The organism is Pseudomaricurvus sp. ABR4_320 (assembly GCF_056159445.1).
Window position 1 is genome coordinate 230,687 of sequence record NZ_JBSWVF010000002.1, and the last position, 57,671, is coordinate 288,357.

Below are 57,671 nucleotides of genomic sequence, written 5' to 3' on the forward strand. Positions count from 1 at the left end.
TGGGATATCGAAATCCGGGTCGAGATAATTAATGTCGTTGTTGGAGCCTGTTCCTGTAGCAACGGCATCATAAAGTTCTGACGGAACGCCATAGCCAGGGCCAGCCGGTACGCCATCTTCGACGGCCTCGTAGACAACGTCATCGTCAAACAAGGAGCGACTGCCGTCAGTATAGCCGTAGTCTCCGCCTCTAGCGCCGAATTGCAGCACATTGTTACCGGAGAAACTGTTGGACATCCACACATTTGGGTTGCCGCCGGAGAAGAGGCCAAGGCCGCTGCGTACGGTCAGTGCATCGGTGGCTGCCCAGTTGACCGCAAAGCGAGGTTGAAGAAGACCTTCGCCATCGAGCGTTGCGGTGTTCGAAAAGCCATAGTCAGCGACAAACTCGGCGTTTTCTTCGGGCTTATCACTGCTGGTGTACCAGTCATAGCGCAGGCCAGCAATAACGGTGACATTATCGATGGGCATAAACTCGTCTTGCAGGTAGACGGTGTTCATCGCATAACCCCAGTCTGCTGCCGCATCTGTTGGGTCATTGGAAGGCGCGTTATTGTAGTAGATGGCATCGGCATAGCCATTACGGAAGTTATCTATGCCGTCGAAGCGGATCTCGGTTTCCGCATGTTGAACAAACATATTGAAGACATCCAGATCTTCACGTTCAACACCGAAGGTCAGTGAGTGGTCGCCTAAAAGGTAGTTCCCCTTAAAGGCAAAGGTCAGTGAATCGTATTCCAACTTGTTGGCGTGGCGGCTGTCGTCGGCGCCGAGATAAACGTCGACATCTTCCAGGGCAACGCGAATTTCACCAAAATCAGTCCCGCCTACGGGGATCTGGCGGTTATCCAGGTCCAGGTAACTGACGCGGAATTCGGTGGAGAAGTTGTCCGTCCAGTCTGAGTAAAAGGAAGCGACATAAGAGTTCAGTTCGGCACCGCGTTCATAGAGGTGATTGGAAAATTCGATCTCACTCAGATCACCGTCGGCTTCAACGAAATTGTTGCCGTCGTTGTAGTTGTAGGTAAACGCCATACGATGGTTGTCGGTGATATACCAATCCAACTTAACGAGCAGTTTTTCATCTTCGTTAGCCAGGCTTGACGGTAGGCTGCCGACATCGTAACCGTAGAGGTTGCTGGCGATATCGGCAATTTCGGCCAATTCTGCCGCGGTGACGTTGACTTCATTTACGGCGCCAGAGCCAATCGCTCCACGGTCAAACAGGTTTGCACCTTCCAGTTTTTCATAGGCCGCAAAGAAAAAGAGCTTGTCTTGAATCAGCGGGCCACCCAGAGTGAAACCGTAGCGTTTTTCATCATAGTCGCCTGTCTGGATGTCGTCCCCTTCGAGAGAGTCACCACGCAGGTCGTTGTCGGTGTAGTCGTAAAACGCTGAGCCAGAGAACTCGTTGCCGCCAGATTTGGTGACCGCATTAATATTACAGGCGGTAAAGCCACCGTATTCGACGTCGAAGGGGGCCATTTCCACGGCGACCTGATTGATCGCGTCATATGAAAAGGGCATGCGTTCGGTCGGGTAGCCGTTGTCGTTCAAACCGAAGGAGTCGTTCATACGCACGCCATCAACGGTCAAGCTGTTGAAGCGAGGGTTTTGGCCGCCACAACTGATGGAGTTGACATCGCCGCGGGATTCGTCGACGTAGATGCGAGGGTCGGCGCGCAAGACGTCGGCAATGTTGCGGTTAATGGCGGGGGCCGATTCCAGCTTTTCCAGTCCAAATGCGGCGTTAGGGCCCATCGCCAGCTGTTGGGTCACGCTTTTTGTCGCGACAACTTCAACTTCTTCCATGGTGTCAGATGCGGTGCTCAACATGAAAGAGAGCTCGGCAGTTTGTCCGAGAGTCAGCGGCAGATCTTCGGCACGCTTGCTGGTGTAGCCATCGAGACTGATCGAAATATCATAGTCATCACTCACGGGAAGGTTGCGAGCGAGGAATTCGCCGTTAGCGTTGGTTACCAAGGTGCGGGATAAGCCGGTCTCTCCGTTGACGATGACGACGGTGGTATTCGCCAGTGGTTGTTGCGATTCGTCGGTGACTACGCCTCGAATTTCTGACGTAGTTTGCTGGGCAAGCACCGGTTGACTGAGTGCCGCCATTAACGCGATGACGGAACAGTGGGTTTTAATAACTGTTTTCATGTCCGAGTTCCTTACTGGAATTGCTCTCCATCCTGACACAGCAGGACAATTTCTGTTTTTGTAGCGAAAAACTGTGCTCGTTATTGGAAGGTGCTCGGCCAGCTTAGGTCGAGGAGGTTTTACAGGCTCGCCGATTGTGCAGGGTATTGGTGCATAGTGACAATTCGATGACACCATACTGGTGCCTCTGAATTTTTAAATACACCCCGTCATGACGAATCCCTTACTGCCAGAGGGATTGGGAACAATCACAGTGCAATAAATTCTCTTTCACACTGCGCCCAACAAAAGTGCAGTAACCCCCAATTTGTTTCTTTCCGTTTGATCTGGTTAGCGGAAAGAATTTTAGGGGGAACCTCTTTCAACTGGAGACGAAGCAGGCGTTCAAACCCTCAGGTTTTTTTCGCGTAAATTGCCGAAAAATTTTTCCTATAATGGTTGATCGTCGTGAGGGTAAACGTTATTTCATGGGAATCAGCTTCGTGCACCTCGTTTTAAGAGTTGTTACTTAGCTTGCTTGGCCTTAAAAGCTTTTTTATGGTTTGTTGCAAATAATAATTATTCCTATTTGGGTTTGTGGTTGCTATATTCTTCGGTTCCTATGGGGAGGGAATCTGGGATGTCGTCGAACCTATCATGCAGGCCAAACCTGGCCAAATCCGTTGTTTGGAATCGAATGGAAGCGCCTTGTCGTTTCAAACTTCATACACTGATCCTATCGGGGTTCTTTAGTGCGTCGCCGTTGATGGCTCTGGCGAACGCTGATGCGGAATCGTCTAAAGCGGGAGAGGCTATTGAAGAAGTCTATGTCGAAGGCAAGGAGTTTCGCCGGAGCGTAAACGTTAAGCTCTCGATCGAGCCGCGCGAGCTGCCCCAGTCGATTTCCGTCGTGTCTCGAGAGCAGATAGATTTGCTCGGCGCAACGAATCTCGGGCAGCTGTTGTTGCAGACGACAGGCGTTATTCTCACTGGGGATAATTCGGAGCGAACCAACTTTTCGATTCGGGGATTTGGCGTGGGGGATAGCTGGAACTCCAACTTACTGCAGTATGATGGCGTTGCCGTCAATGCCTCCAATGTGGCTTCCTCAAAACCGGATATGGCAATGGTCGAGCGGGTTGAGGTGCTCCGAGGCGCAACTGGATTAATGCAGGGGTCTGGTGAACCTTCCGGTTCTATCAATATTGTTCGTAAGAAACCAACCACAAACTTTCAAGCCAATACATCGCTTTCCTACGGTTCTTGGGATACCAGTCGTGTGGAGGCGGATATTTCCGGGCGTTTAACGTCCAGCGGGGCATTGCGAGGACGATTGGTCGTTGCCAAACAGTCTGGAAATTCTTATATGGATGCGGTCGAGCGTGATATCGATTTGGCTTACGGCATCGTAAGTGCCGACCTGACGGATTCCACCGTCCTCAATATCAGTTACAAGCTTCAAACGGAAGATTCGGTTGCTGCCCATAATCTGCCACGAAACCCCATTACCGGCGCAGATCTAAATCTGGACAGAGATAATTGCAGCTGTAATGCCTCAGACTACTGGAACAAAGATAACTCCGATGTGTTTGTGGACTTGGAACATACATTTGATAATGGCTGGGGGGTTAAAGGCACCTATATTAAAGCGAATTATCAAATGGATATGGTGTTTACCAGTCTTGCTTCGGTTAGTGCTGCCGACTTCGATGCGGCAAATCCCCAGGCGAACGTGAACAAATACGCCTATCAATATGATCAGGATGTCGATGTCGTTGATGTCTATACCAAGGGAAATTTTGCGCTCTTTGGTCAAGAGCACGAGTTGGTCGTGGGCTACAATTTTCAACAAAGCGATAACCCAGGGCGCTGGAGCAGTTGGGATGCTGTTTTGGAGGATTACAGTCTCTGGAACGGAACCCCCGAAGATACCCCTTCTGCACCAGTTTTGACGGTAGATCTCGACGACTACACGGCGTATTCCCTACCCGCCATTGCACCCCGTTACGATATGGACGGCGGCCAGTCCTTTGAAGAGCGAGAGCAGGAAGGGGTTTATGTCGCAACGCGTTTACGTTTGATGGAGCCTCTGCACCTTGTGTTGGGTGCCCGGCAGAGTCGCTATGATTACAACTATCAATACAAAAGTAATGTGACCAATGAAGTGGTGCCCAGCCGAGGTTCCAGCTACACGAAATCGGATATTCTCACCCCTTACGCAGGGATAACCTACGATATCAATCGTAACTACACGGTCTACGGCAGTTTTGCAGACAGCTTTGTGGTGCAGAGCACGAAAGATCGTAACGACAACTTGTTGGACCCGATTCAAGGCAATGTTTATGAGATTGGCCTGAAAGGGATGTTCAACGACGATGCCATCATGGCGACCATTGCGGCGTTTCGTATCAATCAAATCAATCGATCGATGCAGGATGTGAACAGTGCCGGTGAGTGTCCGCAGAACGGTGGCGATGCCTACTGCTATGTGGCAGCTGGAGAGGTGGTTAGTGAGGGTGTTGAAATTGACCTTCGCGGTGAGGTTTTGTCAGGTTTGACCACGATGTTTGGTTACACCTACAACACCACAGAATACAAAAAAGATCCGGAAAATGAAGGGCGCATCTTTAATGAAACCACACCCAAACATATCGCCCGGTTGTTTACGTCCTATCAGTTTGCCAACGGTTTGGTTCTTGGCGGTGGCGTAAATTATCAAAGTGAATGGCTGGTTGGGCGCTACGATGACGTTAGCGCACGTCAGGAGGGATACACCTTGGTTAATGCGATGGCAAGCTATCCGATCACCGACGCGCTGCAGCTGTCGTTGAATGCCAGTAACCTGCTGGATAAAAAATATTACTCCTATTTGAGCACCACCTCCAACCGCTATGGTGAACCTCGTAACATTAATCTCGCCATGAGAATGACGTTTTAATTGCGTCTCTTCTGTACAGATGGCAGTCAGGACGTGCTCTACTGCCATCAGACCGATCAAGGTCAAGCGTTTCAAATAAACGGCTCCTGTGTTTCAATCCCCCGAGATCGAATCTTCGTTTGCCCTCAGTAAGATGGGCGCGTGAATTCACGAAGCGTCTCTGGAAGTCAATATATGGATTACCCGCACGTTGTTTATCGTTATTTTTCCAACCGAACGTCTGTATTGAAAAGAGTCATGGCGGTAGTTGCCATTGTTGCTCTGCTACTGCCGACCAAGTTGCTGGCTTGGGGGCAGAATGGCCACCGTATCGTGGCTCAGATTGCCGATGGGCATCTGACACGGACCACACAACAGGCGTTGGATCCTCTGTTGGATGGTGATCTCTTGCCAGAGGTTTCCACCTGGGCAGATGAAATGAAGTCATCACCGGAAGACTTCTGGCAGTCCACGGCAAACCCTTGGCACTACATCAACTTTAACGATATGGATGAGTTTGCTCAGATGGCTGAAGGCGTTGCTTTGCCTTTTAAAAAGGCGCCGACTAACGTCTATGAAGCGATATTTCGATGTGTCAGCGTCCTGCAGTCTGAGACATCAAACTTGGAAGATAAGCGTTTGTACTTTCGCTTTCTGGTGCATTTGATAGGTGATGTCCACCAGCCCATGCATGCCGGGCGAGGGGAGGATCGGGGTGGCAATGATATCCGTGTTCAATTTTTTGGTGAGACAACCGATCTGCACACCCTCTGGGATACACAATTAATTGAATACAGTCAGCTTTCGTTCTCTGAGTACGCGCGTTTTATCGAGACGCAGGACTCTGAGCGGATACAGGAAATTGTTGCTGGGACTCCAGCGGACTGGGTTGCTGAGTCCTTTACGTTGCGTGAGCAAATCTACGACATCGGCAATGGGGATTATCGTTGGGACTACCCCTATAAATACAAAGCGTCTATGGATGAGCGCTTGTTGCAAGCGGGCATCCGGCTCGCAGGCGTTCTTAACGCCATTTATGACCCAGAGGCTCGCGTGCGAGTGGATGCCTTCATACCGAGAAATCAGTAACCCTCAACTCAGCGCAGTCTTGGAAAGAAGTTGATCAACTTGCGGGTTTGCCAGTTGCGGTAGACCAGGCTACCGTCGGGTTCGAATCCATAGGCTACGCGAGTCTGATCACCATCGTCCCACTGGATGACCAGGATTTTGTTGTTGGTGCTCCAACAGCCGCGCTGGGTATCGCCGTCGGTAGTGCCGCCCGCACTCCAAGAGGTGTTGCCGGCACTGTCTCTGCCACCGGCGTTGTAGTGGCTTTGTGCTCCGTAATAGACGCTGCCGTCAGCCATAAAATGCCAGTTCAGTTGTGTATTCATACCAATGCCATCGCCGGCATAGACACTTTCTCCCTTAAATGTTCCAACCAACTTAGGATCTAAAGATCCATTGGCCGTGCATTGACTGGCGAGCTGTGGTTCTGTTGTCTGCGGCTGTGTCGGTTGGTTCGTCGGTGGTGATGGCTCAACATCTGGGGCCGTTTCCGCGATAAGTTGTGCAGAGGCGTCCATTCGATAGCGACCGGGCGGAATTTGGCGCCCCAGAGCTTGCACGAAAAACATAACTTCTTGAGTGGTGAGTTGCCGCCCGTTTAGAAAGACCCCGGACTGCCCACGAGATGCGTCGGCGGGTAGAGGTCCAAATTGGTGGCCTGGGTTGATGGCACCGAGAGAAGGGCCGCCCATCATACCGTAGAGTCCAGTTTCACTGTCGTACCAATAGTGGCCTGGATTCGGTATAAAGCCGTAGGTCTGGTAGTACTCCTGCAGCTGGTTTTGGTTGAGCATTTGGCCGTTCACCGAAATAGTTGGGGAGCCGAATTGTGCCGTTGCTGATTGCGCGAGAAATGTCAGTAATAACAGGCCAATGGCCAACCGGTGTCTTTGAGTGATATCCATCATCTTTTCCCTAAGCGGTCGCTTTTCCATCACAGTCGTTCTGTCCAGTTCCTGAAGAGTTGACCTTGTTTTGGACGGACAGAGAGTCCTTTCTCAGTATAGGGGCTGGGAAATCGGATTTACCTTAATTGTAACCCAGGTAATTCATCCACTTCCCGGGCTTATTGCGCGCCCTCATAGCGGTCGGATCGGACCAATTGCAGTTGTCGCAGAAGGTCTGTCAGTGCGCGGGCGTCCGTTATTCCGGTGTTTACGAACGTTGTGTTTTCGTAGAGCGGTGGATAGCCGTCCCCCCCGGTCGAAATAAAACTGTTTATGGCCAGTCGATAATGTTCAGACGCTTCTATTGGTCGCGGCTCAATGCCGGTTACCCACCAGTGTCCATCCTCTCTTTGCTCCAATCCGGCATATTGGGGAAAGCTGCCACTGGCTGGCATGGCGAGCGCATTTTCTATATAGGCCATCAATTCTTTACCGGTCAGGGTGACATGACACACAGTATTACTGAAGGGCAAAACACTTAAAATGTTTTTGGGGGTGATATCGCCAGCCTCGATGCTGTCGCGAATACCACCACTATTGATTAGCGCCATATCGGCCTGGGCGGCGATCATTTGTGAGGTTGCTACCAAGGTGCCGAGGTTGGTGCGCTGACTGCGAACAATATCTCGCTGGCCTTGAAGCAGCCCCGTTGTTTGAGCGAAAGGCTGATAGAGGGCTTTGTCAGCTTGTGTCTGAAAAGGCTCCAGCAGCGCGAGCATTTCTTCCGATGGTGGAATTTTCGGGCCTGCTAACACCAAATTGTTATCGCCGTTTTCATCGGCACGTAGCATGTTAACCGGGATCAGTTCGTACTTTTCCAGCGCAAGTTGCCCGTTTGCGTAGACAAAGTCCGCTCGACCCACATATTTACCCCACTCATGGGCTTGTACGATCAGCGTGCCGTTTTGCGTGTCTGGTACACATGGGTCGCCTGGTTCATAGGCCGCGACTCGCTGATTTTCTGCCGCCATACAGACAGGATCCTGGCTGTGACCACCGACAATCAAGTCGATACCGTCAACCTGCCGAGCCATGGAAACATCTCCGGGCGCGTTTATCCGATAGTCACCATTTTCATAATGCCCCATATGAGTTAATGCGATAACGATATCTGCCTTCTTCCGCAGTTCCGGCACCAGCTTTTGGGCTTCTGAAATGGTTGTGTGAAAGGTCACATCGCCCAAGAACTCGGGGTTGCCGACTTTGGCGGTGTCTTCTGTGGTTAATCCTAGAACTGCGACTTTCAACGTTCCGAGGGTAAATATTTCGTAGGGTTGGAAGAGGCGTTCGCCGGTGGTGCGATCGTAAATGTTTGCCGAGAGGAGAGGGAAGTTCGCCCACTTTTGCTGTTGTCGCAATACGGATAGGGGGTTGTCGAACTCGTGATTGCCGAGCGCCATAGCGTCGTAGCCCAGAAATGTCATCCCTTTAAAATCCGGCTCTGCATCTAACATATCGGATTCAGGTACCCCGGTATTGATGTCGCCACCCGAGAGCAGAAGAGAGTAGCCTCCTTTGTTTTGAACGTCCGCGCGAAGATCATCCACCAGGGTTTTTCGGGCAGGCATACCGTATTCCCCTTGGTCGTTCGGCCAGAAGTGACCGTGGTGGTCGTTGGTATGCAGTATCGTAAAGTGCACGGGCGGTGCTTCGGTCTGATCGGCTAGGACGACGTGGCTCAACAAGGGCGCTACGAGCAGTAGTCCAATCAGGTGTCGGGGTTTACAGTGCCATGGTGTGATTTTCGGACGAAAGAACATCGCTCGTTCCTTGCTGCTGGTCGCTACGGGTACTGATCCCGAGTTCAACCTGAGTGTGAATATTTGGCTGCGGGCAGATTAATCATTCTCCAGCAGAAATACCATAGCCTCTGATGCTGAAGTGGGTGTAATGCTCTGCAAGCTTTACAGATATCGTCAGAATTCTGAAAATTTTTCACTTATTCTCTAAGCATAATTCTGCGATAGACGGGTTTAGTGGGGTTGCGAAGCTTGGCATATGCCTTGCGTAAACGCTATTCGAATTGAGTGGGATCGCTGAGCAAAGCGTCAGTCGAATCGAAACAAGGCTCGTTGTCAGTGATTCCCAACAACAGCGCAAATCTTCAGAGAGGAGTCACATTATGAGTCAGTCACTGACGACCATTAATCCGTTTACCGAAGAAGTCATCCAAGAATTTCCCTTGATGAGCGACGCCGAAGTGGAGCAGGCGATTCAAGCCAGCCAGCGCGCTTTTGAGGAGTGGCGCCAGGTGCCGCTGGAAGAGCGGGCAACGAAGATTCGAAGTATTGGTGGGTTATTGCAGCGAAACAAAGAGGCTTTCGCGCAGCTCATGACCCGTGAAATGGGTAAGTTATTGAAAGACGCACGCGACGAAATCGATTTGTGCACAGCGATTTGCGAATATACTGCCGACAATGGTCCTGAGGCTCTTGCTCGCGAGACGCGACAATTTGGTGAGGGACAAACAGGCTACGTTTGTTATTCTCCCGTTGGTGTCATTTACGGAATTCAACCGTGGAATTTTCCCGCCTATCAAGTGGTGAGATACGCGATCGCCAATCTGATGGCAGGTAACAGCGTCCTCCTTAAACACGCAGAAAGTGTTACCGGAAGCGGCTTGTTCTTTGAGCGCTTGCTGAGCCAGGTTGACCTTCCTGAAAACCTATTTCAAGCGTTGATCATTTCTCATGACCAATCGAATGCGGTCATCGCCAATCCGCTCGTGCGAGGCGTCACCTTGACCGGCAGCGGCGCTGCAGGAAAAAAAGTTGCCGCGCTAGCTGGCGAATACCTCAAAAAGACGGTGTTGGAGCTGGGATCTAACGATGCCTACCTCGTCTTAGAAGACGCCGATGTGGACTTGGCGGTGGAGCAGTGTGTCGCTGGTCGAATTTATAACAACGGGCAAACGTGTATTAACGCGAAACGATTTGTTGTTGTCGATTCAATTTATGAGCAATTCAAAGAAAAAATTGTAAACAAGATGGCAGGTTTGACTCTCGGTGATCCTGCCGATGATGCGACGCAAATTGGGCCCATGTCTCGCAAAGAGTTACGGGATAATCTGCACGACCAGGTGATGCAAAGCGTTACCAAGGGGGCTGTTGTCTTGTGTGGAGGGGAAATTCCCCAGCGTGATGGCGTATTCTATCCTGCGACTTTGTTGGAAAACGTTGTGCCTGGGCAGCCAGCCTACGACGACGAATTGTTTGGGCCTGTGGCATCCTTGATTCGCGCTAAGGATGATGAGGATGCGATGCATATTGCCAATGACAGCCATTTTGGCCTTGGCGGCGGTATCTTTTCCTACAATCGCGATAGAGCGTTAGCGCTTGCAGAACAACATTTTGATACCGGAATGGTATTCATTAATGGTTTTGGTATGGCAACCCCCGAAATGCCCTTTGGTGGAGTGAAAGAATCTGGTTATGGGCGCGAGCATGGCGGCTTTGGTATGAAAGAATTCGTCAACGTTAAAGCCGTTATGGATATGCAGTCTTAGGGTAAAGTGACCGCTGGTAGCACACCAGCGATGACCGCCTTACCATTGTCGATGTTTGAGCCCCTCGCTCGATTGCGTCACTGGTAGTAAACTTGCAATTGCCGATTTTCACTGTCAAAAGGCTTTTGCTTGTTTGCTACCGTTTTTATCTTCTTCGTCCTGGGCATATTACTCAGAAAGCTGCCAAATCTGCCCGGGGCAACGCCGCGATATTTGAATAATCTCGTCATCTATATCGCAATGCCTGCTGTCGTCATTCGCACTGCGCCTAAATTGCAGTTCGATGTGTCCCTGGCTATTCCAGTACTGTGTTACTGGTTGCCACTCCCGTTTATCTGGCTCGCGGTAAACCGCATTTCCAACCATCTTCGCTGGCACAGTGACTATCGCCACGCAGCTTTTGTCTTGATTGGGTGTGGAAACACGGCATTCTTTGGTTTGCCGATGACGAAGACTTTGCTGGGAGATGACAGTTTTCCGCACGCGCTTGCCTTTGACCAATTTGGCTCTTTTCTTGGATTGTCACTGGTGATGGCGAGCTACATTACCTCGGTGGTAAACCCTCAGGCTAATGGAGTCGCGTGGGGAAAGATATTCAAAAAACTATTTCTGTTTCCGCCGTTTGTGACTCTGCTCATCGGAATATTATTTCCGGTCGATGTTTGGCTGCAATCCATGGACAGTTTTCTAAGTGCTCTCGGTTATACGATCGTACCCTTAACCATGATTGCTGTCGGTATGCAGTTCCAGTTAACTTTAGACCGAGATGCGTTATATCCGATCGTCAGCATTATCACGGCGAAGATGATTGTTTTGCCCGCCTTGGTATTTTGCTTGGTTTTTACAATGACAAATGATAAAACGGTGGTTTCCGCAGTCACTCTGCAAAGTGCAATGCCTCCTATGATCACTGCCGCCGCCTTGCTGATGGCGGCGGGCGTACGACCAAAGTTTGTAGCCGCAGTTTTGAGTTTTAGCACTCTTTTGACATTTATCGAAATTCCCCTTTTGGCGTGGTTGCTGAATCAGCTATAAAACCGTTGCAGGTCATAATTGTTGCTGTGTACACTATTATTGCGTCTGAAAAATACCTTATATTTATTTTCTATAAATAGACGCTGGTCATAACACGGCATCTAATGCTGTGGTGTCATAATCATTCGGTAATTTTTATGCCGGATGTAATATGAAGATCGAGATCCGTTAATTTATTTCAATTATTGCCTGATTACGTTTCAGTTATTTCAGCGCCTTGCCAAAAACGAAAAAACTATTTTTTAAACTGCAGATTAGTTTGCGAAACCTGAACAAGCACTTTGGTCATTTCAAGGCGTTGAACGATATTTCTATGTCGCTAAGAAAAGGCGAGTTGGTTGCGTTACTGGGGCCGTCAGGCTCTGGTAAAACCACACTTTTGAGAATCATCGCTGGCTTGCATTTTGCCGATTCTGGAGATGTGTTTTTTGAATCTCACAATATGGCGAGAGTACCCTTGCGTGAGCGAAAAATTGGATTTGTTTTTCAGAATTATGCGCTCTTTCGTCATATGTCCGTGCTGGAAAATATCAGCTTTGGACTTTCGTGTACGTTCTAGAGCGGAACGGCCCCATACCGCGGAAATAACGCAACGCAGTGAAGAGTTGCTGGAGCTGGTGCAATTGGGCGGTCTCGGCGAGCGCTATCCCCATCAGCTTTCCGGTGGTCAGCGACAGAGAGTCGCGCTTGCTCGTGCAATGGCGATCAATCCCAGCGTACTGTTATTGGACGAGCCCTTTGGTGCCCTCGATGCCAAAGTTCGTAAAGAGTTGCGGCAATGGCTGCGAGAGTTTCATCGGCGAACGGGTGTAACCACGATATTTGTTAGTCACGATCAGGAGGAGGCGCTGGAATTGGCGGATCGCGTGGTCATTCTGAGGGAGGGAAAAATCGCACAGATCGGAAGCGTCGATGAGGTTTACGAGCATCCTGCGTCACCCGATGTTTTTCAATTTCTTGGGGACAGCAATCGTATTCCTGCCACACTGGTGGGAAGTCGGCTCTGGGCGGGTGATACGGTCATTGCAGATTACGGACGGCTGAGCGATGACCTCCAGGGTAAGGTTGATATTTATGTGCGCCCAAGTGATCTTCGCGTTGCCGAGATGCAACCGGCTGCCCTTGAAGTGATTGTTCGCGCTGTACAGAGGACCGGTCCCGTCGTGCGAGCGCAGGTGGAGCTGTTACATTCCGCGCAATGGATTACGGTTGAGCTGCCCCATTTGCATTTTGACGTTAAACACTTTCGCGAGGGGGCCGTGCTGCGGCTGAGGTTGATGGCGTTCAATGTGTATGCGTCTGCCGAGACGGTGCAAAGCCCGGTACACATGTCTCCGCTGGCACCGATTTTAACAGGCCGTGATCGAGTTCGATTGAGTCCCAGGTAAGGTTGTCTACGACATAAAATTCTCCCATCCGATTGTGCAGTTTTCCGTGAAATGCATTAGCATGGAGCAGGTGGTTGTGTCGCTTAAATCTTTTTGTGTGTGAGGATTGAGCAAGCTCCTGGCATCCTAGCAACCACTGGATTTTTCATGCAGCGCAAGGAACCGTCGGATTGGTAGAATTTCAAGAAATTGCCTTTGGCAGCGAGGCTTATCAGCAGGCTCGAATACTGCGTGAGCAGGTGCTGCGGGCCCCTTTGGGGCTAGGGCTTGATGCATCAGATCTCGAGGGTGAAGATCGCCAACGGCATTTTGTGGCGCTGCGGGAAGGGCATGTCTGCGGCACCTGTATCTTAAAACCGGAATCTGCCGCTGGTCGTGTGGAATTTCAGGTGCGACAGATGGCTGTCGAGCCCTCGTTGCAGGGGCAGGGTGTCGGTCAACAATTGATCGAGTTCTGTGAAGCTGCCGCTCGAGAAGAGGGTGCCCAGCGGCTGTGGATGGCCGCACGCCAGTCCGTCCAGGATTTCTACGGCAAGTTGGGCTACCTTTCGGTGGGGGAACCTTTTAACAAACTGGGTGTTCTTCATTGCGTGCTGGAAAAGCGCTGGCCAGAAAACAAGAAATAGCCGGAGTAAACGATGTCTGACTTTAAAATATGGGTGGATGCCGATGCCTGCCCCGGCGTTATTCGCGAAATCCTGTTTCGCGCGGCCAATCGCGCCAAAGTGGCTTTGACCCTGATTGCGAATCAACCCTTACGCACTCCGCCATCGCTGTGGATTTCTTCCGTGCAGGTGGCTTCAGGCTTCGATGTTGCCGATCATGAATTGGTGCGCCGCTGCGAAGAGGGGGATTTAGTCATCACCAGTGATATTCCCCTTGCCTCTGAGGTGATCGATAAGGGGGGGATGGCGCTCAGTTTCCGCGGTGAGCGTTACACCAAAGACACGATAAAAGCCCGCCTGAACATGAGGGATTTTATGGAGACTTTGCGCTCCAGCGGCATTCAGTCCGGTGGACCAGCCGCATTGAATCAAACCGACCGCAAGGAATTTGCCGATCAGCTGGATCGGATTCTGGCAAAGGCAAAGCGATCAGCATCCAAGTGATGGTCGTTTCATCGTTGTAAACACCATTCTTCGAAAGTCAGTGTCTATTCCCTAAGCCTGGGTTTGGAAAAAACTGTTGCACACGGTAACTAAATGACGCAATAATGCTACCGGTGGCAGGCTGTTGTCAGTAATCGAATACAAACAAACAGACGTTTGTTCCGGTGGTCGTGTAACTCTGGTTGTTAACCGCTCCGAGCCTGCACCAAAAATAATTATAAGATGGTAAGGATCAGCCTACATGACGTTTCAAAGACATATTCTATGTCAGAGTATCGGCGCGCTTACGGCGTTGATGTCTGCATCTCCCAGTATTTTCGCCCAAGAATCGACGGATTCTGACAACAAAGAACTAATGGAAGAGGTTGTCGTAAGCGGTTATCGAGACTCCTTGGCAAAAGCCATTGATCAGAAGCGCGAAGCGGTCAATGTCCGGGAATCCATTATGGCGGAGGATATCGGTAAGTTTCCCGATCTGAATATCGCTGAGTCCATTCAGCGCGTTCCAGGCGTCGCCATTTCTCGTGAAGGTGGAGAAGGTCGCCAGATCACGTTGCGAGGCCTGGGGCCGTCGTTCACTCGTGCGACGCTCAATGGCATGGAAGTGCCTGCCAGTACCGATGGGCTTGATTCCGGTGGCGGCATGAACAGCGGTCGCTCTTTCGATTTCAATGTTTTCGCGTCGGAATTGTTCAATCGTGTAGATATACAGAAAACCACGACTGCCTCTATGGAAGAAGGCGGTATCGCGGGTACGGTTGATCTCTACTCCGCAAAACCGTTTGATTTCGATGGTTTTAGTGCCTCCGTTTCGCTGCAAAATGGGTACAACGATTTGACCTCAGAAAACGATCCCCGCTTGGCGGTGATGATGAGCAATACCTTCGCCGACAATACCATCGGCGCGTTGTTTTCCGTGGCATATTCTGAACGCACGGTGAGGCAGGAAGGCTTTGGCACTGTGCGCTGGACCACTCCGGTATTGACCGGTGATACTTACCCGGCGTCTGCATTACCGGAAATAATTGGTGATATTGATGTGGGAGATTGTGCGCTGGACGGCGTCGCTGTAGACCCGCTCAACTGTGTTTGGTCACCTCGATTGCCACGTGCGGATTTTTTCGGCAATGAACAAGACCGTCTTGGTGTCACCACGTCACTGCAGTTTCGGCCCACCGATCGTATCGAGTTAACGCTAGATCTGCTGTATTCAAAGCTGGATAACGAGCGTACCAACTACAATTCCATGGAGTGGTTTCTGACCCACGATGAGGTAGTGCCTCTGTCTGTCACCATGCATCCCAATGGTCGTCAGATGCTGGGTGCGACCTTCGACAATGTCGAATCATGGATCGAAAGCCGCGAACAGAATTCTGATACGGAATTCCGGCAGATTGTCTTCTCTGGTGAATACGCGATTACCGACAGCCTGACGCTGAACGGCATGGTTGGCTCAGCGAGTTCAGAAGCTTACCGTGAAGAATACCGCTTCTATTATGTCTCTGAGCCACACATTTATTCTTTTGATTACAGCAATGACCCTTACATTGCGGACGTCGCCTTCGGTGAGGGCTACGATTATTATGATCCCGCCAATTACACGGTCAATGCAGCAACGCTGCAGTCCAATGATGTTGATCGTGATAACTTCACCACCAAGTTCGACCTGACTTTTGACCAGGATACGTTTTCTATAAAAACGGGTTTTGCGTACAACGATCGCGACGTGGAATCTCGTTCCGGTGTCGGTAATTATCCCGATCCGTTTTCGGCAGTCGGTTATACCACGGACTTTCCTTTCTCTGATTTTGGCGATGGGTTGGATAACGATCTTTTGCCGTTTTTAATCGCCGACTTTGATGCGCTGTTTGCCGATCGTATCGAGCGCGGCTATACCGATAATCCCAACGATGCCTGGATCGTCGGCGAAGAAACTCTGGCGGTTTATCTCGAATTCAATGCGGACTTTGAGTTGGGTGACATGTTGCTAAGAACCAACTTTGGTATGCGCTATGTGAATACAGACTCAACATCGACCGGTTGGCTGAACGGCAATAAGGTAGAAGTCGAGCACAGCTATGACAACTTCCTGCCGTCGATGAACTTTGCCTTAGAAGTCACCGATGATCTGATCACCCGCTTGTCTTTTGGGCGCAGTATGACGCGGCCGAGCCTGAACTCTCTCAATATTGCCAACCCGGGTTTTGGCTACACCACGCGGACGGTCAGCATGGGTAACCCCGAGCTGGATCCCTATGAGTCTAACGACATTGATGTCGGGGTCGAATGGTATTTCGCGGAGGAAGCGTTGCTAGCGGCGACCTGGTTCTACAAAGATGTGGAGACGTCGTTAATCACTGACGTGGTAGAAAAGCTTATCGACGAAGAATACTGGGCTGCGATCTACGCGGATCCTGAGTATGACGAATCCTATAATGCTGATCCGGCGACGGTACCTTATACCCACTATATTCCCGTCAATGATACCGAAGGGTTCGAAATCAAAGGCTATGAACTGATTTATCAGCAGCCATTTTTCTTTTTGGAGGGGGGGCTCAGCAATTTCGGGGTTGTTGCAAACTATACCCATGTCTCTGCGGGGGATATGACCGGCCTGTCTGAGGAGTCCTACAATGTCACCCTCTACTATGAGCAGGAGCAATTTGGCGCACGCATCTCCATGAACAGTCGCGATGACTATTTATTGTCTTCGCCCGGCGGCAACGGTCACGTGGAAGAGATTAAATACGGTCCTACCCACGTGGATTTCTCCTCCTTCTACAATCTCAATGATAATCTGACCTTTACTTTTGAAATCATTAACTTAACCGACGAGGAAGAGCGCATTTATGGCACTGGCGATGATGGGACTTACGAGTTAACCCGCGAATACAATCATACTGGCACCCAATTCTTCCTTGGAGCCAGGTACACCTATTGATTTGATCGAATATTAAACAGTTTCTCCCGGAAGCAGTAAGGTCAGGGACGACCACCTTTAAATTTCGTTGATCGATGGGTGCCTCGGTTCGAGCCTACCTCAAAAAGCGTTTTAACATCATGAGTGAATGCCTTTAAACTGTCCCTCCGGGCGCCAAGCCATTGCGATGGTGTCTTATTATGCAAAAAGGGCAGAATTTAGATGAAAGTTTACGGAGACCGAAAATCCGGCAATTGCTATAAAGTCCAGCTGGTCTGTGCGCTTCTGGCGATAGATTACGAGTGGATTGATATAGACATCATGGCGGGCGAGACCCGTAAAAAGAAGTTCCTGAAAAAGAACCCAGCGGGGAAAATACCCTTGTTGGAGTTGACCGACGGCAGATTGCTGTCTGAATCTAATGTCATCATCAACTACCTGGCTTACGGCAGCGACCTCCTACCCAGAGATGCGTTTGAAATGGCCAAGGTGATGCAATGGCAATCGTTCGAGCAGTACAGTCACGAGCCCTACATTGCCGTCAATCGCTTTATTGCCAAATATCAGGATATGCCCAAGGAGCGTCGTGCACAGTACGACGCCAATATCCCCAAAGGGTATGACGCGCTGAAGGTCATGGAAAAGCAATTGCAGGAAACGGACTTTCTTATGGGGCGCTTCCTGACGACCGCTGATATCAGTCTGTACGCCTATACTCACGTTGCCGACGAAGGTGGATTCTCTCTGGATGATTATCCTGCCATTCGCGCTTGGATAGAGCGCATTGAAGATTTTCCCCGTTTTGTCTCAATGAAGACCTTTAGCGAATCGACGTCTTGATCGACTGATCGAAGATGACGCGCTGGTTTGGATGCTAGGTTATCTATAATTCACGTTACCGCGGTTGGCGCTCGCTTCCTTACCCGTATCTGTCTGAGGGGGCCATTGGTCCCCAATGATAAAAATACTTGTCCAGTTTTCGGTTGTTGCAAAACTAAGCTAAACGCTATGGTTTCTAGCTCGACACATGAGGAGAGCCAGAATGGGGCGCATCACCGACCCGGCAACCATTGACCGCTATTACGAAGCCTTGGTTGCCAGGGATCCACAATACTTGGGCAGTTATTTTGTCGGCGTAAAAACCACGACGATTTTTTGTATAGCGACCTGCCGGGCACGTAAGCCTAAGCCTGAAAATGTCGAATTTTTCTCCGAACTGAAAGATGCCCTGGACCATGGGTATCGCCCTTGTAAAGTGTGTCGACCCACCGAGCATGCCCATGAGGCGCCTCCCCAAGTACTGCAAGCATTGCACTTGTTTCGACAACAGCCAAAACAGAAAGTGAAAGACCAGCAGCTTAGAGAGGCGGGCATCAGCCCCGAGCTCGTGCGTCGTTGGTTTAGCAAACACTATGGCATTACCTTCCAGGCATTCCAGAGAATGGCGCGTATCAATGGCGCCGTTGAAGAATTGCAGGCGGGAAAAACCACAATGACAACGGCTTTTGACGCTGGCTATGAATCCCTGAGTGGATTTGGTTACACCTATCGTAAGGTTACCGGGCAGTCGCCTTCTGAGCGAGATCGTATGCCGCCCATCTGTTTGACGCGACTGACAACGCCACTAGGGCCAATGTTTGTTGCTGCAACAGAAATGGGTGTTTGTCTGCTGGAATTTGTCGATCGGCGGATGCTGGAAACCGAATTTCGGGATCTTCAAAAGCTTTTAAAGACGACGATCATAATGGGCGAAAACGCTCATACGCACCAGTTGCAACGAGAGTTGGAAGAATACTTTGCCGGTCATCGAAAGGGATTTGATGTGGCTCTCGACCTTCCCGGAACGGAATTTCAATGCGCTGTTTGGCAAGCGTTAAAGACGATTCCCTTTGGTGAAACCCGCAGTTATCAGCAGCAAGCGAATTATTTAGGTAAGCCTGCTGCCGTTCGCGCTGTTGCTAATGCAAATGGTGCCAATCGAGTCGCCATAGTCATTCCCTGCCACCGGGTTATCGGGAAGAACGGAACCCTAACCGGATATGGCGGTGGATTGGAGCGTAAACGATGGCTGTTAGAGCACGAGCAGAAATCTGAGGTTTAAGTAGTAGACACAAGGCATGCGGGATGAATTGCCCATCTAAATCTGTCGGTTTAGTCAGATATGTTAAGCTTCTGGCTTTTATCTAATTCGACCAGATCCTCCGGAGCTTTCATGCGACCTCCCTACCTGTTATTCGGCCTTTTAGCCCTGTTTCCTGCAAGCCAGATAGCCGCGTCCCCTGATCAGAATTCTGAATCAAAATCTTCATCCAAAGAGGCAGCGGCCGTTGATGCTCAGAGCGTAGATGATAAGCCGTCATGGGATATCGATGGCGCTCAGGGGGGCACGATCAAGCCGGTGAGTTTTTCGACAAAGGAAGGCACATGGATGAATCTGGATGTCAGCCCCGATGGCAGCCAGCTGGTATTTGATTTGTTAGGCGATATCTATACCTTGCCCATTGAGGGCGGTAAGGCGACGCGTTTGCGCGGCAGTCGCAGTATGGACGTGCAGCCTCGGTATTCTCCGGATGGCTCACGTATCGTTTTCGTCTCCGATAAGGCGGGTGGTGATAACCTCTGGACGATGGCTGCAGACGGCAGTGATTTGCAGCAGGTGACGGACGAAGACTTTCGGCTGCTAAACAATCCGGATTGGTCGCCCGATGGCGATTGGCTGGTGGCTCGAAAGCACTTTACCTCTGAGCGTTCGCTGGGAGCAGGGGAGCTGTGGCAGTTTCATCGCAGTGGTGGCAAGGGCATGCAGCTGACGGAGCGTAAGAATGATCAACAGGATGCTGGTCAGCCAGTGTATTCTCCAGATGGAAAGTATATCTATTTCAGTGAGGACATGAGCGGCGGCACGACCTTCCGCTACAACAAAGATGCTAATGAGGAAATCTATCGAATTCGTCGTTTGCATCGAGACAGCGGTGTTATCGATGAGTTGATCACCGGACCGGGGGGCGCGATTGCTCCGACACCGTCGCCGGATGGTAAAACGATCGCTTTTGTTCGGCGCCAGCGCGACAAATCGGTTCTATTTCTTTTTGATACAGACAGTGGCCGACAGTACCCTGTTTACAATAACTTGAGCCACGATCAGCAGGAGGCCTGGGCGATTTTTGGTCCCTACCCAAATATGTCCTGGACGCCCGCAGGTGATGCGCTTGTGTTCTGGGCACAGGGTAAGATTCATCGCTTTGATCTTGCATCCCAAGAAGTGAGCGAGATCCCTTTCGAGGTCACGGTGGATACCACTGTGGTGAGTGCGGTGACGCACGATTACGATCTGACTGCAGACACGTTTCCTTCAAAAATGCTGAGTGACGCAGCGACGTCACCGGACGGCAAGTGGCTGGTGTTTCATTCTGCCGGTTATTTGTGGAAAAAACAGTTGCCAAATGGTGAGCCCGAGCGAATCACTAAAGGTGGCGATTTCGAATATGAACCTGCGTTTAGTCCGGATGGAAAGTCGCTAACTTACGTAACTTGGAGTGATCGGGAGTTGGGCGCCGTTCATACAATAAGCCTTAACGGTCGCAACAACAAAACTCTGACTAACGCACCCGGTTACTACCGCGAGCCGCGATTTTCTCCAGACGGCCAGCGCATTGTCTATCGAAAGGGGCAGGGTAGTGCGGCTTTGGGGTATGTTTATGGTATGGAGCCGGGACTCTATTGGATTCCTGCAAAAGGCGGTGAGGCTCAGTTCATTACCCGCGACGGTCGCGAGCCTTTCTTTGAAGCCGACGGTGATGGGGTGGTTTTTCTGACCGGAGCGGATCTGGAAAAGCATCTGGTGCGCAGTGATCTCTCTGGCGCAAATACGCGGACGTTGATGAACCTGAAATACATCAACCATCTGGCGCCAAGTCCTGATAGTCAATGGATAGCGTTTAATGAGCTGCACCAGGGTTACGTGATGCCGCTGCCGAAGATTGGCTTGCCGATGACTCTGGACAAAGACAGCGAGGCGCTGCCGATTCGTAAACTCACGGTAGATGTGGGTACGGATTTACATTGGTCTGGAAATCAGCAGCTCCACTGGCTGGTTGGTGATTCCTATTTTACTCAGAATCTCGATGACGCTTTTGCTTTTCTGGGCGATAAGGATCTTGAGCCTACAAAGCCAGAGAATCTGGTTGGTATCCCCGTGGGTTTGAATTACACCGCGGATAAGCCTCAGCAACATCTGGCATTAACCAATGTGCGCATTCTTACCATGAATGCTAACCGGGATGTTATTGAATCGGGCACGGTATTGATTCGCAACAATCAAATCGAAGCCGTCGGTGCGAATATCGACATTCCCGAAGATGCTGAGCGAGTTGATGCTGCCGGTAAAACCATTGTACCCGGCTACGTCGATGTCCACGCTCACGCGGGGCATTTTCACGAAGGCCCTGTACCGCAAAGTTACTGGCCTTACTATGCCAACCTTGCTTATGGCATCACGACAATTCACGATCCGTCCGCGAACACCGAATTTGTGTTTACTCAGAGTGAGATGGTTCGCAATGGCACTCTCGTCGGTCCACGTGTTCTGTCGACGGGCACGATTCTTTATGGGGCCGATGGTGATTTTAAAGCTGTTGTGAATTCTCTCGACGACGCTCGTTCCCATGTACGTCGTATGAAAGATGTGGGCGCACTGTCGGTGAAAAGTTATAACCAGCCCCGTCGCGATCAGCGTCAGCAGATCAATGAGGCAGCGCGAGAAGAAGGCTTATTGGTCGTTATGGAAGGGGGATCTACCTTTTACCACAATCTCAGCATGATTTTTGATGGCAGCACCGGTATTGAACACAATATTCCTCTGGCGCCTCTCTATGACGATGTGATGCAACTGTGGCAGCAAACGGATGTCGGGCTGACACCGACGCTGGTGGTGAATTATGGCGGCCTGTCAGGTGAATACTGGTGGTATGAGCACGATGATGTGTTTGATGCTGAGCCTCTGGTGAATTTTGTCCCTCGACCAGATTTGGATGCTCGTGCACGTCGACGGCAGAAAACCCCAGAAGAGGAGTACTTTCATATTGAGGTTGCTAAATCCGTGAAGGCGCTCGCCGATGCGGGTGTGGGAGTTCAGGTCGGCGGTCATGGCCAGATGCAAGGTTTGTCGCCTCATTGGGAAATGTGGTCTTTGGCCCAAGGCGGCATGACGCCGATGAATGTGCTCGCAGCCGCAACCATCGATGGCGCAGAATATCTGGGGCTGGATGCGGAATTGGGTTCCGTTGAATCGGGCAAGCTCGCTGACCTGGTCATCTTGAATGAAAATCCTTTGGAGGATATCCGCAATACTGACGATACCGCTATGGTGATGATCAACGGGCGGCTCTACGATTCCCTCTCCATGAACCAAATGTTCCCGGATAAACGAGAGCGTCCGCTGCTCTGGTTTGAGAGGGAAGGTGCGGCTTTTGATAGCCCATCAGCAGGGGATGGCGCAGGATATTCTGGCGTTGCTCACGAGCACTAAAGGTGTTTGGTTTTCGTCCGGTGTATTGGTTAGGGTGATTTTTTTTTAAATAAGTGGGTTTGCCCTCTATCGCCGGGCGGGCGAGTTCCTTTTCTTTACGCGAAGAAAAGGAACCAAAAGACGCGCCCCCAAAGCTTGACGCTTTGAAGGGGGTAGTCGTTCTGGAATATCTTTCTGTTTTCTGATGCATTGGTTGGTGGATTTAGGGTAGGTATTGATCGTCTCTCAATCCAGCGCTAGTGCATTTGGTGAATGAAACGGATTTGCCCTCCATCGCCGGGCGGGCGAGTTCCTTTTCTTTACGCGAAGTAAAGGAACCAAAAGACGCGCCCCAAAGCTTGGCGCTTTGAAGGGGTTAATCGTTCTGGAATATCTTCTTGTTTTCTGATGCGTTGGTTGGTGGATTTAGGGCAAGTATTGATCGCCGCTCAATCCAGTGTAAGTGCATTTCGTGAATAAATGGGTTTGCCCTCCATTGCCGGGCGGGCGAGTTCCTTTTCTTTTCGCGAAGAAAAGGAACCAAAAGACGCGCCCCCAAAGCTTGACGCTTTGAAGGGGTTGGTCGTCCTGGACATTGGTTCTGTTTCCTGAAGCCTTGAGTGATTTGAAAACTGATGTAGCGAACTGTGGCGCGCAACGCTCGTTGCCACAGTCTGCAACAGATGCATAACTCTGCTCCTCTATATTTTCTCTAGATATCAACCGGTTGAGCGCACTGTGTCGCAGGCATAGTAATTGCGGGTGGCGATACACCGCGCCCGAGTAAGGCGTAGCCTAAAACAACAAAATGAGGAGTGAACCAAGCATGGGTAGTGAAAAAACTGCACGTGAGAGAGCCGTACCGCGTACCGTGACGTCGCCGAAAAAATTTGTCATCGGCAAGGGCTTGCTGACGCAAATGCAGGATTACGTAAAAGATTTTGGAGACAGCGCCTTCATTATTTGTGACGAGTTTATTCTTGAGCGCGTAGCAGAAGAATCCGCGGCAAATTTACATAAAGCCGATATTCGCACAACCATCGAAAAATTTGCGTATGAATGTTCACAAGAAGAAGTCACCCGTTTGGGGCAGTTGGCAATAGATGCAGGTGCGAACGTGATTGTTGGCGTCGGCGGGGGGAAGACGCTGGACTCTGCCAAAGCCGTTGCTTATCACCACAAATTGCCTGTGGTGCTGTATCCGACCATTGCCTCTACTGATGCTCCGTGTACCGCCTTGGCGGTGATCTATACCAAAGACGGAGAGTTTGATCACTACTTGTTCTTACCTCAAAACCCGGATGCAGTAATCGCAGATACAGAAATCTTGTGTGCTGCGCCGGCTCGTTTCTTTGCTGCGGGTATTGGTGATGCGCTGGCAACCTATTTCGAAGCTCGTGCCTGCTATGCATCGGACGGTGTGAACTTGGTGTTGAAGCGGCCCTCCCGTGTTGGACTCGGTTTGGCACAATTGTGTTTTCAGCTGTTGAGTGAAAATGTTGAGGCCGCCATGGATGCCGTTAAGAATCAGTTGGTAACCCCTGCATTGGAACAAACCATTGAAGCGACGATTTACCTGAGTGGTACCGGGGCCGAGGCGGGTGGTTTGGCTGCGGCGCATGCTGTTAACAACGGCATGTCTGCGGTGCCGGATCTGCATCATGTACAACACGGTGAAAAAGTGGTTTTTGGTCTGTTGACTCAATTGGTGTTGGAGAATGCTCCGACGGAAGAAATTGATGAGGTGGTTCGAATTATCAAAACTGCCGGTTTGCCACTGACCCTCGCCGATATGGGATTGAAAAACTTTGTGGAGTCTGAATGGCGGACGGTTGCGAAGATTGCCTGCGCTGAAGGCGATACGATGGGCAATATGCCAATGACGTTAACGGAAGATGATGTCTACCACGCCATGCGTGCCGCGAATGCGATGGCGGAGCGGTATAAAGCAAAAGGCTGATCTAACGCGTCGGGGAAGCGCTATTTGAGCTTCCCTTGCTCTTCTAGGGTAAAGATTCCCCACTGATAACTATCTCGCCAGCCATTCCAGCAATGGATGGCCCGCCCACAAAGAACCAATCATCAAAACACTCCATAGCAAACTCAAAGGCATAATAACCAGTCTGCTGTCGGCCTTCTGTGAGGGCAATTTATTGGAGTCCTTGAGTTCTTTTGCCAACCAGGCTTTGCGGGAGGCGAGTGTTTTTTCCGCGGTTGATTCATCCTGGCAGGTGCGGCAGTGGTTTTGAAAGAGCGTCTCAGGGGGCGCAAAGTTCTCGAATGCTTGTGCCGCCAGACAGTCGCAGGCGATTTCCGTCAAATTGATGTAGTCTCTCCGCAATGTTTGGCGCCATCTTGAGGGCCACAGGCTACTCGCCCAAAAGAGCAGCCACTTGCGCAGATTGTCACGACGGCTGGCATGAGCCATCTCATGCGCGACGACGAATCTCAGTTCGTCGTCGGTCAGTTTTGTCTTTAATCCTTCTGATAGGTAGACGGTAGGTTTCCAGTAACCAACACACCAGGCAAATGCCGTATCGGCAGGGACCAGTCGGTAATTGCTGTCGGGTTTATTGGATAGGTGAAACAGCATTTTCTCTAGGCGCCGCCCGCCGCTGGTCTTGACGGTAATCAAGAGCAACGCCAACAAACAGGCTGCCAGCGCGAAAAACATGGCAGACAGTCCCACAATCGTGTGCCCAGACATATGTAAGGGGTGGGGGCCGCATTCCTGGCCATGGCAGTGTACTGGCCACAGCGCAGAAAACTCGTTCGGAAAAAACAACAGAGGCAACGCGCTTAGCGCGGTCATGGCAGGCAGCAGGCTGTACAACAGTAAAAAGAGGGACGATTGCTCGCTGGAAAGGTGCCGAAATAGCGGGGGCAGCCAGCGGTAGATGCTCGCCAATAGTAGCGACATTAGCAGCGTTAGGGTTACGAAGCTCAGAAGCCAATGGCAGAGACTGATGAATACGTCAGGCATCTGGTGTGCCCTTCGGTTGCAGGACTTCAGACTCGATATCTGTAGTATTTGACGTGCCAGCGTTCGTTACGGGAAGCTCTTTTTCTGCATCGACAGACGTGTTCGTGACGGAGAACAGAGCGCGCAGAGGGCCTGGAACAGAGTTGCCGGTGTCTTCTTCTACAAAATCAAAAAAACCGGAAATCATCGGTGCCAAATCGCCATCGCTCACCTGGCTGGCAATTTCCGCCAGCAAGCGACTGATAATTGTGCTCTGGTCAATAAGCGCCCAATACACATACTGTCGCCCGTCTTTTCGACGCGCGACCAAACGTTTGCGATACAGGCGCTCCATGGTGCTTTGAATCGTGCTCAGTGACAGTGCAGACGATTTCTGCAGAGTTAATACTTGGGAGGCGGTTAGCTCATTCTGTTGCCACAGCGCTTTTAAAACCTGGAGTTCTCGTTCTCCGAGAACGGGGGCTGCTCGTTTCGCACTGCGACCCTGTAACCACTGGCGAATCCCTGACTTTTTTACATCCATTGGCGAAAACCGATCTGTTCTCGGTGTTGGTACGTCGACACATAATAACGGTTTTTACAAAGTAACCAAGTCGTCAAATAACCAACCAATGACCAACTGGGGAGATTATCCGTTGAAACAGGGTGTACAGGTGTGCGGCAGTCTCTCATTGGCGATCGCACTCGTCAGTGGTGGTGCGTGGGCTGAAGAGCTGGAAACCATTCATGTCGAAGGGCGTCAGATCAATTTGTTGGGTGAAGCGGTATCCGCGTCAGAAGGTGTGGTCGGGGAAGAAGAGATCCGTGTGCGGCCCATTTTGCGAACCGGTGAAGTGATGGAACTGGTGCCTGGTATGGTGGTGACCCAACACAGCGGTACAGGTAAGGCCAACCAGTATTTTCTGCGTGGTTTTAATCTAGACCATGGCAGTGACTTCGCCACCTCTGTCGACGGCATGCCGGTCAACATGCGCACCCATGGCCACGGGCAGGGCTACAGCGATCTCAATTTTCTGATCCCGGAAACCGTCTCGAAAATTCACTACCGAAAGGGGGCTTACTTTGCCGATGTTGGTGATTTCTCCGGGGCTGGCAGCGCTCAGATCAGTACAGTGAACTATGCTCAGGCTCCGATGATTGAGGCATCTATCGGTGAAGATGATTGGTCGCGATTGTTGCTGACCGGTGGCGTCGCTCATGAAAACGGAAACACCCTGGCAGCTCTAGAGGTAAATCACTATGACGGGCCTTGGAGTGATATTTCCGAGAATGTCCGCAAGAAAAACCTCTTACTGAAACACACTCGTGATCTTGGTGATGGGGAGTTCTCGCTAACTTTTATGGGGTATGACAACAGCTGGAACAGTGCCGATCAGATTCCCGAGCGAGCGGTGACGTCCGGCGCGATTGATGAGCTGGGATCTCTCGATGACAGTTTGGGAGGGGAGAGCAGTCGTTACAGCGTCAGTGCTAACTGGCAGAACAAGCACTGGCAGGTGTCCGGCTATGTGATCGACAGTGATCTCGACCTATGGTCAAACTTCACCTACTACCTGGATGACGAAGACAACGGCGACCAGTTCCAGCAGGTGGACGACCGCATGATTTATGGTGGACAGATTCGCTATCAGCATGAATCCCAATTGACGGGTATGCCGATGAGCAACAGTGTGGGTGTGGATGTACGCGTGGACGACATTGACGAGGTGGGTCTTTGGCACACACAAGATCGCCAGCGCCTGGGCGTGATTCGCAGTGATTCGGTTATGGAAACGGGAGCCGGGCTCTATTGGGAAAATCGACTCCGTTGGTCCGATTCACTGCGCAGTGTGGTGGGCGCGCGTTTTGATTATCTCGGTTACGACGTCTCGGGCAATGTTGGTGTGAATACCAATGGTGTTTCGCTGGCAGCCAATGATGGCGATGGCAGCGATCACCTTGGCTCTCTGAAGGCCAGCCTGATTTATACGTTATCGGACAACTGGGAAACTTACGCCTCTGCCGGGCAGGGCATGCATTCCAATGATGTTCGCGGGGCGACCATTGAAGTAGACCCTGCCGATGGCAGTCAAGTGGACACCGTTGATCCGCTGGTTCGATCCTTTGGGTATGAAGCCGGGTTGCGGGGCTTCATTGCCGATCAATTGAATATGTCGGTTTCTCTGTGGTCTTTGGATTTAGACAGCGAGCTGGTCTTTGTCGGTGATGCCGGCAATACCGAGGCAAGTGGTAAATCCCGCCGTCAGGGGGTTGAGTTGACGGCATACTGGCGTTTGAACGAATGGTTGGATGCCGATTTCGAGTATGCTAACACCGATGCAAAATTAACGGGCCATCCAGAAGAGGGAGACCATATTCCCGGAGCCGTTGAAGATGTGGTGCAGGCGGGGTTGACCGCTCGTTTGTCCGGCGGCGCGTTTGCCAGCATTCGTGCGCGTTATCTCGGGGAGAGGCCGCTGACGGAGGATGCCTCGGTAATGTCAGATTCGAGCCTGGTGTGGAATCTGCGAGCAGGTTATCGCTGGTCGCATTGGCGCGCTCAGGTGGACGTTCTCAATGTGTTGGACAGCGACGATCACGACATCGATTATTACTATGAGTCACGTCTGGCGACGGATCCCTCGGGCGCGGCGATCTCTGACGTGCATTATCACGTCATGGAGCCTAGAACCGTGAGACTGTCCGTCGCCTATCAGTTTGATTGAGGCTTGTTAATCTTAGCGATTGCGTACCGTGAACTGTCCAACCAGAGCGTTGAGCTGGTCGCTCATTTGATCCAGCTCACGCGTAAACTGAGCGGTATTTTCCATTTCCGTGAAGGAGCGGCTGCACAGATCGGCCATCAGATTGATGCTGCCTTCGATCTGACTGGCCACCGCTGATTGCTCTTCTGCGGCACTGGCGATTTGCAGATTCATATCGGAAATGGTTCCGATGGCCGTGACAATACTGTTGAGGGATTGACCGGCCTGATTAACTTTTTCGACGGTTTGAGTTGATGCCTCGCGACTGGACTCCATCACTTTAACCGCAGTTTCACTGCCGTTCTGTAACGAGTCAATCATCTGACGTATCTCTTCTGTCGATGTTTGTGTGCGTGCTGCCAGGGTACGAACTTCATCGGCCACTACGGCAAAGCCGCGTCCCTGTTCTCCGGCGCGGGCGGCTTCGATGGCGGCGTTCAGGGCGAGCAGGTTGGTTTGTTCCGCGATGCCTCGAATCACTTCCAGCACAGAGGTGATGCTTTGGGAGTCTCGGTTGAGGCTCCCAATCACTTCTCCGGTATGTTCAAATTCTCTGCCAAGGGTGTTCACGGACGTGACGGCCTGGTCGACAACCTGGCGACCACCTTCGGCTTCTTCGGTCATTTCAGACGTCGAGGAGGCAGCTGTGCCAGCGTTTTGTGCGATTTCGTTGGCTGTGGCAGCCATCTCTGACACGGCCGTCGCCATGGATTGAGATTCGTTTTGTTGCTTGCCGAGTGACTCGGTATTGCGATCAACCGTTTGTCTTAGATTGCGAGAAGACTCATTTAGGCGCAGGGTCGCGGAGCGAAACTCGATGATGATACCTTCAATTTTTTCTGCAAAGGTGTTGAACCCGCGGGCGACCTCAGCCACTTCGTCACGGTGATTCGGGTTCACTGTCAGGCGTCGCGTCAAATCTCCGTTGCCACTGGCAATATTGGTGAGTGCCGATGAGGTTTCTTTTAATGGCAGAGTAACCGATCGATTGATTACCCAGCCGATCGAAAAGATCGCAAGGATGACCAAGAGGCTGGCGATAAGCGGAAAGGTTGCGGCCTGCTTAAAGTCTTCCTGAAGTTTCATGATGTAGGTGCCCGAGCCAATGATCCAGCCCCAGGGCGCGAAGTTTTTCACGTAGGATATTTTATCCACGGGTTCTTCCTGGCCAGGGTAGGGCCACTGGTAGTCCACCATGCCTTCACCCGTTTGTCGGGCGACGGTGGCCATCTCACGGAACAGATATTTTCCGGCCGGATCTTGAATTTGTGACAAGTCTTGTCCGTTCAAGGATGGCTTGGTTGGGTGCATGATCATGCGTGGCGAATCATCTTGCAGCCAAAAGTAGTTGTCGCCTTCGTAGCGAAGGTCTGCGATGATGTCTTTCGCTTGAGCTTGTGCTTCGGCTCGGCTGAGCTCGCCAGCCTGTTCTTTGGCGTGGTACATCTCCATGATGCTGTAAGCCGATTCAACGAGAGTCTTGTTGCCCTCGATTTTCAGTTCGTACTGAGATTTGTAGAGCCCAGTCAAATTCTCGGCGACGATAACAATTAGGCCAATAAGACAGACGGCTGCCTGAATTAACATCCTTTGCCCAATACCCAGCTGTCTCAACCATGCCATGTCAGTGTGTCCCATCGTTTCTGATCATTCATCCTTGAGTTTAGATCAGGGTGTCATGATGGTATGGCGCGAATGTCTAAAATGGCGCCAAAATCATTTTTGGCGCCAAACGTATGGGCATTATGAGGTGGCGATCACGGAATTCTGACGTTTCGCGGTGATTTGACGCCAATTTTGGAGGGGTTAACTGTCGCTTTTTAAACGGAATGGCCAGTGTTGGTAAGCATCCAGCGCAATTTTGGGGGTGCCATGATACCAAGCGTAGGCAATCTGGCGTTCGAGCGAGACCTCTCTCACATCGGTGTGGATACTCCCGTCTCGATCGCCAAATCTCGCTTCGCCACTGATGGGGTCCACCATGCGTGGCCAAAGGTCGTCTGCGCCAGGCTCATGAACCAGTTCGCTTGGTTGATCTTCAAAGCGTTGCCAGAGGGTATCTGTCATACGCATGTCTTCAAGCCAATGCACGCCGTCGCGAATCGCCTTTTTTATCTCGTCGGTAGGCTCCTGCAAGCGCATCAGTTCGACTAAGACTTCAGCCGTTTCTGACGTTGCCAGAGCCGCCAGCTCGTAGGCTCGGGCCGGGCGTAGCTCGTGGGTGATAGGGTCATGTTGCTGTCCCCAACCCGCGGTTGTCGGGGTGAGGTGGATTTGATCCGCCAGAACATTGTCGATGCCTTTTTGTAGGCTGAGAGCGACTTGGTCGCGGAGTTCAGTCGTGATGGGGAAATCTTGCGGTTGTTCCAAGATGTTTAAGTAAAGGTCGAGAATGTTGGCAATCACGCTGTCGTTGTAGGTCGTCCAGTCATGATAGCCGCCGGCCAGAGGAAAGGTTTGTGGCCAGCCGCCATTGGGAAACTGGGCGGCAACGAGCAGGGCAACCGCTTTTTCCAGGCTGGTGGCGATGGCCGGCGTTGGTTGTTGGCGCCACGCGGATGCCAGCAGGGCAACCTGCATAAAGGTCGCGTTATTATCGAAGGTGGGGACATAGGTGGTTTCGACACCATAGTTTTGTCCTGGCTGTCTGGCGTGATGAAACACATCGGTATTTTTTGACCAGCCACCGCTGGGCGTCTGCCAGCTGATGATGTTATTGACCACCTCCGATGTCAGCCAATCGGGTCGACTGCCATCCTCATTGGGACGATACATGCGTCGCTCTTCCTTGGTTAGATGATGAGCCGGACTGGGTTTGGTTAATCCAGCCGTGACCAGCTCTTTTTCTAGCAGTGCTTGATCGTTTTGCGCGATGCGCTGACTTTGTTCCAGGTAGGTCTCCCAGGTGGATATCTCCGCCTCGGGAAGTTGCTGCAATCGCTCTCGATCAAAGGCGTCGCCACTGTAGTCGCTTTGTCCCGGGGCATCGCGGAAGACGCGATCCATAAAGGCGGTCAGCAAGTCGCGAGCATTGTCAAACCAGGGGTGAAACAGCCAGAAGGTGTGGGGGGTGTCTGGAATGGTGTGGACTTCTGATACAATACCCTCATTGGTGAGAATGTGGATGTAATCTTCCCGGCCGACATGGAAGCGTGGCTGTGCGCTGTTGATAAACAGTGTCGGTGGGGAGTGGGGGCCGGCGTATTGTAGAGGGGAAGCTTCTTGCCAGAGATCTGGCCGCTCTGCGTAGCGTCCGCCCAGCCAGAGCGCCATGTAGGAGACTTTGTCGGGTTTGTCTTCATAGGTTCTGGCGGCTGGAGATTCCAGATCGACAACACCGTCGAAATTGGCAATGGCCTGTATGCTGCTGTCGATGCCATCGACAATGGTGGGTTCGCCGGCAAATTCTGGCAGGTGGCCCAGGTTACCGATGAGGGTCGCCATATGCGCACCGGAAGATGCCCCCATTAATGCGACTCTGTTTGGATCAATACCATAGTCGTCTGCATGCTGTTTGAGGTAGCGAATGGCCGCTTGAACATCGTGCACCCCTGCAGGATATAGCGCTTCGCGAGACAGACGATATTCCACGACCGCGCCGACATAGCCAGCTTCGGCCAGGGCTTCCATCATGGGAATTTGATGACTGCGATCACCCGAACGCCAGCCGCCACCGTGGATACTCAGCATAACGGGCTGTGGCGTGCCATCGCTTTGTGTCGGTGTGAAGATATCCAGATGCAGTGGCCGATCATCGACGGTGCGATAGACGAGATCGCGATGGGCTTCAAAGCCGGATGTCTGCTGATCTTCGATCGCGGAGATAAAGGAATACACTTTTTTGTTTTTCTCGTACTCACGCGCGATGGTGTAGTCGGGCATCTCATTGTCGAGTCTGGCGATTAACTCTCTTTCATCGGGAAACGCTGGAGGCTGCCAGTCGCCGAGTATTTGCGCGGTCGTAAACAGGTTAGCGTCCGCCTGTTTCATCTGATGAACGTCACTGTCGCGCTGAGCGCCGACGCCGCGATTGGCGAACTCAAAAAAGCGGGCGTCGGTTTCTGGTGAGAAAGCTTTACGACTGCCGTCCGGTGCTGTGCCGCCCATGGGGTGCCAAGGGGCGGCTTGAATGTGGCTGTCCATCCAGCAGTTGATAAAAATGGCTTGGCCGATGGCGTTGGGATCTGCATAACGTCCATCGGGAAAACGGGTGGTCGGGTGCCAGGGGCGGCCCAGTCCCATACTGTCATCGGGCACGCCATCTTCTCGGGTCAGGCGTGAGTTGATGAAGACCAGTCCATAAGGGGTGTCGATATCGGTGCTCGGCGCAGCGATGTAGCCGATAGGCGCGGATTTCCCGGGACGAGCACGGGTGACGATCTCTGAGTTCTCAAACAGTGCGCTGCCGCTTCCAAAAATAAAGTCGACGTGACCTTTGATGGTTGCATGACGAAACAGACTGCGGCCCGCTTTGGTGTAGAGCGTATCCTGGTAGCCGCTCAGGGTGACGCGATCGAAAAGCGCGCGATCACTGCCGTTATCCAGCATCAGTGCGACGGCTTGGGTGCCTTTAAGTTTACGTGGGTCGTCCTCGCTGAGGGCGTCATTGGCGGGATAGTCAAAACTGTTTTCAATATGAAGGTCGCGAGCGGAAAAGTCCGTAGCGGTCACCGTTACGGTGGCGGAGCCAGAGGTGCCCCAGGTAGTGTCTGAGCCAGGACGGGCCAGGCCAGAATAGGCGTCGTAGTATAGCCTTGTGCTTGTTTGCCCATCGCCAATCAGTGAGATGTTTGGTTTGGAGATGGTGAGTTTTTCGTAGTAGTCGCCGGCGGTGATATGGATTCGCCAGGGCGTTTTTGAGGCAGAAGGTGCTGCGTCTAGGGCCGCGGCAATGGTATGGTAGGCATCGGCTGCGTCGGGATCGACAACGGCGTTATAATCCGATGACGGACGGACTCCCGTGCAGCTTGCTAAAACAAACATCAGCAGGCTGCCAAACATTATTTTTATTGGCATGAGACATCTTCATTTTCGTGATAGTGAACTATTTGTGGAAGGGCCGTTTGCAAAGTTGCAGTGCCAGCCCCCACGGATCTCTGAGCATCACCAGTTCTGACGAATCGGGCAATTCAACTTTCTCGACAAAGCTCGCGCCAACAGCCATCAGCCGTTCGGCATCTGCATCAGGGTTTTTCGACACAAACGCGAGGTGTAGCAGTAGGGGATTCATGCTGGCGTAATCCGGAACCTCGTCGGGTGGGTTGTTGTAAATTTCCAACATGACTGAGCCTTCAGAATCTTCCAGAAAGTGAGTTCTGGCGGCATCGTCCAGGGCGCGTCGAATTCGAGTTTGTAAATGTTCGCCGTACCAGGCCGCAACAGCGACCGGGTCGGCAACATTGATCGCAAAATGTTCGATCTTCATTAGAGTTTGTACGCTGCTTTTACCAGGTTGTAAGCGAGATCCTGAGCCAGTTCCGCAGCTTCGTCCTCGTCGATACGATGGTCTGCAACGAGTTCCGCCAACCAGGAGCAATCCATGCGGCGTGCCACATCGTGACGAGCAGGGATCGACAGGAAGGCACGAGTGTCGTCGTTAAAGCCCACGGTGTTGTAGAAACCGGCGGTTTCTGTGGCCTGCTGGCGGAAGCGGCGCATACCCTCTGGGCTGTCGTGGAACCACCAGGGAGGTCCAAGGCGCAGGCAAGGGTAGTGACCGGCAAGGGGTGCTAGCTCGCGGCTGTAAACCGTTTCATCCAAGGTGAACAAGATAATGTTGAGCTTGGGGTTGGTGCCGTACTTGTCGAGCAGTGGTTTCAACGCTCGCACATATTCCGTCTGGCTTGGGATGTCGGCACCCTTATCACGACCGAAACGCTGAAAAACGCCTTCGTTGTGGTTGCGGAAACTGCCGGGATGAATCTGCAAAACCATGCCGTCTTCAATACTCATGGCCGCCATTTCTGTCAGCATTTGACCGCGGAAGAGTTCGGCTTCGGCTGGGCTACAGGTGCCGTTTTTGGCCTTCTCGTAAAGTGCTTCGCACTCTGGGACAGACAGGTTGGCGGTTGTCGCAGAGGGGTGCCCGTGGTCGGTTGACGTTGCGCCCATGGAGATAAAGAAATCCCGGCGTACGCGATGGGCCTTGAGATACCCTTCCCAGGTGCTGATATCCACACCGGTGATCTCACCAAAGGCTTGCAGGTTTTCCTGGAAGCTCTCGTAGTCAGGATCACAGACGTTATCGGGGCGATAGGCGGTAACAACTTTGCCAGACCAGCCGCTTTCACGAATTTTCTGGTGGTGACGCAGATCGTCTAGCGGCGACTCTGTGGTGGCAATGCATTCGATGTTATAGCGCTCAAACAATGTGCGCGGCAAAAAGTCGGCGCTGGCCAGCTGCTCGTTGATGCTGTCGAAATAGAAGTCGGCGGTTTCGGGAGACAGGGCAACCTCAAAACCAAAGACTTCGCTGAAGACATGATCCAGCCACATTCTTGAGGGGGTGCCTCTGAACAGGTGGAAATTGTTGGCAAGACGGTGCCAGATTTTACGGTGATCGGTTTCGACTTCCGCACCATCCTGGGTGGGAATACCCAATGCTTCTAAGGGGATGCCCTGGCTGTAAAGCATCCGAAACACATAGTGATCGGGGATGATCAGCAGGCTCGTTGCATCCGGAAACGGTTGGTTATCGGCGAACCAGGATGGATCCGTATGTCCGTGGGGACTGATGATCGGTAGGTCTTTGACCGATTGATACAGTCGACGGGCTATCGCGCGAACGTTTTCGTTGGCTGGTAAAAGGCGGTCGGGGTGCAGTCGCAATGGCTTTTTCATAGGCAAGAATCTTTAAGTGTGTCTTTTTTTGGGTCAGTCTACGGTAATTTGCCACCGGTGGCAACAAGGGGTATATTGCTAATATGATCCCTTTCAGGTGTTTAAAGGCTTATATTACGGAGACTTTGTCTTTGAGGTTGGCCCAGTTCCACTTTTGGCGCGGCCTGTGCTAGATCCAATACTTACTCGGTGGCGCTGGTTGTGCAAGACTAACTTTTCTCTGTTCGAGGAACTACCCCTCTTCTCTGGGTGTCTTTTGAGAAACCGCAAATAAGTTGTCGTTGCGGGCGCTAGCTGTGAAAAGGGAGTCTCTCATCAAGAGCGATCACCAAGTGTAAAGAACGCGGTGATCGAGATCGGATGGGCGGCGGATCCAATCGGGTCTGCTAAAGTAAAAAAACCGGTTTATCTCTGTGGTTTGACGCTCTCCAATGGAGTTGGAGGTTCTTAGGTATCCGGTCGAGTAACTGTCTATGCTGAAAATCCCGCGGTCGGGTTTGCAACGTAGAACACATTGCCAAGGTTGGTTCTGTCGTTGTGCAGAATTGGTAAGGCATTGCTGGCATCAGTGTTGTTTTTTGGGGGTGGTCTTGCGGGCATTGTATTCTGGGGATCAAGATCCATTGAAAAGCAGCATTCAGCGACATCCTTTTAATTTTACGAGAAGGTGAAGGCGTGATGTTGGTCAGTATAATAATAGTGAACTATAACTACGGTGATTATATTGCCCAGGCGATTGACAGTGCCCTGGAGCAAACGTTTGAGCAGGTTGAAGTCATCGTTATTGATGATGGCTCCACCGATAATTCAAGATCGATCATTGAGAGCTACGGTTCTCGAATCAAACCGATCTATCAGCAAAATGGCGGTCAGGTTGCGGCGGCGAATCACTCGATTCAACAGGCCCGCGGAGATGTTATTCTGTTTCTGGATTCCGATGACGTATTGATGCCTGACGCGGCTGAACGTCATGTGGCCGCGTTGGCGGATCCTTCGGTGGTAAAAAGCCAGGGGACACTTCTTGCGGTGGATGAATTCGGGCGCCAGACGGGTGGGCAGATTCCCAGCCATCTCTCGGAATCCGGCGATTACTTTAGCGAGTATCTGCGCTACGGTCCCGGGGTTTACCGTTCGGCGTTTACCTCAGGTAATGCCTGGAAGGCTGAGTTTATGCGCGAAGTCTTTCCCTTGCCCGATGAAAAACATGCATTCCTTGGTACCGACAGCTATTTGTCGGCCATTGATCCTCTCTTTGGCAATATCGCGTCCTTGCCTGAGCCGATCGGCTATTATCGAATCCACGGTGAGAACCGGGGGCCTGCGGGATACACATTCGATCGGGCATTCCTGGAGAAGCGGTTAGGTGCTTATTTTCAGCGCCTCGACTTTGCCCAGCAATGGGTTTCCAAAATGGGGATCAGCCCGCGGCGCCACGGGTGGGTGAGCGCCGCAAACTGGCCGTTAAATTTGGCCCTGGTCGCACTCCGCCGCTTTAGGGGAGAGAAGACGTCGTTGCGAGAGTCGTTGCGTATTGTTTTATCGCCTCTGCGTCGTCGAAAAATTCCGTTTCTACGAGCGCTGTTTCTTACCGGTATTCTGGCCGCCGCGATGATTCTGCCGCGAAAGCAAAGTCTCGAGCTGTCTCGACGGTTGCTGGATCGCAGTTGGGGCTACACGGCCAGTCAGGGCTCGGCGCGACGGTCTTTGAGGCCTGTGGTGGCTTAGTCTAAGTAATATTTTCAGCCCTGTTGCTGTCTGCAACGCAGAGGGTTGCTTCGTTTCTCTGATTATCCAAAAAAACCTCCGCCAGTCGTCTGGCGGGGCAAGTTTCTTTCGGTATTATGGTGGGCGCTTTTCGCCAGTCATTTCCCGAGTCTGCTTGTTTTTTTGAATAGAAGGTTTGTTACAGATAAATTGCAAATGACTTTCATTATCACTAATATCTAGGTGCTTCAAAAGTACCGGACGCACTTCGCGCCACGGAGAGGTAGGAGAAGTACCGATGTTTAGTCCTGGTTTCCCTCGCAGGGCCTATCTGGCCAGCTGCATTTCACTCGTAACATCCTTCACATTGACACAAGAGTCTTTTGCCCAGAGCAGCACCGAATCGACAGATAATGGATTGGAAGAAGTTATTGTTACTGGATCTTACATTGTCGGTGGTGAATTGGACACTGCCACTGGTTTGGGATTAACTCTGCAAGAAACGCCTCAATCGGTGAGTATTATTACTGCTCAAAGAATTGAAGATCAGCTGCTGGGTTCATTGACCGATGTGATCAATTTTTCCCCGGGTGTCTCTTCCAAAGCCTACGACAGTTCTCGTAACGCCTTTTCATCCCGGGGCTTTGATGTCGATAACTATCAGATTGATGGGATCCCCGTCCATTGGGAGGGTGGTTCGAGTGCCGGTGAGACTCAGACGGATACTGCACTGTATGAACGGGTTGAAATTGTCCGGGGGGCAACCGGGCTGTTAACCGGTGTGGGTAGCCCCTCGGCTTCGATTAACCTAGTGAGAAAACACGCTGACAGTAAGGTATTTACAGGGTCCGTGTCGGGGACCGTCAGTCGTTGGGATACATACAATGTTACTGCCGACGTGAGCACTCCGTTGAACGCTAGTGGGTCGGTAAGAGGCCGCTCTGTATTGGTGTACGAAGACGGAGACTCCTATGTCGATCTGGCAGGTAACGAAAAAACGGTGGTCTACGGTGTGGTTGACGCCGATCTCACCGAAGACATGACGTTGAGTGTTGGAGCGAGCTATCAGGATAACGACCCAACCGCGTCCCAGTGGGGCGGATTACCCATTTTTTTTAGCGACGGCAGTCGCACAGACTGGTCTCGCTCAGATACCGTCGGTGCCGATTGGACCTACTGGGCGACTCAGCATGAGACCTATTTTGCCAATTTGAACTATGACTTTGCCGATCAATGGAGTCTGCGAGCTAACCTCAACCGGACCAAAAGTACGTCGGATATGCGTCTGCTGTATTTGTACGGAAATCCAGATCCGGTCACGGGTTTGGGGATGGGGCCGTCGCCTGCCCGTTACGATAATGAGCGGGTCCAGGATGATTTTGGTATACGCGTGAATGGGGTCTACACCTTGTTTAATCGGGACCATGAACTTGTTCTCGGCTATACCTACAGCGAGCAGGATTTTGTCTATGACAGTTATGCTTCCGAAGGCGTTAGCGAGGTCGGCAATTTCTTCGAATGGGATGGTTCCTATCCCCAGCCCAATTGGGCCTCAGCCTCTCCCTTAAACGATGAGACAACCGAGCAGATCGGCTACTATGCGGCAACCCGGCTGTCATTTACCGATGAGCTGAAAGTGATACTCGGAACCCGCATTGCCGATTGGGAAAAAACAGGCCCTCTGATAGACGACTATGGCGACGATGGGGTTGTCGTGCCCTACGCGGGTGTCCTGTATGACGTTATTGAAAACCATACACTCTACGCCAGCTACACGGAGATCTTTGAGCCCCAGGATGCTCTTGATCGCAATGGTGGCTATCTTGACCCGCTGACTGGGGTCAACTATGAGCTCGGCCTGAAAAGTACGTTCTTTGACGAGGCGCTGCAGACCACGGTTACCTTGTTCAAGATCCAGCAGGAAAATCTGGCGGTTGAAGATGGCAGCTATGTGCCGACACCAACCCAGATGACGGCGTATCGGGCTGCAGATGGCGTTGAGAGTGAAGGCTTTGAACTAGAGGTGGTCGGATCCATCACTGAAAATTGGACGGTCAGTGCTAACTATACGGAATTTGATGCGACCGAAGATGCTTCTGATGGCAGCTCCAACACCGTAAATACACGCTTTCCCAGTGAGTTATTCCGGTTGTTTACCACTTATCAATGGCAGCAATTTGTCGTCGGAGGGGGTGTCAGCTGGGAGGGTAGCAACTATACGAATGTGACCAACCCGGCTACCGGAGCGACGGAAAAAGCTGAGCAGGAGTCTTATGCACTCTATAGCCTTATGGCTCGCTATCAGTTTGATGACAGTCTATCGGTACAGCTGAATATCGATAACCTGACGGACGAAACCTACTATAGCCAGATTGGTTTCTATACCCAGCTGGCCTATGGTGAGCCACGCAATGTCAGCCTTCAATTGAAGTATCAATTCTGATCTCCCGCGCCAGGGCGCCAAGCACATGTACAAACTTGCTGCGGCGGTGTGCACGCCCTGGTGGACACGCCTGCCCGTGGCCCGATTCACGTTCTCTTGAATAGCATCGGGTGAATCAACACTGCTGTCGTTACAGTCAGGATTTCATTCTCTTGGGATACCCGTCTGGGTCGAAAAACTGGGCTCAGCTGGGCCCGATTACACGTCGTCGACAGCTGCAAATTTCTTCTGTGCTGTTTTGGGCCATAACATATTTGGAATGGGTCCAAACGTCTATTTTCCATTGTAAACACGTTATCTTCTCAACATTATCGGGGGCTTATGCTGCGCCTCAGGCGCTCTTTCAGGACGTTGAATTATGGCGACAATGTAGAGGAGAGATATCGATGGAAAAGCATTTTTCACCGCGAAGAAGCCGATTAGCCTATGGGATTTCTCTCGCGGCAATCTTGTGCGAGCAACCGGTGTTTGCCCAGGATACGGCAGAAGATGTCAGTCCTGAAGTGGAAGAGGTTGTTGTTACTGGTCGTTATGCTGTCAATGAAAATTTGGATACAGCCACTGGACTGGGTTTGAGTGTGCAGGATACTCCCCAGTCAGTCAGTATTATGACCTTTGAACGGATTGAGGATCAGGGTCTCGATAGTCTGACTGATGCAGTTCTCAATGCCCCAGGCATCAGCGCGAAACTTGGGGACAGTTCACGCTATTTCTTTTCCAGCCGCGGTTTCTCTATCGACAATTATCAAATTGATGGCGTTCCCATGTTGTGGGAAGGAGGCGGCGATGCGGGTGAAACCCAGACAGATCTGAGTATTTACGAGCGGGTAGAGGTGGTGCGGGGCGCAACCGGACTTCTGACCGGTGTCGGGGAGCCCTCCGCTTCTCTCAACCTGGTTCACAAAGCCGCAACCGCACACGAATTGACCGGCCGCGTTTCGGCGAGCTGGAACACTTATGGTATTACTGCCGATGTGGCGACACCCCTCAATAGCTCCGGCAGTGTCCGAGGTCGGGCGGTCGTGAAGTATCAGGAAGGTGACTCTCACACAGACTATCTGAAAAATAAAACCAGCGTTTTCTATGCGACACTGGATGCCGATCTCACCGATATCACGTTGTTGCGTGTCGGTGCGAGCTACCAGGACAACGACCCCAAGGGGTCGACCTGGGGTGGATTGCCGTCCTGGTATGCCGATGGCAGTCGTACCGATCTGCCACGCTCATCGACCATCGGCGCCGATTGGACCCACCGGGCATCCACCAATGAAAATTATTTTGTGCACCTGACACAGCAGATCGCCGCAAGTTGGGAGGCCAGATTTTTTGTCAATGTTGCCAAAAATGATTCCGATCAGAACCTCCTGTATCTTTATGGTTACCCGGATGAAACGACCGGTCTCGGCATGGGCGGCTCTCCATACAACGCCTTGACCGAACGTCATCAGACGGTGGCCGGTGTACAGTTAACGGGAGAGTTCTCGCTCTTTGGGCAAGAGCACGAGGTGGTGACGGGCTATCAGAATAGCCGCCAAACATTCACTAATAAAACGGCGGATCCCCTGAGTTATCCAGAGGTGGGTAATTTTTACGAGTGGGATGGTAGCTATCCCGAGCCGGGCTGGTCATCAACCTACAATGTCATCAATGATCAGGAGACGAAGCAATCCGGCTTTTATGCGGCGACCCGCCTGAATTTGACCGATACGGTGAAATTGATATTAGGTGGCCGGGTGTCGGACACGGAGCAAACAGGGTATTACTACGGGACCATTGATTATGGCGATACGGGTGTCTTTACCCCCTATGCGGGATTATTGGTGGATATACACCCGGAACATACGGGTTATGCGAGCTTTACCGAAATTTTTAAGCCTCAGGATGAAATGGACAGTGGCGGGAGTCTTCTGGATCCTGTTAGGGGGAAAAGTTATGAGTTGGGGCTTAAGAGTCGCTTTCTGAATGGAAACCTGCAGACGACACTGGCGGTCTTCCGAACAGATCAGGACGACCTTGCTCAGGCTGCGGGTACTGTTGTCGAGAATGGTGCGCCGCGCACCTATTATGAGGCCGCGGACGGTACGACCGCCGAAGGCATTGAACTTGAGGTCGTTGGCGAAGTATTACCCGGCCTGGACATCACCTTTAGTGCAACCAGTTTCGAGGCTGAGGATTCCCGCGGCGCCGACATCAACACGGATCAACCTCGGGAGATGATCAAGCTGTTTGCCACCTATCACTTCCCTGGTGCCTGGGAGAAGCTCACGGTTGGTGGCGGCATTAACTGGGAGGGGAGCAATTATACTCAGACCTACAACTACCTTACGGATTATCCGGAGCGCTTGTCGCAGGATGAATACAGTCTGGTCAATCTGATGGCGCGTTATGATATTTCGCCAGAGCTGGACGTGCAGCTGAATATTGATAATCTGCTGGATGAAACCTGCTACAGTCAGATCGGGTTTTACGATCAGTTGGCTTATGGGGAACCGCGAAACTTTACGCTCAGGCTGAATTACCAATTTTGATGCTTTTTGATACTGTGCGGCGGCATACCAGATGCGACTGCCGCTCACTTCCTCTCACTTTCTCGATATTATCTATTTCGTAAAAGTACTAAAACCGTTTCGCGAAAATTCTAAAATGGATACAGTTTTCGGTGCTGTCAAAAAACTGCTTTCATTTTTATATACACAAATATAATAAAAACAATAAGTTATTACTTGTGGGTGCGGTATTCTATACTGCCGGAATTGCTTGAATTGTATCCCTAAATGGGTTTTACTGAACTCGACCAGCGACACCCGTCTTAGGTCATTAAAGTCAAAATTACTATAACGAAAGACGAGAGAGTTATCCCATGTTTGAAAAGCGGAGTTGGTCCACTGATGGACTGGTTGGGGGTAAAAAACAGCAATATTGGCAGCAGGTTGTCAACGAGGCGGTTTTCAATCTCGATATCAAACTGGATACATTGAATGATTTTAATGGCCTTATTGATCTGGTTGAGTTAGGGCCTATCAGTATGAGTCATATACAAGTTCAAGGCTGGCAGACGGTTAAGCGTACGCGCAGTGCGATTGCGAAAAGTGATCGCGGTCAATTTGAATTTGTGGTGATGCAGGAAGGTCAAGTCTTGCTCGAGCACTGTGGGCGCGAGATTACCTTGCAAGCAGGTGATTCATTGCTTATTGATGGACGCCAACCCTATACCTTGACAACGGGGATTCCTCGCTCAGGCAATCTGTCATTTCATCTGCCCGTCAATTGGCTTGAGACCTGGTTGCCGCAGCCGGATCGTATGGCGGGAATCGCCATTCGCGGAAGCAGCCGTTGGGGAAAAGCCATCAGCGAATTGGCGAGCGCCATTCAAGGCGACGCAGAAGAGCAAGCCTCCCTAAATTTTAACCTCTGTGCCGATCAACTTGCAGGCATGATCGCGTTGGCCTTAAGGAGCAGCAGCGATGCTCATCAGTCGCAAAGCCGTCAATGTGGAATTGTATCGTCAGCAAAAGAATTGCTCTGTCAGCAGGCCCATGATCGAGAAATGACAGCAAGCCATTTGGCGTCGTTGCTTGGCATATCCGTTCGTTACCTGCATAAAGTGTTTGCGGCTGAAGAGACCTCCTATAGTAAGGAATTATATGAGGCGCGACTTTCTCTGGCGATGAGAATGCTGAAAAATCGTGACTGTGCAGAGCTGTCTATTGCTGAAATTTCCTGGCGCTCTGGCTTTAGTGATCCCAGTCATTTTTTTCGGCGTTTTAAGCGGCAGTATGGTTGTGTGCCTAGTAAACTGCGACAGTATTGAAATATACAGACGGTTCGCCTACGAGCAATAGTTGGTGCATTTCAGGCAATTGTTTATGAGGCGTTTTGTCGTCAGTCTGGCATCGTAGAAAACCTGCCGGCGCAAAGGTTTGTGGTCGATACTTAGAATAATAATAGAAGAAAAGGACTACTGAAATGGAACGCAGATTTCTCGGTTATCAATCGAGTCTTACCCTTGCTTGTCTAACTCTCGCCGTACAAGCCCAGTCAATTTCAGCTGAGCCCGAAAATCGTCAACTTGAAGAAATTGTTGTTACCGCTCAGAAGCGAGAGGAAAACCTGCAGGATGTGCCTGTATCGGTTGCCGCTTTTAGCGGTGATGGTATGGCTGCGAAGGGCATTGATAATATGCAGGAGCTGGGACAGATGGTTCCTAGCCTCGCGATTTCTAATGCGGTGGGATTCACCATTACTCATCTCCGGGGTGTCGGTAGCTCAGCGATCGGCCCAGGCTTGGAGCCACCCGTTGCTATTTATCTGGATGGTGTTTACTACGCCTCGACCACCTCGTCACTGTTTGATTTTGCTAACGTAGAGCGGGTTGAGGTGTTGAAAGGCCCTCAGGGCACTCTGTTTGGGCGAAATGCGACAGGTGGCCTGGTGCAAGCTTTTACCCGGGATCCTGGTGATGAGTTTGAAGCCCGTGGCGAGGTAGGATACGGCAACTATGAAACTACCACCGGTAATTTGTATATAGCGGGTCCTATCAGCGATACAGTCGCTGTCGATATCGCCATTGTTGCCGGTACCCAAGGTAAAGGATGGGGCACAAACCTGGCTACGGGTGATGATATTTATGATAACGATCACAACCTGACTCTGCGTTCTAAATGGGTAGTGACACCTTCGGATTCGACACGCCTGGTATTCGCCGGCGATTATTCAGATTCGAAAAATTCTTACAATGGTCAGCGTGCGCCGGAAGGCTCTTTAACTTTACCTGTGTTGGGATACGGTGAACAGGGTGGTGACGCCTGGGATCAGAACGGCAATATTACCCCGGAATTTACTAATGAAAATTACGGGGTGAGCTTCAAGTTTGAACACGATCTCGAAAGCTACGCCATTTCCAATTTAATGGCATGGCGTAATTCGGAAACCAATATCACCTTCGATATCGACTTTACACCAGTGCCGCATTTGGACGGCACGTTACTGGTGGATAACGAGGAGCAATTCAGTAACGAGTTTCAAATATCTTCACTGGATGGCGAGCGCTTAAACTGGACTGCGGGATTGTTTTATTTCTGGGCGGAAGGTGCGTACGATCCTTCCGGCGTCTGTTTTTGTAATGCGCCGACCAGTCCCTTTGGCCCAGCCACGGCGTTGGCGAGTTACGGCACTCAAGATACCACCGCCTACTCGGGGTTCGCCCAGGGAACCTACGATATCAGCGAAGCATCCCACGTGACGCTAGGTGCCCGTTACAATTACGAGAAACGCGAGGTTGATGGTGAGACGCTAGCCGATTTCGGCGTCACGGGTAATTACATTCCTCTGGGAGATCCCTATCAGGACTCTCTGGATTTTGAGGATGTCAGTTATCGGTTGGCATTGGATCATCAGTTTACTGACGATTTAATGGGGTATGTCTCTTTCAATACGGGCTTTAAAAGTGGTGGTTTTAATACTCAGTCCATTACCGATCCTTTCTTTTTACCCGAAGAACTGGATGCCTATGAAATTGGCTTGAAATCCACATTATTCGACGGGCAATTGAGACTTAACGCCGCTGCTTACTATTACGACTATACCAACATTCAGGTACAAAAAGTCTCCCTGGCTACAACGGGTATTATCAATGGTGCCGCCGCCGCCATTCAGGGTGTTGAATTTGAGTTCGAAGGGGTCGCAGGCGACAACTTCTCTTACGGTGGTAGCCTCGGTTATATCGATAGTGAATTCGATGAATTTGAGGGGGCGCCTTTCGGTCCGCCCGCGGGAACTTTTGCCCCCAGTGCACCGGGAGATGCCAGTGGCAATGAGCTACCGAAGACGCCTCATTTCCAGGGAACCCTTTATGCCAATTGGGCGATGGCGTTGGCCAATGCGGGCAGTCTCGATCTCAATCTGGTTTACAGTTACAACTCCGGTTACTTTCTGGAAGCCGATAACGTCTTTCCCCAGGACAGTTTCAATAAAATTAATGCAACGGCGAAATGGACCGCACCCGATGAGCATTGGAGCGTAAAGCTGTGGGGTAAAAACCTACTCAATGAAGAGGTCATGAATTACAACTCTACCTTGGGTGACGGCAGCCGTAATGCTTCTTATGAGGCACCGCGAACCTACGGCGTGACCTTGGGTTATGTCTACTAAGCGTTTGCTAAACCCACAGCTTTTATTTTAATACGATAAGTAACGGAACCTTGTGTGGAAGTCCCGGCCAATTCAGAATCTGTAACACCATCAGTGTCGACGAAGCCGGGGCTTTTTTCCTGGAATAAGTCCCAATATGCCTGGGCACTTTATGAGTGCGCCAGAAATCCGTTCTATGTGCTGATCAACATTTACGTGTTCTCAGCCTATTTCACAGCGACGGCCATCAGTGATCCCGTTGTCGGACAGGCTGTGTGGGGCTATGTGCTGTCGGCGGCGGCGGTGATTGTTGCTCTGTTGGCGCCTTTACTCGGTGCTTTCGCGGATGCCGGCGGGCGTCGCAAACCCTGGTTACTCTGCTGTATTCTGTTGGCGATACCGTCTATAGCGGTGTTGTCTTTGGCCGTGCCGGATATGCAAACCGGTCTGTTGTTGATTGTTGTGGCGCTGGTTTTAGCAAATGTTGCCTACGAGCTTTCGTCGATATTTTTCAATGCGCTATTACCCCAAGTCTGTACGCCTACGCGTTACGGTTCGCTCAGTGGTCTTGCCTATGCGTTTGCCAACGGCGCGGGTATTGTGCTGTTTGCCGCCTATTTATTGGGGGCGCATTTTCTCGGTATCAACGAGCGCGTAGTACCTCTGGTGGTGGCCATCTGGTTTGCTTTTTTTTCGATTCCAATATTAACCTTGGTTCCCGACGCCAAAGGGGTTAGCCGTTCTGCCGCTAGTGTGGTGCGTGATGGACTCCTGTCATTGCGTGGATCTCTGCGAACATTACAGCAGTACCCTCAGGTGGGTCGCTACCTGCTGGCTCGTATGGTATTCAACGAAGGTTTCATCATTAATATGATGTTCCTGGGTGTATTCTCCACCGGTATTTTACAGTGGACAGCTATGCAGCTATCGATGATGGGCTTGGTGCTCAGTGTAGTGGCGGTTTTGGGTAGCTTGGTAGGTGGTGCGCTGGACGACAAATTTGGTTCGAAAGCTGCACTTTTTGTCGCGATTGCTGGCTCGCTGGTCACCAACTGTATGATGGTCACTATCCACGCCGATAGCGTGCTGTTTATTCCTGTTAGTAGTGAAGCTGGACCAGGTCTGTATCCGCGAATTGCCGATAAGGTATTTTTCTTTGCCATGAGCCTAGGCGCCTTCTTTGTCACGGCCGCACTGGTCTCCAGTCGCGCCATGTTAGCCAAGCTAGCACCACCGGAAATTCTCAATCGTATGTTTGGGCTCTATGCACTATCGGGAACCGCTACCTCTTTTCTCGGGCCCCTCGTTATTGCCTTGTTAACCCAGGTTACCGCCAGCCAGCATATGGGATTGACTGCCGGAATCCTATTTCTCAGCGGTGGCATGTGGTTGCTTGGCCGTGTCAAAGAATATTGACGGTCATTGATTAAACCGACATTTTTAAAGGCAGACGTCATACACTCTTGATCATAGGGCATGCAGTGACAGTCATTGTGACAAATTTCCTCTATGAGACACTAGGGTAAATCCCGCGCGCCGCTGCGCAGGTTTTATTGCTACCGATAAGCATAATAAAAAAGGACGTCGCTATGGCCGATGTGATGAAAGCGCCAACATCAACAGCCTACAAAATTGTTGATATTCAGGATCCGTTTAAACAGTTATTTGCAAGCCGTGGTGTGCCGGGGACCTTTGTTGGCGGTGATGAAGCTGAGAGTCCCTGGGTGCCCTATGGCGACAATGCGGCAATTCGTTATTTAGCCTTTGATGTCAGACAAAATATTACTGCCAATATCCTTTGGATTAAAAAGGCTGGTGTGGTCGGTACCCACTATCATCGCGGCCGCGTGATTATGTTATGCCTTGAGGGAAGCGTTCGCTATCTGGAATACGATTGGGTAGCAGGACCGGGTGGGTTTATTTGTGAAACACCTGGAGAGTCCCATACCTTGGTAACCGATAATCCCGATGGTGTGAAGCTCTATGGTTGGCTGGATGGGCCTATCGATTTCTACGACGACGAGGGTAATTTCGCCGTAACCATCGATGTGTTCTGGTACATGAACCACTATGAAAGCTACTGTCGCGAGCAAGGCATTCCTATCAATCCTCAGCTCTATATTTGATTCTTCGGTGGGAGACGCTATCTGTGTTTCTTAAGAATGCTTGGTATGTGGCGGCTTGGAGTGACAGTGTCTCGGCGCAGCCTTTAGCTCGTAAAATATGTAATACCAATATTGTTTTGTTTCGAGATGAAACAGGTTCAGTTGCAGCTTTGGAAGATGTCTGTCCCCATCGTTTTGCACCGCTGAGTTTGGGGAAGGTTATCGATGGCAGTTTGCGCTGTCCTTACCATGGCTTGCAATTTGGTGCCGATGGGCGCTGTGTACATAATCCTCATGGGGATGGTCGTATATCTGAGCGAATGCAAACGCGTCACTTTCCGGTGGTTGAGCGCTACGACATGATATGGCTCTGGTTTGGTGAGCCTGAAGAAGTCGATACCACGGCGATTCCTGATTTCTCCTTCAATACGGCTCAAGGCTTTCGTCGCATCGGCGGAGAGTTTGAGGTTGCGGCCAATTATGAATTAATTTCCGATAATATTCTCGATGCTACCCATGGAGAATTTGTCCACGAAGGTCTGCTCTCCAGTGATGGTCTGTTAACCAGTCAGCTCGAAACTATTCAAGACGGAACCACAGTTTGGTCAAACCGTTTCTGTCCCAATGACTTGCCTCCTCCTGCTTGGCGCATGGCCTTTAACGACTATAGCAAGCCAGTGGATCTCTGGTTTTATGCGCGCTGGGATGCTCCTGCTCATATGGTGTTTGATGTCGGTGTCTGTCCGACAGGGACCTCTCGAGCAGAGGGCATGTGGTTGTACGGGACCGATATCGTCACACCCATTGATGAAAAGAACTCAATTTATTTTTGGGCTTTTGCCCGTAGCTATGGGCTCGATGATGACAGTGTTGATGAGCTTTGGCGCGGTGCCATGAAAGTTGCGTTTGAAGAACAGGACAAGACGATGTTCGAAGCTCAACAGCGAGCGATGGGTGACAAAACCTTCGAAGAGATGAAGCCTATATTTATCGCACCGGACGCTGCTGCATTACGAGCAAGGCGCGTGTTAGCCAAGCTCATCGATGAAGAACAATCTTCTTCACAAAAGCCGCTTAGAGCAAACCCCTGTGGTCGTTCACCGTTGGAATTGCTGCGGGAGCGGGAGTCGTTGATTCCCGTTGTACCCTGTACCTGATCTGATACGCAAGGTTGAATGTTCGAACAGGTTTACAGCAGGTAAAAAAATAAACGTCTTCGATACTCATGGAGTGAATGTGTGAGCTCAGTTTTGGAGAAATTTGATATTCGTGGCCGCAGTGCCATTGTGACCGGTGCGGGATCTGGTCTCGGCCTGGCTCACGCGGAGGCTCTCGCTGAAGCCGGAGCACAAGTGACTTTAGCCGATATTAATATTGACTCTGTCAATCGTGAAGTTGATCGCTTAGCCCAGCAGGGATGGACAGTGGTCGCCGCTAGCGTCGATGTCTCTGACGAAAGTAGCGTTGCAGCCATGGTAGCTAAACACGTAGAAAAATTCGGTGGCTTGGATATCGCCTTTGCCAACGCCGGTGTAGGAATCGGTGCTGGCTGGATGGGTGCGGAAGGCGATCGGCCTGCTGAAGGTCAGATCGATACGCTGGATATGGAAGTGTGGAAGAAGACATTTTCCATCAATCTCGAAGGCGCTATCAACACGGTGCGCCATTGCGCTGGTGCAATGAAAGCCCGAGGTCGTGGCGGCTCCATCGTTGTGACCACCTCAAATGCATCGACGATTACCGTTCCGGTTATTTCGACCGCCTATATGGTCTCCAAGGCGGGGTTGGCACATTTTGTCCGCAATGTTGCTTTCGAGTTGGCAGATTTTAACATTCGCGTGAACGCCATTGCCCCCGGTTCCTTTGTTACCAATATCGGTGGTGGCGTTGCTAAGAATCCAGCAATGCGAGAAGTCTGGGATAAATCGGTACCCCTGGGTAAAAAAATGGCAGAGATAGAGCAAATGAAGCCCTTGTCTTTGTACTTAGCGTCCGATGCATCGTCCTATATGACCGGTGCGGAGTTGGTTATCGATGGCGGCGTTGCTCTACGTAGCGGCTTTTAACTTTAAGACTGACCTATAGATAAGATTTTCCCCGAAGTAGGGAATAGAGAGGCAATGTTATGATAAAAACAGAATTAATTGGTTCCTATTGGACGCTAGCGGCAGGCGCGGATCCCACAGGTAATGGTCACGAATACTGTGAACATGATTTTACCAAGCGGGTTAAAGCCGCAGCCGAAGCCGGATTTACGGGAATGGGTTTTTGGCATACCGACCTGGCTCACTTACGGGAGCAATACCAATTTTCAGAATTGAAAAAAATTCTTGATGACCATGGTATAAGGCATGTGGAAATTGAATTTTTACTCAATTGGTTTGTTGATGACGAGCGCCGTAAAGAATCCGATCTCACTCGAGCAATGTTGTTAGATGCCGCGGAGCAGATGGATGCGCGTCACATCAAAATTGGTGACTTTGAGAATAACCAAGCCCCAATGGATAAAATTATTGAGGAGTTTGCTCTTCTTTGCCAGCAAGCGAAAGAGCGCAATACCAATATTCTTTACGAGATCCTACCCTGGGCTTTTAATCAGGTGAATAGTCTGGATCTGGGATTGGAGCTGACCCGTAGTGCCGATGCCGAAAACGGCGGGCTTATTTTTGATATCTGGCATTTTGTCCGCAACGGTGACAGTAATGACGATATCCGATCTAAATTAAGACCTACCGACCTTGTTGGTGCAGAGTTGAATGATGGGTTTCTGGCAATGCCGGAAGATCTCTATGACGCAACGGTCAATCATCGCCTTTTGGTGGGTGAGGGTGAGTTTGATGTGCGAGGGTTTGTGCAGGCGCTAAAAGATACCGGATTTGACGGACCTTTCGGTGTAGAAATTATCAGTTCGCGACTACGCAGTTGGTCGTTAGAAAAAGTTGCCAATGATGTCTACGAGTCGACTATGATGGCTTTTGATGAATGATTCTGTGACCAGTTATTTTGTCGGATGACAATGATTACACTTTCAGCTGTCACTATCGGCATGATGGTTTCGTTCGGTGTTTTTGCAAGTAAAAAATCAGCGGTAATTAAAGGAGTCAGTTACTGACCCCTTTAATCAATTGTATATTTTCAGATTTTTCCTGATCCATTAACTTCTGCAAAAGACGTCGGCCTCTGACAGAATTCGCGTCGGATTTTTTGGTCATTTCGCGCATGTTTTCACCGCAGCGAGAAAGTGCTTTTTCAATCTCCCGAGTAGCAAAAATATCCTCATCTACCACCGGTTTAAGGTAATCGTAAGCACTGTCTAAACCTTCTCCATTCAAGGAAGACATACCGAAAAAATAGTAAGTGGTATGGTGAGTCGAAGGTGTTACCGCATGGAAAACCCGTCGACACTCCAGTTGGCGACCTGGGTCTTCACTCCCTTCAGGTAGGAAGGAGTCGTCAAAGCCGGCGTGGAGTCCTGGGTAATAAAACGTCATACCCGATGCTCGATCGATACTCTCGGCAATATGGGCTCGAGCGGGTGGTGGTGGTGAATTGGCGATATAGCGAGTGCTGCGAATATAGTTTTCGCCCTCTGACAATTCTTCTTCGGTGTCGGCATAAATGGCAGTGCCGATACTGGTACCGTGTAAATATCCCAAATGAGATAGATCCATCAGGTTATCATTGAGTAATTGGTAACGGCCGTCCACCTCATAGTGGTAAAACGGACGTGCCTCCATGTCATTACCCTGATAGCCGATCTCTTCCAGATCCGGTAGTAAACCCGGGTCGGCTTTCGCCGCGTCTCCCATCCAAATCCATAACCACATACCGTGATCAACGACCGGATAGGTTTTTACATGACAGGAGCTGGGAATATTAGTCTGGCCGGGTATGCCTGAACACTTGCCGTCACTACCAAACCGAATACCGTGGTAGGCGCAGACAACTTCATCGCCTTCTAGCAAACTTTCACCGAGGGGAAAATGCCGGTGCGGGCAGAGACCATGGAGTGCAGCAGGTGTCCCGTCTTCTTTCCGGTATAAGGCAACGGGTTTATTGAGAATCCACAATGCTTGAAGTTCATGGTTGACATACTTACTGAATGCCGCGACATACCAGCCATTTTCGACGGCAAAGCAGTCCTCTTTAAATGGGTACATACCTTCAGACTCCCAAGTTATTATTTGTATTCTGAGATTGAAAGTGAATCAAATCTGGAGTAGTACTTATGTTAACCTTAAAACAGGCACTGTCTATGCTTTTGAGCGCACTAGTTCCTGTCTGAAAATGTCAATAAAGTTAATATGAAAGTAGAGAGCGGAAAATAGGCAAACTAATGAACTAACCTGCTTTTTTGCGATGTGCTCAGGCGGCATAACGTCGCTCGTTAACTGCCGCCAATACAAGTAGAGGTTACATCATTTTAAGAACGCACAGCTTGTTTCCCGCTGGGTCCTTCAAATATGCTAGGTAGAGTTTAACGGCGCCAAAATCTCTGATTCCTGGAGGATCTTCACAATCAGTGCCGCCGTTTGCAAGGCCAGCAGCGTGCCAAGCGTCCGCTTGTTCTGGTGTCTCTGCGGTAAAGCCGATGGTGCTTCCGTTGCCTGCTGATGCAGGTTCACCGTTAATGGGCTTGGTCAAAGCCAGAGTCCCGGAATCTGTCCGATAGAAAATTCGGCCTTTATGATCTTCTACACCTGGTGCGTGCCCTAATGCGCCGAGTATCGCGTCGTAGAATTTGCGTGAGGCCTCAATATCATTTGCGCCCAGCATAATGTGACTGAACATGTCGACTTCCTTTTGTTTGCTTCAATTGTTTGTTACTGAATTTCCGCGAAAACTGTAGCATATTTGCATGACATTAAGTATGTCTAATTTGAGTGGTTATAGAGAGTTCAACGCTAAATTACCTGACTGAAAAACCGAAAATTAGTCGGATAAGTACTGGCATTTAAGATTCTCACATGGCAGATTAATTCTACGACCCCTGCTGCGATATCCCATAACATAATAACGATCAGAGGCTTTGATGGACGTCCGTATTCATCGCAAGTTTGATAATTCGGCAAAAGACTACCGAACCATTTCAGTGTCGCCCCTGGCGGCTGCAATGGGTGCTGAGATTTCCGGAGTTCATATTGCTGACCTGTCTGACGAACAATTCGCTGAGGTTGAAGAGGCTCTCTACCGGCACAAAATGATCTATTTTCGCGATCAGTTCCTCGATCACGCTCAGCAAGAATATTTTTCGCGGCGCTTTGGTCAGTTTGCGGAAGACGCCTATACCGATGGCGTACCAGGCCATAGAAATATCCACCCATTGGTAAAAGAAGCTGACACAAAAGTAGAGTGGGTGTTTGGAGACGGCTGGCATACAGATTCACCATTTATCTCCAACCCCCCGGCGATCACGCTATTGAGAGCGGTCGAGATTCCACCTTATGGTGGCGACACCATTTGGGCGAATTCCGCATTGGCGTACAATATGCTCAGTGAAACTATGCGGTCACTTTTGGATGGATTGCAAATCCACATGTCTATGCGCAACGTGTTTATGGGCGTTCAACGATACGGTAATGCTGCCGTTGATGACCCCATCGGTGCGCTGGCGTCGTTGAATCCCGGCGACTTGCCCGAGCATGTAAAACGTAATATTGCTGGAAATTATCACCCGTTAGTACGCCAACATCCTCATACGGGAGAAAAATCACTGTATTGCGATGCGTCTTACGCGGTGGGAATTGAAGGTATGACCGATGCTGAATCGACACCGATATTGAAATTTTTAGCCGAGCATATCACGCAACCGGCAATGACCTGTCGGTTGCGATGGTCAGCGGGGATGGTTGCACTTTGGGATAATCGTTTGTGCCTACATCAAGCATTTAATGATTACGACGGTTTTCGACGAGAGTACTATCGCTCTACGATTGCGGCGCGATGTTAGCGTTTTCGTTTGGACGTTTTTGTCGATTAAATTCGTCTCGTATAGCCACTAAGCGACCCATGGTTTCTGTCACGGGTGCTTCTAAACCCTGTTCTTTGCCAATTTGGACAATGGCGAAATTTAAGGCATCCACCTCGCTTTGTCGGCAATGTAGAAAATCCTGCAACATCGAGGGTTGATGATCCCGGTGATCACGCATAGACATCGCCGTCATTGCGAGTATGTCTTCTTCATAGATGTCCACCCCGACTGATCGCCCAATCGTAACGCCTTCGTGGACCATGGCAGCGACGAGCTCTCTTCCGGCAGGTTGATCACCGAGAGGGCCTGGTGTGCAATTCAATATCGCGCAACTCGTATTCATAGCGGCATTGAAGATTGCTTTGGACCATATGGCTTCTTCGATCTTTGGTTCAAGTTTTGATGGAATGCCCGCTTCGGTGAACTGTTTGGCGAGCTCTTCGAGATGTTCAGAGGCCTGACCATCCGCTGAGAAAAAGGACACGTAACCAGACCCTGTCAGCTCGACGTGACCAGGACCTTTTAGATCTGCGGGGAAGACGGTAACTCCCTGCAACACTCTGTCTGCTAAAATATATTGCAGAAGCTTCTCGCGGTTGCCCAAACCGTTTTGTAGGCTCATAACAAAGGTGTTATCACCAATCGTATGCTGTACGGAGGCTAACGCTGAAAGCGTATGTTGGACTTTGGTAAACACCAGTATAAGGTCTGGCTGCAATGTCACATTGTCGGCCAGTTGGGCTGATGTCGTTATCACCTGGCGATGACTATTTTCTTCAAGTATTAAACCTTGTGAATCGATGGTGTCAACAACTTGCGGATTGATATCGACGAACACAACCTTGTGCTTGGCCAGCGCCAACTTGCCTCCAAAGATGCAGCCCATTGCACCAGCACCCAATACCAAAATATCCATAGTTGCTTCCTGACCGTCGAATTCGGTCAGTATACCGTCGAACTCGGCCGCACAGAAAGTAGACCTGGTGAAAAGGGCAGCACTAAAATTGTGTCCTTCTCGCCTTTCGTGTTTGGGTTGGTTACTATGGTTGCTCGAGCTGTCTATATAACATGCTGAAGGGTATCTTAAACTGTCATTTTGGTTTCTGCTCAAGTCACGTTTTCAACAAGGTGACAAGCCAATAGACGCAAGCAATTATTCTGTCGTTTGAGATGCTCTACATACAAAATGAACAGTGAGGCTTGCCATGTCCTTGACAACACTTGAACATTTTTTGGTGTTAACCGATCGGCTACCGGCGACACGATTCTTCTATAGTACCATTCTCGGATTGGATGTTGGGTTTCGGCCTGATTTGGGGTTTGAAGGTTACTGGATGTATCTCGACGGAACGGCTGTTGTTCATATCGCTGAGCGACAGTCTTATTTTCGTCGCCCCCAAAAAGCAGGCTATGAAACGCGATATCAAGCTTCAATGGATACGGGTTCGTTGGATCATATCGCGTTTCGCGGTGAGAATTCTGGCGACATGATCGATCGACTCTGTGCTCATGGGCTTGAACACAGAGTGCAACGAATTCCTGACATCGGCCTGACTCAAATTTTCGTAAAAGATCCCAATGGCCTTCAAATTGAAATGAATTTTCCTGATGCCACCTAGTGTGTTATCGGCCGTAAATGCCCGTTAAATAGATAGACCGGGTGAAATAATAATAACAGGGGTAGATAGCGAGATGTCGAATAGCATCAGTGTACGTGAAGTGGTAATGGCGTTGTTTGGTCGTTTGGGGATTGACCGTGTTTTTGGCAATCCCGGATCAACAGAATTGCCGATGTTCCGGGACTTATCTGACGATTTCTCGTACGTACTTGGTTTGCAGGAATCCATTGTCGTCGGCATGGCCGATGGCTTTGCCAGATCGACAGGTAATGCAGCCTTGGTTAATCTGCATTCTGCTGTCGGTGTCGGGCACGGCATGGGAAATATTTTTACAGCTTATAAGAATCAGACTCCGCTGATCATTACTGCCGGGCAACAAGCTCGCTCTATCCTGCCATACGATCCTTTTTTGTTTTCTGATCGTGCGACGGAATTGCCCCGACCCTATGTGAAATGGAGTTGTGAGCCCGCTCGAGCGGAAGACGTTCCGGCCGCGATAGCCAGAGCCTATTTTATCGCGATGCAGCCGCCCAGAGGGCCGGTATTGGTGTCGATCCCTGTCGATGATTGGGACAGGCCGACACAGTGGTTGCCCGAGCGTCACGTCAGCCGACGGATCTTCCCCGATCATGAAGAGCTCCTTCGTATTTCGACGTTGCTCGAGTCGAGTCAATCTCCCGCGTTGGTTGTGGGGCCGGGTGTCGCGATGGATAACGGCTGGGATGATGCCATCTCTCTTGCTGAGCACTATAGCGCACCGGTATGGGTGAGCCCGATGTCGAGCTTAGGCAGTTTTCCTGAGGACCATCCACTTTTTGCTGGATTTCTGCCGGCGATGCGCGAAGGCATTGTTGAGCGGTTGCACGGGCATGATGTGATTGTCGCCCTGGGAGCGCCGGTCTTTACGTTTCATGTAGAAGGATTTGGTCCTGTTGTTCCGCCAGGTTCAGAGTTGATTCAGTTGGTGAACGATCCGCAGTTGGCCGCTTGGGCGCCAGTGGGCACCGCCATTGTTGGTGACGTGCAGATCGCAATGCAGACGCTTCTATCGGTATCAAAAAGCGCTGCTCGACCGCTGAGACCAGTTTTTGTTCCGGCGGAAAGAGTCACGGCTTCAGCTGGGTTAAGCGTGGATTTTCTCTTGCAGACCTTGGCAGACCTTCGGCCAGATAACAGCATCCTGGTGGAAGAAGCGCCGTCGAGTCGACCGGTGATGCATCGGCGATTACCTATTACCCAGCCGAATTCTTTTTATACCTGTGCCAGCGGTGGGTTGGGCTATAGTCTGCCCGCCGCTGTGGGTATCGCAATGGCGCAGCCTGAACGTCGGGTGATCGCTTTATTGGGCGATGGTTCTTCCATGTACGCCTTTCAGGCGTTGTGGACAGCGGCGCAAGAACGTGTGCCTTTGACCATTATTATTGTGAATAATGGTCGTTACCAGGCGTTAAATGATTTTTCCAAGCATTTTGGTTTGGAAAAACCTGTGGGTACAGAGCTATCCGATATCGATTTTGTCTCTTTGGCGAGATCTTTGGGGGGTAGCTCCTTGCGGGTTACTGATGCGGAGAAGCTTGCTCCAAGCCTTTCGCATGCCCTAAGTGCAGAAAGCTGTGTACTAGTGGATGTTGTCATTCAGAAATAATTGGGAGTAAAACAATGACAGAAATACATTCAGAGATGAAAGCTATTACGGCCGCGGTTGTGCGAGAAGCCAACTGTCATTTTGGCCTGGAAGAACTGCAGTTGCAGCTTCCCAGAGCGGATGAAGTTTTGGTAAAAATTGTGGCGACGGGGATGTGCCATACGGATATGGTTGTCGGTAGTGGAGACCTGCCTTGTCAATTTCCAGTGGTGCTTGGCCATGAGGGGGCGGGTATTGTTGAGCAGGTAGGAAGCGCGGTTACCAAGGTTGAGCCGGGAGATCATGTGGTCCTGTGCTTTCAAAGCTGTGGCACATGTGAGCAATGCCAATCTGGGCATCCCGCTCATTGTCTCGATGCGTTCGGCGTAAATTTTAATGGTTGTCGCAGCGATGGCTCTCACGCAATTCATAATGCGCAAGGCGAGTCTTTCCACGATCGCTTTTTTGCTCAGTCATCGTTCGCCACCTATGCGCTGGCAACTCAGCGCAATGTGGTGAAAGTACCTAAGGACGCGCCGCTGGAGTTGTTGGGGCCACTGGGGTGTGGAATTCAGACGGGCGCAGGTTCTGTTATTAATGGCCTGAAGGTTGGCTTAGGCCAGAGTTTTGTCGTTTTTGGTGCTGGAGCGGTAGGGCTGTCTGCGGTAATGGGAGCAGTACTCTGTGGGGCTGGCACCATTGTCGCGGTGGATGTTGTCGACAGTCGGTTGGATATGGCCTTGGAGCTGGGGGCGACTCATGTGATCCACGGTAAAAAAGAAGACGCTCTGGCTCGCATTCAAGAAATCACCGGTATCGGTGCACACTTTGCGTTAGATACGACCGGCAATGTGAACTTGATTCGCACCGCTGTAGATGCCATTCGCCCATCGGGCACTTGTGGCATTTTGGGGGCATCACCATTGGGCGCAGAGGTTAAGATTGATGCTTTGGCGCTTATGTCCCAGGCAA

Annotated in this window: 40 protein-coding genes (2 of these 40 running past the window's edge); 28 read left to right on the plus strand and 12 right to left on the minus strand. The window is 50.9% G+C overall.

All coding sequences use genetic code 11. The features are described 5' to 3' along the window. Window positions 1–2,163, minus strand: the 5' portion of a protein-coding gene (locus ACXAFR_RS04260; protein ID WP_475172401.1) for a TonB-dependent receptor. The gene continues 843 nt to the left of window position 1, outside the view; the window shows 2,163 of its 3,006 coding nt (coding positions 1–2,163); its start codon is at window positions 2,161–2,163; its stop codon lies off the left edge, out of view. Window positions 2,164–2,839: 676 nt separating this feature from the next. Between ACXAFR_RS04260 and ACXAFR_RS04265 the strand changes: the two genes are divergently transcribed. Next, window positions 2,840–5,080 carry a TonB-dependent siderophore receptor gene (locus ACXAFR_RS04265; protein ID WP_475172407.1) on the plus strand — a complete coding sequence of 747 codons (2,241 nt, stop codon included), beginning with the start codon at window positions 2,840–2,842 and terminating at the stop codon, window positions 5,078–5,080. Window positions 5,081–5,254: 174 nt separating this feature from the next. After that, the gene (locus ACXAFR_RS04270; RefSeq protein ID WP_475172410.1) at window positions 5,255–6,148 is read left to right on the plus strand and encodes a S1/P1 nuclease; all 894 of its coding nucleotides are present in this window, start codon (window positions 5,255–5,257) and stop codon (window positions 6,146–6,148) included. Window positions 6,149–6,156: 8 nt separating this feature from the next. Here the strand turns inward: ACXAFR_RS04270 and ACXAFR_RS04275 are convergent, their stop codons facing one another. Together ACXAFR_RS04275 and ushA are read right to left on the minus strand one after the other, a co-directional pair. Further along, a complete protein-coding gene (locus tag ACXAFR_RS04275) occupies window positions 6,157–7,065 on the minus strand; it encodes a hypothetical protein (RefSeq protein WP_475172413.1) in 909 nt (302 codons plus the stop codon). 128 nt (window positions 7,066–7,193) lie between these two features. After that, a complete protein-coding gene (ushA, locus tag ACXAFR_RS04280; RefSeq protein WP_475172418.1) occupies window positions 7,194–8,834 on the minus strand; it encodes a bifunctional UDP-sugar hydrolase/5'-nucleotidase UshA in 1,641 nt (546 codons plus the stop codon). A gap of 362 nt (window positions 8,835–9,196) precedes the next feature. Between ushA and ACXAFR_RS04285 the strand changes: the two genes are divergently transcribed. From ACXAFR_RS04285 to ACXAFR_RS04335, 11 genes are all read left to right on the plus strand, one after another. Continuing rightward, on the plus strand, window positions 9,197–10,579 hold the full coding sequence (locus ACXAFR_RS04285; protein WP_475172426.1) for an NAD-dependent succinate-semialdehyde dehydrogenase: 1,383 nt from the start codon (window positions 9,197–9,199) through the stop codon (window positions 10,577–10,579). Window positions 10,580–10,708: 129 nt separating this feature from the next. After that, window positions 10,709–11,614: an AEC family transporter gene (locus tag ACXAFR_RS04290; RefSeq protein ID WP_475172431.1), complete on the plus strand. Its 906-nt coding sequence runs from the start codon at window positions 10,709–10,711 to the stop codon at window positions 11,612–11,614. Window positions 11,615–11,927: 313 nt separating this feature from the next. Further along, window positions 11,928–12,173 (plus strand): ATP-binding cassette domain-containing protein, encoded by a 246-nt coding sequence (locus ACXAFR_RS04295; RefSeq protein WP_475172435.1) that lies wholly within the window; start codon window positions 11,928–11,930, stop codon window positions 12,171–12,173. Then, a complete protein-coding gene (locus ACXAFR_RS04300; protein ID WP_475172441.1) occupies window positions 12,151–13,002 on the plus strand; it encodes a sulfate/molybdate ABC transporter ATP-binding protein in 852 nt (283 codons plus the stop codon). Before ACXAFR_RS04295 ends, ACXAFR_RS04300 begins: the two co-directional genes overlap by 23 nt. Before the next feature lie 170 nt (window positions 13,003–13,172). Further along, window positions 13,173–13,628 carry a GNAT family N-acetyltransferase gene (locus ACXAFR_RS04305; RefSeq protein ID WP_475172448.1) on the plus strand — a complete coding sequence of 152 codons (456 nt, stop codon included), beginning with the start codon at window positions 13,173–13,175 and terminating at the stop codon, window positions 13,626–13,628. A gap of 12 nt (window positions 13,629–13,640) precedes the next feature. Continuing rightward, the gene (locus ACXAFR_RS04310; RefSeq protein WP_475172454.1) at window positions 13,641–14,111 is read left to right on the plus strand and encodes a YaiI/YqxD family protein; all 471 of its coding nucleotides are present in this window, start codon (window positions 13,641–13,643) and stop codon (window positions 14,109–14,111) included. A gap of 241 nt (window positions 14,112–14,352) precedes the next feature. Beyond that, window positions 14,353–17,052: a TonB-dependent receptor gene (locus tag ACXAFR_RS04315; protein WP_475172457.1), complete on the plus strand. Its 2,700-nt coding sequence runs from the start codon at window positions 14,353–14,355 to the stop codon at window positions 17,050–17,052. A gap of 201 nt (window positions 17,053–17,253) precedes the next feature. Beyond that, window positions 17,254–17,871: a glutathione S-transferase family protein gene (locus ACXAFR_RS04320; RefSeq protein ID WP_475172461.1), complete on the plus strand. Its 618-nt coding sequence runs from the start codon at window positions 17,254–17,256 to the stop codon at window positions 17,869–17,871. 202 nt (window positions 17,872–18,073) lie between these two features. After that, a complete protein-coding gene (locus ACXAFR_RS04325; protein WP_475172463.1) occupies window positions 18,074–19,132 on the plus strand; it encodes a bifunctional transcriptional activator/DNA repair enzyme AdaA in 1,059 nt (352 codons plus the stop codon). Window positions 19,133–19,243: 111 nt separating this feature from the next. Continuing rightward, window positions 19,244–22,558 (plus strand): amidohydrolase family protein, encoded by a 3,315-nt coding sequence (locus tag ACXAFR_RS04330; protein ID WP_475172466.1) that lies wholly within the window; start codon window positions 19,244–19,246, stop codon window positions 22,556–22,558. 805 nt (window positions 22,559–23,363) lie between these two features. Then, on the plus strand, window positions 23,364–24,497 hold the full coding sequence (locus ACXAFR_RS04335) for a glycerol dehydrogenase (protein ID WP_475172471.1): 1,134 nt from the start codon (window positions 23,364–23,366) through the stop codon (window positions 24,495–24,497). A gap of 69 nt (window positions 24,498–24,566) precedes the next feature. On the opposite strand, the gene ACXAFR_RS04340 is transcribed toward ACXAFR_RS04335, so the two are convergent. Together ACXAFR_RS04340 and ACXAFR_RS04345 are read right to left on the minus strand one after the other, a co-directional pair. Then, entirely contained in the window at window positions 24,567–25,520 is a 954-nt protein-coding gene (locus ACXAFR_RS04340) for a M56 family metallopeptidase (RefSeq protein ID WP_475172473.1), read from the minus strand. Beyond that, window positions 25,513–26,043, minus strand: a complete 531-nt coding sequence (locus tag ACXAFR_RS04345; protein ID WP_475172477.1) for a BlaI/MecI/CopY family transcriptional regulator — start codon at window positions 26,041–26,043, stop codon at window positions 25,513–25,515. The genes ACXAFR_RS04340 and ACXAFR_RS04345 overlap by 8 nt, the downstream gene beginning before the upstream one ends. Before the next feature lie 112 nt (window positions 26,044–26,155). Between ACXAFR_RS04345 and ACXAFR_RS04350 the strand changes: the two genes are divergently transcribed. Beyond that, on the plus strand, window positions 26,156–28,225 hold the full coding sequence (locus ACXAFR_RS04350) for a TonB-dependent receptor (protein ID WP_475172480.1): 2,070 nt from the start codon (window positions 26,156–26,158) through the stop codon (window positions 28,223–28,225). Between the two features lie 12 nt (window positions 28,226–28,237). Here the strand turns inward: ACXAFR_RS04350 and ACXAFR_RS04355 are convergent, their stop codons facing one another. From ACXAFR_RS04355 to uxaC, 4 genes are all read right to left on the minus strand, one after another. Next, complete coding sequence (locus ACXAFR_RS04355; RefSeq protein ID WP_475172483.1) at window positions 28,238–29,887, minus strand: methyl-accepting chemotaxis protein; 1,650 nt, start codon at window positions 29,885–29,887, stop codon at window positions 28,238–28,240. 183 nt (window positions 29,888–30,070) lie between these two features. Continuing rightward, the gene (pelA, locus tag ACXAFR_RS04360) at window positions 30,071–33,280 is read right to left on the minus strand and encodes a pectate lyase (protein WP_475172485.1); all 3,210 of its coding nucleotides are present in this window, start codon (window positions 33,278–33,280) and stop codon (window positions 30,071–30,073) included. A gap of 28 nt (window positions 33,281–33,308) precedes the next feature. Then, on the minus strand, window positions 33,309–33,689 hold the full coding sequence (locus ACXAFR_RS04365) for a VOC family protein (protein WP_475172488.1): 381 nt from the start codon (window positions 33,687–33,689) through the stop codon (window positions 33,309–33,311). Next, entirely contained in the window at window positions 33,689–35,104 is a 1,416-nt protein-coding gene (gene uxaC, locus ACXAFR_RS04370) for a glucuronate isomerase (protein ID WP_475172491.1), read from the minus strand. The genes ACXAFR_RS04365 and uxaC overlap by 1 nt, the downstream gene beginning before the upstream one ends. Before the next feature lie 678 nt (window positions 35,105–35,782). Here uxaC and ACXAFR_RS04375 point away from each other — a divergent pair. The 10 genes from ACXAFR_RS04375 (at window position 35,783) to ACXAFR_RS04420 (ending at window position 50,471) form a co-directional block, all read left to right on the plus strand. Beyond that, the gene (locus ACXAFR_RS04375) at window positions 35,783–36,829 is read left to right on the plus strand and encodes a glycosyltransferase family 2 protein (protein WP_475172494.1); all 1,047 of its coding nucleotides are present in this window, start codon (window positions 35,783–35,785) and stop codon (window positions 36,827–36,829) included. Window positions 36,830–37,106: 277 nt separating this feature from the next. Then, on the plus strand, window positions 37,107–39,251 hold the full coding sequence (locus tag ACXAFR_RS04380; RefSeq protein WP_475172497.1) for a TonB-dependent siderophore receptor: 2,145 nt from the start codon (window positions 37,107–37,109) through the stop codon (window positions 39,249–39,251). Window positions 39,252–39,637: 386 nt separating this feature from the next. Beyond that, window positions 39,638–41,779 (plus strand): TonB-dependent siderophore receptor, encoded by a 2,142-nt coding sequence (locus ACXAFR_RS04385; protein WP_475172500.1) that lies wholly within the window; start codon window positions 39,638–39,640, stop codon window positions 41,777–41,779. Between the two features lie 332 nt (window positions 41,780–42,111). After that, on the plus strand, window positions 42,112–43,062 hold the full coding sequence (locus tag ACXAFR_RS04390; protein WP_475172503.1) for a helix-turn-helix domain-containing protein: 951 nt from the start codon (window positions 42,112–42,114) through the stop codon (window positions 43,060–43,062). Window positions 43,063–43,217: 155 nt separating this feature from the next. Continuing rightward, window positions 43,218–45,401, plus strand: a complete 2,184-nt coding sequence (locus ACXAFR_RS04395) for a TonB-dependent receptor (RefSeq protein WP_475172505.1) — start codon at window positions 43,218–43,220, stop codon at window positions 45,399–45,401. Between the two features lie 54 nt (window positions 45,402–45,455). After that, window positions 45,456–46,796 (plus strand): MFS transporter, encoded by a 1,341-nt coding sequence (locus tag ACXAFR_RS04400; protein WP_475172507.1) that lies wholly within the window; start codon window positions 45,456–45,458, stop codon window positions 46,794–46,796. Window positions 46,797–46,969: 173 nt separating this feature from the next. Continuing rightward, window positions 46,970–47,506 carry a 2,4'-dihydroxyacetophenone dioxygenase family protein gene (locus ACXAFR_RS04405; protein WP_475172510.1) on the plus strand — a complete coding sequence of 179 codons (537 nt, stop codon included), beginning with the start codon at window positions 46,970–46,972 and terminating at the stop codon, window positions 47,504–47,506. A gap of 23 nt (window positions 47,507–47,529) precedes the next feature. Continuing rightward, window positions 47,530–48,642 carry a Rieske 2Fe-2S domain-containing protein gene (locus ACXAFR_RS04410; protein ID WP_475172513.1) on the plus strand — a complete coding sequence of 371 codons (1,113 nt, stop codon included), beginning with the start codon at window positions 47,530–47,532 and terminating at the stop codon, window positions 48,640–48,642. A gap of 81 nt (window positions 48,643–48,723) precedes the next feature. Beyond that, the gene (locus ACXAFR_RS04415; protein ID WP_475172516.1) at window positions 48,724–49,551 is read left to right on the plus strand and encodes an SDR family NAD(P)-dependent oxidoreductase; all 828 of its coding nucleotides are present in this window, start codon (window positions 48,724–48,726) and stop codon (window positions 49,549–49,551) included. 59 nt (window positions 49,552–49,610) lie between these two features. Continuing rightward, window positions 49,611–50,471: a sugar phosphate isomerase/epimerase family protein gene (locus ACXAFR_RS04420; protein ID WP_475172519.1), complete on the plus strand. Its 861-nt coding sequence runs from the start codon at window positions 49,611–49,613 to the stop codon at window positions 50,469–50,471. Between the two features lie 115 nt (window positions 50,472–50,586). On the opposite strand, the gene ACXAFR_RS04425 is transcribed toward ACXAFR_RS04420, so the two are convergent. Both ACXAFR_RS04425 and ACXAFR_RS04430 read right to left on the minus strand, forming a co-directional pair. Then, entirely contained in the window at window positions 50,587–51,645 is a 1,059-nt protein-coding gene (locus ACXAFR_RS04425; RefSeq protein WP_475172522.1) for a Rieske 2Fe-2S domain-containing protein, read from the minus strand. A 253-nt stretch (window positions 51,646–51,898) separates the two neighbouring features. After that, window positions 51,899–52,276, minus strand: a complete 378-nt coding sequence (locus ACXAFR_RS04430; RefSeq protein ID WP_475172525.1) for a VOC family protein — start codon at window positions 52,274–52,276, stop codon at window positions 51,899–51,901. Window positions 52,277–52,517: 241 nt separating this feature from the next. Between ACXAFR_RS04430 and ACXAFR_RS04435 the strand changes: the two genes are divergently transcribed. Next, entirely contained in the window at window positions 52,518–53,435 is a 918-nt protein-coding gene (locus ACXAFR_RS04435; RefSeq protein WP_475172528.1) for a TauD/TfdA dioxygenase family protein, read from the plus strand. Here ACXAFR_RS04435 and ACXAFR_RS04440 read toward each other — a convergent pair. After that, a complete protein-coding gene (locus ACXAFR_RS04440) occupies window positions 53,413–54,372 on the minus strand; it encodes a ketopantoate reductase family protein (RefSeq protein ID WP_475172530.1) in 960 nt (319 codons plus the stop codon). The genes ACXAFR_RS04435 and ACXAFR_RS04440 overlap by 23 nt on opposite strands. 289 nt (window positions 54,373–54,661) lie before the next feature. Between ACXAFR_RS04440 and ACXAFR_RS04445 the strand changes: the two genes are divergently transcribed. The 3 genes from ACXAFR_RS04445 to ACXAFR_RS04455 form a co-directional block, all read left to right on the plus strand. Continuing rightward, window positions 54,662–55,075, plus strand: coding sequence for a VOC family protein (locus tag ACXAFR_RS04445; protein ID WP_475172536.1), 414 nt, complete (start codon window positions 54,662–54,664; stop codon window positions 55,073–55,075). 73 nt (window positions 55,076–55,148) lie between these two features. Further along, window positions 55,149–56,720: a benzoylformate decarboxylase gene (gene mdlC / locus ACXAFR_RS04450; protein WP_475172542.1), complete on the plus strand. Its 1,572-nt coding sequence runs from the start codon at window positions 55,149–55,151 to the stop codon at window positions 56,718–56,720. Between the two features lie 14 nt (window positions 56,721–56,734). Continuing rightward, window positions 56,735–57,671, plus strand: partial view of an NAD(P)-dependent alcohol dehydrogenase gene (locus tag ACXAFR_RS04455; RefSeq protein ID WP_475172547.1) — the 5' portion only. Its footprint extends 197 nt past the window's final position; only the first 937 of its 1,134 coding nucleotides appear in the window; the start codon lies at window positions 56,735–56,737; its stop codon lies beyond the right edge, outside the window.

Bases quoted from the DNA above. Each gene is read 5' to 3' on its own strand.
- ACXAFR_RS04265 (WP_475172407.1), top strand. From the start codon at position 2,840: ATGGAAGCGCCTTGTCGTTTCAAACTTCATACACTGATCCTATCGGGG.
- ACXAFR_RS04270 (WP_475172410.1), top strand. From the start codon at position 5,255: ATGGATTACCCGCACGTTGTTTATCGTTATTTTTCCAACCGAACGTCT.
- ushA (WP_475172418.1), bottom strand. From the start codon at position 8,834: ATGTTCTTTCGTCCGAAAATCACACCATGGCACTGTAAACCCCGACAC.
- ACXAFR_RS04285 (WP_475172426.1), top strand. From the start codon at position 9,197: ATGAGTCAGTCACTGACGACCATTAATCCGTTTACCGAAGAAGTCATC.
- ACXAFR_RS04295 (WP_475172435.1), top strand. From the start codon at position 11,928: ATGTCGCTAAGAAAAGGCGAGTTGGTTGCGTTACTGGGGCCGTCAGGC.
- ACXAFR_RS04310 (WP_475172454.1), top strand. From the start codon at position 13,641: ATGTCTGACTTTAAAATATGGGTGGATGCCGATGCCTGCCCCGGCGTT.
- ACXAFR_RS04315 (WP_475172457.1), top strand. From the start codon at position 14,353: ATGACGTTTCAAAGACATATTCTATGTCAGAGTATCGGCGCGCTTACG.
- ACXAFR_RS04320 (WP_475172461.1), top strand. From the start codon at position 17,254: ATGAAAGTTTACGGAGACCGAAAATCCGGCAATTGCTATAAAGTCCAG.
- ACXAFR_RS04325 (WP_475172463.1), top strand. From the start codon at position 18,074: ATGGGGCGCATCACCGACCCGGCAACCATTGACCGCTATTACGAAGCC.
- ACXAFR_RS04330 (WP_475172466.1), top strand. From the start codon at position 19,244: ATGCGACCTCCCTACCTGTTATTCGGCCTTTTAGCCCTGTTTCCTGCA.
- ACXAFR_RS04335 (WP_475172471.1), top strand. From the start codon at position 23,364: ATGGGTAGTGAAAAAACTGCACGTGAGAGAGCCGTACCGCGTACCGTG.
- ACXAFR_RS04340 (WP_475172473.1), bottom strand. From the start codon at position 25,520: ATGCCTGACGTATTCATCAGTCTCTGCCATTGGCTTCTGAGCTTCGTA.
- ACXAFR_RS04345 (WP_475172477.1), bottom strand. From the start codon at position 26,043: ATGGATGTAAAAAAGTCAGGGATTCGCCAGTGGTTACAGGGTCGCAGT.
- ACXAFR_RS04355 (WP_475172483.1), bottom strand. From the start codon at position 29,887: ATGGCATGGTTGAGACAGCTGGGTATTGGGCAAAGGATGTTAATTCAG.
- pelA (WP_475172485.1), bottom strand. From the start codon at position 33,280: ATGCCAATAAAAATAATGTTTGGCAGCCTGCTGATGTTTGTTTTAGCA.
- ACXAFR_RS04365 (WP_475172488.1), bottom strand. From the start codon at position 33,689: ATGAAGATCGAACATTTTGCGATCAATGTTGCCGACCCGGTCGCTGTT.
- uxaC (WP_475172491.1), bottom strand. From the start codon at position 35,104: ATGAAAAAGCCATTGCGACTGCACCCCGACCGCCTTTTACCAGCCAAC.
- ACXAFR_RS04375 (WP_475172494.1), top strand. From the start codon at position 35,783: ATGTTGGTCAGTATAATAATAGTGAACTATAACTACGGTGATTATATT.
- ACXAFR_RS04380 (WP_475172497.1), top strand. From the start codon at position 37,107: ATGTTTAGTCCTGGTTTCCCTCGCAGGGCCTATCTGGCCAGCTGCATT.
- ACXAFR_RS04385 (WP_475172500.1), top strand. From the start codon at position 39,638: ATGGAAAAGCATTTTTCACCGCGAAGAAGCCGATTAGCCTATGGGATT.
- ACXAFR_RS04390 (WP_475172503.1), top strand. From the start codon at position 42,112: ATGTTTGAAAAGCGGAGTTGGTCCACTGATGGACTGGTTGGGGGTAAA.
- ACXAFR_RS04395 (WP_475172505.1), top strand. From the start codon at position 43,218: ATGGAACGCAGATTTCTCGGTTATCAATCGAGTCTTACCCTTGCTTGT.
- ACXAFR_RS04405 (WP_475172510.1), top strand. From the start codon at position 46,970: ATGGCCGATGTGATGAAAGCGCCAACATCAACAGCCTACAAAATTGTT.
- ACXAFR_RS04420 (WP_475172519.1), top strand. From the start codon at position 49,611: ATGATAAAAACAGAATTAATTGGTTCCTATTGGACGCTAGCGGCAGGC.
- ACXAFR_RS04425 (WP_475172522.1), bottom strand. From the start codon at position 51,645: ATGTACCCATTTAAAGAGGACTGCTTTGCCGTCGAAAATGGCTGGTAT.
- ACXAFR_RS04430 (WP_475172525.1), bottom strand. From the start codon at position 52,276: ATGTTCAGTCACATTATGCTGGGCGCAAATGATATTGAGGCCTCACGC.
- ACXAFR_RS04435 (WP_475172528.1), top strand. From the start codon at position 52,518: ATGGACGTCCGTATTCATCGCAAGTTTGATAATTCGGCAAAAGACTAC.
- ACXAFR_RS04440 (WP_475172530.1), bottom strand. From the start codon at position 54,372: ATGGATATTTTGGTATTGGGTGCTGGTGCAATGGGCTGCATCTTTGGA.
- ACXAFR_RS04445 (WP_475172536.1), top strand. From the start codon at position 54,662: ATGTCCTTGACAACACTTGAACATTTTTTGGTGTTAACCGATCGGCTA.
- mdlC (WP_475172542.1), top strand. From the start codon at position 55,149: ATGTCGAATAGCATCAGTGTACGTGAAGTGGTAATGGCGTTGTTTGGT.